At 30.7% G+C, this 54,808-nt stretch carries 53 protein-coding genes and 2 pseudogenes (1 of these 55 running past the window's edge); 20 read left to right on the forward strand and 35 right to left on the reverse strand.

Features of this window, described 5'->3' with window-relative positions; translation table 11 throughout:
• The 3 genes from bioD to CLCHR_RS02980 all read right to left on the reverse strand — a co-directional run.
• On the reverse strand, positions 1-356 hold the 5' portion of the coding sequence (bioD, locus tag CLCHR_RS02970; protein WP_079438198.1) for a dethiobiotin synthase. It extends 325 nt beyond the left edge of the window; only the first 356 of its 681 coding nucleotides appear in the window; the start codon lies at positions 354-356; its stop codon lies beyond the left edge, outside the window.
• 9 nt (positions 357-365) lie between these two features.
• Positions 366-956 (reverse strand): biotin transporter BioY, encoded by a 591-nt coding sequence (locus tag CLCHR_RS02975; RefSeq protein ID WP_079438199.1) that lies wholly within the window; start codon positions 954-956, stop codon positions 366-368.
• Between the two features lie 291 nt (positions 957-1,247).
• The gene (locus CLCHR_RS02980) at positions 1,248-1,823 is read right to left on the reverse strand and encodes a hypothetical protein (protein ID WP_079438200.1); all 576 of its coding nucleotides are present in this window, start codon (positions 1,821-1,823) and stop codon (positions 1,248-1,250) included.
• A 229-nt stretch (positions 1,824-2,052) separates the two neighbouring features.
• On the opposite strand from CLCHR_RS02980, the gene CLCHR_RS02985 reads away from it, so the two are divergent.
• From CLCHR_RS02985 to CLCHR_RS02995, 3 genes are all read left to right on the forward strand, one after another.
• The gene (locus CLCHR_RS02985) at positions 2,053-3,222 is read left to right on the forward strand and encodes an iron-containing alcohol dehydrogenase (RefSeq protein ID WP_079438201.1); all 1,170 of its coding nucleotides are present in this window, start codon (positions 2,053-2,055) and stop codon (positions 3,220-3,222) included.
• Between the two features lie 217 nt (positions 3,223-3,439).
• On the forward strand, positions 3,440-4,966 hold the full coding sequence (locus tag CLCHR_RS02990) for a sigma-54-dependent transcriptional regulator (protein ID WP_079438202.1): 1,527 nt from the start codon (positions 3,440-3,442) through the stop codon (positions 4,964-4,966).
• Between the two features lie 96 nt (positions 4,967-5,062).
• On the forward strand, positions 5,063-6,436 hold the full coding sequence (locus tag CLCHR_RS02995) for an MATE family efflux transporter (RefSeq protein ID WP_079438203.1): 1,374 nt from the start codon (positions 5,063-5,065) through the stop codon (positions 6,434-6,436).
• A 193-nt stretch (positions 6,437-6,629) separates the two neighbouring features.
• Here the strand turns inward: CLCHR_RS02995 and CLCHR_RS03000 are convergent, their stop codons facing one another.
• From CLCHR_RS03000 to CLCHR_RS03010, 3 genes are all read right to left on the reverse strand, one after another.
• The gene (locus tag CLCHR_RS03000) at positions 6,630-7,634 is read right to left on the reverse strand and encodes an NAD-dependent epimerase/dehydratase family protein (RefSeq protein WP_079438204.1); all 1,005 of its coding nucleotides are present in this window, start codon (positions 7,632-7,634) and stop codon (positions 6,630-6,632) included.
• 191 nt (positions 7,635-7,825) lie between these two features.
• Entirely contained in the window at positions 7,826-8,407 is a 582-nt protein-coding gene (locus tag CLCHR_RS03005) for a Crp/Fnr family transcriptional regulator (protein ID WP_079438205.1), read from the reverse strand.
• 265 nt (positions 8,408-8,672) lie between these two features.
• Positions 8,673-9,260, reverse strand: a complete 588-nt coding sequence (locus CLCHR_RS03010; RefSeq protein WP_079438206.1) for an acyl carrier protein phosphodiesterase — start codon at positions 9,258-9,260, stop codon at positions 8,673-8,675.
• A gap of 389 nt (positions 9,261-9,649) precedes the next feature.
• Here CLCHR_RS03010 and CLCHR_RS03015 point away from each other — a divergent pair, with 389 nt between their 5' ends.
• Together CLCHR_RS03015 and CLCHR_RS03020 are read left to right on the forward strand one after the other, a co-directional pair.
• The gene (locus CLCHR_RS03015; protein WP_079438207.1) at positions 9,650-10,348 is read left to right on the forward strand and encodes an ABC transporter ATP-binding protein; all 699 of its coding nucleotides are present in this window, start codon (positions 9,650-9,652) and stop codon (positions 10,346-10,348) included.
• The gene (locus CLCHR_RS03020) at positions 10,348-12,591 is read left to right on the forward strand and encodes an ABC transporter permease (protein WP_079438208.1); all 2,244 of its coding nucleotides are present in this window, start codon (positions 10,348-10,350) and stop codon (positions 12,589-12,591) included. The genes CLCHR_RS03015 and CLCHR_RS03020 overlap by 1 nt, the downstream gene beginning before the upstream one ends.
• A gap of 281 nt (positions 12,592-12,872) precedes the next feature.
• On the opposite strand, the gene CLCHR_RS03025 is transcribed toward CLCHR_RS03020, so the two are convergent.
• On the reverse strand, positions 12,873-15,248 hold the full coding sequence (locus CLCHR_RS03025; RefSeq protein WP_079438209.1) for a phosphoketolase family protein: 2,376 nt from the start codon (positions 15,246-15,248) through the stop codon (positions 12,873-12,875).
• A gap of 670 nt (positions 15,249-15,918) precedes the next feature.
• On the opposite strand from CLCHR_RS03025, the pseudogene CLCHR_RS03030 reads away from it, so the two are divergent.
• The 6 genes and pseudogenes from CLCHR_RS03030 to CLCHR_RS03060 all read left to right on the forward strand — a co-directional run.
• Positions 15,919-16,158, forward strand: a pseudogene (locus CLCHR_RS03030) (ABC transporter permease); the annotation flags it as partial.
• A gap of 145 nt (positions 16,159-16,303) precedes the next feature.
• Positions 16,304-16,879: a hypothetical protein gene (locus CLCHR_RS03035; RefSeq protein WP_079438211.1), complete on the forward strand. Its 576-nt coding sequence runs from the start codon at positions 16,304-16,306 to the stop codon at positions 16,877-16,879.
• A gap of 435 nt (positions 16,880-17,314) precedes the next feature.
• The gene (locus CLCHR_RS03040; RefSeq protein ID WP_079438212.1) at positions 17,315-17,770 is read left to right on the forward strand and encodes a LytTR family DNA-binding domain-containing protein; all 456 of its coding nucleotides are present in this window, start codon (positions 17,315-17,317) and stop codon (positions 17,768-17,770) included.
• A 569-nt stretch (positions 17,771-18,339) separates the two neighbouring features.
• Positions 18,340-18,855, forward strand: coding sequence for a DUF6622 family protein (locus CLCHR_RS03050; RefSeq protein ID WP_079438214.1), 516 nt, complete (start codon positions 18,340-18,342; stop codon positions 18,853-18,855).
• A 299-nt stretch (positions 18,856-19,154) separates the two neighbouring features.
• Positions 19,155-19,865, forward strand: a complete 711-nt coding sequence (locus CLCHR_RS03055) for an AraC family transcriptional regulator (RefSeq protein WP_079438215.1) — start codon at positions 19,155-19,157, stop codon at positions 19,863-19,865.
• Positions 19,866-20,361: 496 nt separating this feature from the next.
• On the forward strand, positions 20,362-21,168 hold the full coding sequence (locus CLCHR_RS03060; RefSeq protein WP_079438216.1) for an epoxyqueuosine reductase: 807 nt from the start codon (positions 20,362-20,364) through the stop codon (positions 21,166-21,168).
• Between the two features lie 80 nt (positions 21,169-21,248).
• On the opposite strand, the gene CLCHR_RS03065 is transcribed toward CLCHR_RS03060, so the two are convergent.
• The 3 genes from CLCHR_RS03065 to CLCHR_RS03075 form a co-directional block, all read right to left on the reverse strand.
• The gene (locus CLCHR_RS03065) at positions 21,249-22,448 is read right to left on the reverse strand and encodes an FprA family A-type flavoprotein (protein WP_079438217.1); all 1,200 of its coding nucleotides are present in this window, start codon (positions 22,446-22,448) and stop codon (positions 21,249-21,251) included.
• 32 nt (positions 22,449-22,480) lie between these two features.
• Positions 22,481-24,385 (reverse strand): acyl-CoA dehydrogenase family protein, encoded by a 1,905-nt coding sequence (locus CLCHR_RS03070; RefSeq protein WP_079438218.1) that lies wholly within the window; start codon positions 24,383-24,385, stop codon positions 22,481-22,483.
• A 502-nt stretch (positions 24,386-24,887) separates the two neighbouring features.
• The gene (locus CLCHR_RS03075; protein ID WP_079438219.1) at positions 24,888-25,469 is read right to left on the reverse strand and encodes a LysE family transporter; all 582 of its coding nucleotides are present in this window, start codon (positions 25,467-25,469) and stop codon (positions 24,888-24,890) included.
• Positions 25,470-25,649: 180 nt separating this feature from the next.
• On the opposite strand from CLCHR_RS03075, the gene CLCHR_RS03080 reads away from it, so the two are divergent.
• Positions 25,650-26,540: a LysR family transcriptional regulator gene (locus CLCHR_RS03080; protein WP_079438220.1), complete on the forward strand. Its 891-nt coding sequence runs from the start codon at positions 25,650-25,652 to the stop codon at positions 26,538-26,540.
• A gap of 149 nt (positions 26,541-26,689) precedes the next feature.
• Here CLCHR_RS03080 and CLCHR_RS03085 read toward each other — a convergent pair whose 3' ends face one another.
• From CLCHR_RS03085 to CLCHR_RS03095, 3 genes are all read right to left on the reverse strand, one after another.
• Entirely contained in the window at positions 26,690-27,529 is an 840-nt protein-coding gene (locus tag CLCHR_RS03085) for a class I SAM-dependent methyltransferase (protein WP_079438221.1), read from the reverse strand.
• A gap of 519 nt (positions 27,530-28,048) precedes the next feature.
• Positions 28,049-29,404: a branched-chain amino acid transport system II carrier protein gene (gene brnQ, locus CLCHR_RS03090; protein ID WP_079438222.1), complete on the reverse strand. Its 1,356-nt coding sequence runs from the start codon at positions 29,402-29,404 to the stop codon at positions 28,049-28,051.
• Positions 29,405-29,698: 294 nt separating this feature from the next.
• Positions 29,699-30,553: an NAD-dependent epimerase/dehydratase family protein gene (locus tag CLCHR_RS03095; protein ID WP_079438223.1), complete on the reverse strand. Its 855-nt coding sequence runs from the start codon at positions 30,551-30,553 to the stop codon at positions 29,699-29,701.
• A gap of 138 nt (positions 30,554-30,691) precedes the next feature.
• On the opposite strand from CLCHR_RS03095, the gene CLCHR_RS03100 reads away from it, so the two are divergent.
• Positions 30,692-31,534 carry a helix-turn-helix transcriptional regulator gene (locus CLCHR_RS03100; RefSeq protein ID WP_079438224.1) on the forward strand — a complete coding sequence of 281 codons (843 nt, stop codon included), beginning with the start codon at positions 30,692-30,694 and terminating at the stop codon, positions 31,532-31,534.
• Between the two features lie 270 nt (positions 31,535-31,804).
• On the opposite strand, the pseudogene CLCHR_RS03105 reads toward CLCHR_RS03100, so the two are convergent.
• The 12 genes and pseudogenes from CLCHR_RS03105 to CLCHR_RS03160 all read right to left on the reverse strand — a co-directional run.
• Positions 31,805-32,440 (reverse strand): annotated as a pseudogene (locus tag CLCHR_RS03105) (PEP-utilizing enzyme); the annotation flags it as partial.
• Positions 32,406-32,594, reverse strand: a complete 189-nt coding sequence (locus tag CLCHR_RS25560; protein ID WP_079438225.1) for a PEP/pyruvate-binding domain-containing protein — start codon at positions 32,592-32,594, stop codon at positions 32,406-32,408. The gene CLCHR_RS25560 and the pseudogene CLCHR_RS03105, both read right to left, overlap by 35 nt.
• Before the next feature lie 225 nt (positions 32,595-32,819).
• The gene (locus CLCHR_RS03115) at positions 32,820-33,185 is read right to left on the reverse strand and encodes a DUF4180 domain-containing protein (RefSeq protein WP_079438226.1); all 366 of its coding nucleotides are present in this window, start codon (positions 33,183-33,185) and stop codon (positions 32,820-32,822) included.
• Positions 33,186-33,286: 101 nt separating this feature from the next.
• The gene (locus CLCHR_RS03120) at positions 33,287-33,775 is read right to left on the reverse strand and encodes a helix-turn-helix domain-containing protein (RefSeq protein ID WP_079438227.1); all 489 of its coding nucleotides are present in this window, start codon (positions 33,773-33,775) and stop codon (positions 33,287-33,289) included.
• A gap of 313 nt (positions 33,776-34,088) precedes the next feature.
• Positions 34,089-34,652: a nitroreductase family protein gene (locus CLCHR_RS03125; RefSeq protein ID WP_079438228.1), complete on the reverse strand. Its 564-nt coding sequence runs from the start codon at positions 34,650-34,652 to the stop codon at positions 34,089-34,091.
• Positions 34,653-34,918: 266 nt separating this feature from the next.
• Positions 34,919-35,467 carry a VanZ family protein gene (locus tag CLCHR_RS03130; protein ID WP_079438229.1) on the reverse strand — a complete coding sequence of 183 codons (549 nt, stop codon included), beginning with the start codon at positions 35,465-35,467 and terminating at the stop codon, positions 34,919-34,921.
• 288 nt (positions 35,468-35,755) lie between these two features.
• On the reverse strand, positions 35,756-36,841 hold the full coding sequence (locus CLCHR_RS03135) for an N-acetylmuramoyl-L-alanine amidase family protein (protein ID WP_079438230.1): 1,086 nt from the start codon (positions 36,839-36,841) through the stop codon (positions 35,756-35,758).
• A 159-nt stretch (positions 36,842-37,000) separates the two neighbouring features.
• Positions 37,001-38,437, reverse strand: coding sequence for a sensor histidine kinase (locus tag CLCHR_RS03140; RefSeq protein WP_079438231.1), 1,437 nt, complete (start codon positions 38,435-38,437; stop codon positions 37,001-37,003).
• On the reverse strand, positions 38,418-39,098 hold the full coding sequence (locus CLCHR_RS03145) for a response regulator transcription factor (RefSeq protein WP_079438232.1): 681 nt from the start codon (positions 39,096-39,098) through the stop codon (positions 38,418-38,420). Before CLCHR_RS03145 ends, CLCHR_RS03140 begins: the two co-directional genes overlap by 20 nt.
• 252 nt (positions 39,099-39,350) lie before the next feature.
• Positions 39,351-39,872, reverse strand: a complete 522-nt coding sequence (locus CLCHR_RS03150) for a PadR family transcriptional regulator (RefSeq protein ID WP_079438233.1) — start codon at positions 39,870-39,872, stop codon at positions 39,351-39,353.
• A 63-nt stretch (positions 39,873-39,935) separates the two neighbouring features.
• Positions 39,936-40,784 (reverse strand): sialate O-acetylesterase, encoded by an 849-nt coding sequence (locus CLCHR_RS03155; RefSeq protein ID WP_079438234.1) that lies wholly within the window; start codon positions 40,782-40,784, stop codon positions 39,936-39,938.
• A gap of 297 nt (positions 40,785-41,081) precedes the next feature.
• The gene (locus CLCHR_RS03160; protein ID WP_079438235.1) at positions 41,082-41,657 is read right to left on the reverse strand and encodes a flavin reductase family protein; all 576 of its coding nucleotides are present in this window, start codon (positions 41,655-41,657) and stop codon (positions 41,082-41,084) included.
• Between the two features lie 237 nt (positions 41,658-41,894).
• Between CLCHR_RS03160 and CLCHR_RS03165 the strand changes: the two genes are divergently transcribed.
• Positions 41,895-42,287 (forward strand): MerR family transcriptional regulator, encoded by a 393-nt coding sequence (locus tag CLCHR_RS03165; RefSeq protein WP_079438236.1) that lies wholly within the window; start codon positions 41,895-41,897, stop codon positions 42,285-42,287.
• A gap of 34 nt (positions 42,288-42,321) precedes the next feature.
• Here CLCHR_RS03165 and CLCHR_RS03170 read toward each other — a convergent pair whose 3' ends face one another.
• From CLCHR_RS03170 to CLCHR_RS03180, 3 genes are all read right to left on the reverse strand, one after another.
• Positions 42,322-42,891, reverse strand: a complete 570-nt coding sequence (locus CLCHR_RS03170; RefSeq protein WP_079438237.1) for a dihydrofolate reductase family protein — start codon at positions 42,889-42,891, stop codon at positions 42,322-42,324.
• A gap of 120 nt (positions 42,892-43,011) precedes the next feature.
• Positions 43,012-43,362 (reverse strand): DUF2200 domain-containing protein, encoded by a 351-nt coding sequence (locus CLCHR_RS03175; protein ID WP_079438238.1) that lies wholly within the window; start codon positions 43,360-43,362, stop codon positions 43,012-43,014.
• 21 nt (positions 43,363-43,383) lie between these two features.
• Positions 43,384-43,806, reverse strand: coding sequence for a MerR family transcriptional regulator (locus CLCHR_RS03180; protein ID WP_079438239.1), 423 nt, complete (start codon positions 43,804-43,806; stop codon positions 43,384-43,386).
• Positions 43,807-44,023: 217 nt separating this feature from the next.
• Between CLCHR_RS03180 and CLCHR_RS03185 the strand changes: the two genes are divergently transcribed.
• The gene (locus CLCHR_RS03185) at positions 44,024-45,055 is read left to right on the forward strand and encodes an SDR family oxidoreductase (protein WP_079438240.1); all 1,032 of its coding nucleotides are present in this window, start codon (positions 44,024-44,026) and stop codon (positions 45,053-45,055) included.
• A gap of 217 nt (positions 45,056-45,272) precedes the next feature.
• Here CLCHR_RS03185 and CLCHR_RS03190 read toward each other — a convergent pair whose 3' ends face one another.
• Both CLCHR_RS03190 and CLCHR_RS03195 read right to left on the reverse strand, forming a co-directional pair.
• On the reverse strand, positions 45,273-46,142 hold the full coding sequence (locus tag CLCHR_RS03190; RefSeq protein WP_079438241.1) for a methionyl aminopeptidase: 870 nt from the start codon (positions 46,140-46,142) through the stop codon (positions 45,273-45,275).
• A gap of 33 nt (positions 46,143-46,175) precedes the next feature.
• Positions 46,176-46,856 (reverse strand): DUF5680 domain-containing protein, encoded by a 681-nt coding sequence (locus CLCHR_RS03195; RefSeq protein WP_079438242.1) that lies wholly within the window; start codon positions 46,854-46,856, stop codon positions 46,176-46,178.
• 587 nt (positions 46,857-47,443) lie between these two features.
• Here CLCHR_RS03195 and CLCHR_RS03200 point away from each other — a divergent pair.
• Positions 47,444-48,376 (forward strand): oxidoreductase, encoded by a 933-nt coding sequence (locus CLCHR_RS03200; protein ID WP_079438243.1) that lies wholly within the window; start codon positions 47,444-47,446, stop codon positions 48,374-48,376.
• Positions 48,377-48,472: 96 nt separating this feature from the next.
• Positions 48,473-48,853 carry a hypothetical protein gene (locus tag CLCHR_RS03205; RefSeq protein ID WP_079438244.1) on the forward strand — a complete coding sequence of 127 codons (381 nt, stop codon included), beginning with the start codon at positions 48,473-48,475 and terminating at the stop codon, positions 48,851-48,853.
• A gap of 161 nt (positions 48,854-49,014) precedes the next feature.
• On the opposite strand, the gene CLCHR_RS03210 is transcribed toward CLCHR_RS03205, so the two are convergent.
• The gene (locus tag CLCHR_RS03210; protein ID WP_079438245.1) at positions 49,015-49,413 is read right to left on the reverse strand and encodes a MerR family transcriptional regulator; all 399 of its coding nucleotides are present in this window, start codon (positions 49,411-49,413) and stop codon (positions 49,015-49,017) included.
• A gap of 215 nt (positions 49,414-49,628) precedes the next feature.
• Positions 49,629-50,192, reverse strand: a complete 564-nt coding sequence (locus CLCHR_RS03215) for a flavodoxin family protein (RefSeq protein WP_079438246.1) — start codon at positions 50,190-50,192, stop codon at positions 49,629-49,631.
• Positions 50,193-50,339: 147 nt separating this feature from the next.
• Between CLCHR_RS03215 and CLCHR_RS03220 the strand changes: the two genes are divergently transcribed.
• The gene (locus tag CLCHR_RS03220) at positions 50,340-50,660 is read left to right on the forward strand and encodes a winged helix-turn-helix transcriptional regulator (RefSeq protein WP_079438247.1); all 321 of its coding nucleotides are present in this window, start codon (positions 50,340-50,342) and stop codon (positions 50,658-50,660) included.
• A gap of 188 nt (positions 50,661-50,848) precedes the next feature.
• Here CLCHR_RS03220 and CLCHR_RS03225 read toward each other — a convergent pair whose 3' ends face one another.
• Complete coding sequence (locus tag CLCHR_RS03225; RefSeq protein ID WP_079438248.1) at positions 50,849-51,595, reverse strand: EFR1 family ferrodoxin; 747 nt, start codon at positions 51,593-51,595, stop codon at positions 50,849-50,851.
• 119 nt (positions 51,596-51,714) lie between these two features.
• On the opposite strand from CLCHR_RS03225, the gene CLCHR_RS03230 reads away from it, so the two are divergent.
• Both CLCHR_RS03230 and CLCHR_RS03235 read left to right on the forward strand, forming a co-directional pair.
• Positions 51,715-52,254 carry a TetR/AcrR family transcriptional regulator gene (locus tag CLCHR_RS03230; protein ID WP_079438249.1) on the forward strand — a complete coding sequence of 180 codons (540 nt, stop codon included), beginning with the start codon at positions 51,715-51,717 and terminating at the stop codon, positions 52,252-52,254.
• A gap of 83 nt (positions 52,255-52,337) precedes the next feature.
• On the forward strand, positions 52,338-53,231 hold the full coding sequence (locus tag CLCHR_RS03235) for a DMT family transporter (protein ID WP_079438250.1): 894 nt from the start codon (positions 52,338-52,340) through the stop codon (positions 53,229-53,231).
• Between the two features lie 191 nt (positions 53,232-53,422).
• Here the strand turns inward: CLCHR_RS03235 and CLCHR_RS03240 are convergent, their stop codons facing one another.
• Positions 53,423-54,217 carry an EFR1 family ferrodoxin gene (locus CLCHR_RS03240; protein ID WP_079438251.1) on the reverse strand — a complete coding sequence of 265 codons (795 nt, stop codon included), beginning with the start codon at positions 54,215-54,217 and terminating at the stop codon, positions 53,423-53,425.
• 123 nt (positions 54,218-54,340) lie between these two features.
• Positions 54,341-54,757: an RrF2 family transcriptional regulator gene (locus CLCHR_RS03245; RefSeq protein WP_169896753.1), complete on the reverse strand. Its 417-nt coding sequence runs from the start codon at positions 54,755-54,757 to the stop codon at positions 54,341-54,343.
• Between the last annotated feature and the right edge of the window lie 51 nt (positions 54,758-54,808).

The following is a 54,808-nucleotide window of genomic DNA, read 5'->3' on the forward strand; positions in this document are numbered from 1 at the left end:
CCGCTGCCCTCCATAACTAAATAATCATACTTTGATGAAGCATTATTAAAATCTTCAACAACTTTCTTCATTTCAACTGGGTTTCCTTCTATCTGAGCCGCTAAGTGCGGTGATACAGCTTCTTTATATACGTATGATACAAGGTTATCTGTATTTTCATTAATATTTGCAATTCTTTTTACATAGCAGGCATCGCCTGGGATTAATCCATTTTCTGTGATCTCAGCCCCACTTAGTGCTGCTTTATAGTAACCTCCATTATAACCAGACTCTTTTAATTTTTTAACTATAAGCGCTGTTACAAACGTCTTTCCTATATCAGTTCCTGTTGCAGTAATAAAAATCTTCTTACTCACTCTAAAATTTCACCTCACATTAAATTTTTTGATTGCAGGAATAATACGTTTATAAAGATGTGCACTGAGCAAACAAAGTAAAATATCTCCCGGAACAGCTAAGATAAAGCAATATAGAAATAGTGGCCATAATCCAATTGGAGTATTAATTACATAATTGCAAATTATATAGTAATAAATCATACCTATTCCATAAACAATAGCTAGTCCAATAAAATTGCCACTTAAAATTCCAGTAAAAGTAGGATTTGATTTCTTATTAACAATCTTCCCTGTAACATAACTTGCAATATAAAATCCAATTAAATACCCAAAGCTCGGTTTAAATATATAACCAATTCCTCCTCCTTCAGAAAAAATCGGTAATCCTATAAGCCCAAGCAAAATATACATTAAAACGCTGTAAGCTCCCATTTTCCCTCCAAGTATGAGGCCTGCCATAGTAGTAAATAAAAATTGTAGTGTAAAAGGCAATACTGGTATCGGAACCTTAATAAATGCCCCTAATGTAATTAATGCTGTAAAAATTGCACAAAAGATTAATTGATGTGTTGATATTTTTCTATTATTTTGTATTATGTCTATTTTTTGATTTTCCATTGTTCCACACCTCCAAAATCCAATATATACCTTTTAGTTTACATTGTCAACCTTGTTTTATTTTCAGGTTAACAATATGAACTACGATATTTATTGCCTATTATAAATGAATTAATTAAGTTTATATGAGAAAAAAATAGTCATCAAAATAATAAAACTCCATACTGAATTACTAAATCTTTAAGGATTTTATAACTCAATATGAAGCATTATTGTGTTTTAATATTTCTTTTTTAATAATTTTTCTTTATATTAAACTCCCACTAGTTATTTCAATACAATACTTTTTAATTACTTAGTAGTATCACCTTTTGCATTTTGATCTGCCGCTTGTCTAACTGCTATTTTTGAAATGGTTTCTTTATCTTTATCTGAGTATGTAATTAAAAGTGTATCTCCAACTTTAATATCACTAACTGTAAGTGCTTTAGCATCTGAGTTTTGTTTTCCTCTGCTCATTGCAGTTATTTCTATTCCGTCACCAACTGTAATATCTTTAGTTTCACCTGTATATTCTACTTTCCTGTTACCTTGTTTCGTAGGTGGCTGTCCGTCTTTATTGTTATCTTGTGGTGGGGCTTTTTGATCTCCACTTTTATTTGTATGTTCTTGATTTCCTCCTTGAGGCATTTCAGGTGCCTTAATAAGCTTTAAGGTTATTTTATTTCCATCTATACTTGAAACTTCGCCTTGTAAATCTGCTGCCTGAAAATTCTTTTGAGGCGCTTTTCCATTGTCAGTGGAAGCATTTTGAGTACTTTCAGTTGTTTGAATGGTTTGAGCAGCTCCAGCACTAGTTTTACTGCATCCAACCATTAAAGTAGCTGTAATCACTACTCCAGTTAGAGCACAAATTATTCGTTTCATTCCAATTCCTCCATTACAATATATTATGTAAGCTTGTTGATAATTTAATGATACAATCGGAATATAACAGTTTTATCACAACTTTATTACAAATATATGAATATAAATGGAGCTGCCTCGTTTTAAAACATCTTTTTAAATTTCCTTTAAAAACCTCTTGACTTAGAGTTAACTTTAACACTTATACTTATATTAACAAAATAATGTAAAGCTTTAAGGAGGCACTATAATGAATTTTAATTATTTTATACCAACAAAAATACTTTTCGGTGCAGGAAAGTTAAACGAACTGCATAAACATCCTCTTCCTGGAAAAAAAGCATTAATTGTCACAACTGCTGGTACTTCAGTAAAAAAATTTGGTTACTTAGACCGCTTGAAAGAACAACTTGATTTAGCAGGTATTTCATATATTCTTTTTGATAAAATCCTTCCAAATCCTATTAAAGATCATGTAATGGAAGGTGCTGCCCTTGCCAAAGAAAATGACATTGATTTTGTTATTGGCCTTGGTGGCGGAAGCAGTATAGATTCTGCAAAGGCAATTGCTGTTATGGCTTCTAACGAAGGAGACTACTGGGATTATATTTCAGGAGGTACTGGAAAAGGACTACCTGTTCCAAATGATCCACTTCCTATAGTAGCTATTACAACAACTGCTGGTACTGGTACAGAAGCAGATCCATGGACAGTTACAACTAAAACAGAAACTAATGAGAAAATTGGTTTTGGTTATGATAAAACATTCCCAGTTCTATCTGTAGTTGATCCTGAATTAATGGTTTCAGTTCCTAAAAACCTAACTGCTTATCAAGGTTTTGATGCTCTTTTCCATAGTACTGAAGGTTATCTAAATACTACTTCATATGTAATGAGCGATATGTTTGCATTGAAATCAATAGAACTTATTGGAAAGAGTCTGGCTGAGGCAGTACAGAATGGAAGCAATCTAAATGCCCGTGGTGATATTGCTTTAGCAAATACTTTAGCTGGTATGGTAGAATCTACATCTGGATGTATTTCAGAACATAGTCTTGCACATGCAATCAGTGCCTTCCATCCAAAATTTGAGCATGGTGCAGCATTAATATCCATTAGCGCAGCTTATTATGCCCATTTTGCTAAAAGTGGTACTTGTGATGAACGGATGATTCAGATGGCTAAGGCATTAGGTAAAGAAGATGCCTCTTCCCCTATGGATTTTGTTACTACATTAGTAGAACTTCAAAAAGCTTGCGATGTAGATCAAATCAAAATGAGTGATTATGGAATGAAATATGATGAATTACACAAATATGTTGAAAATTCAAGAAACAATATGGGTGCTTTATTCCAATTTGATCCAGATGCTTTAACTGATGAAGATGTATTAAAGATATTCCAAGATTCATTTAGATAAAATTAGAGGCCACAAATTTGTGGTCTCTAATTTTATTGTAATTGAATTAAATTTTTTTGAGGCAAATGGCACAATAACCATGACTGATGGAATAAATTAATTGTTACTCTATACCCATTTTATATCAATAGTTTAGATATAATTCAACATATCAGTAGCAAGTGTTAATTTTGATATAATGAAACTATAAATACATATGTACATGGAGATTATAATTATGAGAATTCTTTTTATAGCACCTTATTTAGGTTTAAAAGAACTAGCCCAGTCAATTTTAGATGAATATTCTGATATACATATAGATGTATATCAAGGAAATTATGAACAAGGACCAAAACTATTAAAAAAACTTAATGCTGATGAAAAATACGATGCAATTATAACAAGAGGTGGAACTGTTGAAACATGCAGGAAGGTTACAACAACGCCTATTATTGAAATTTATATAAATGCTTTTGATATACTTAGAATTTTAAAATTATCTGAAGGTTATGATGGCAAGAAAATATTTTTAGCTTATCCAAGCATTGTTAATTCATTTAAGCAGTTAAGTGAACTTATGGGATATTATATAGAATCACAATGTTATTTTGAACATAAAAATATAAGTAGTATAATTGAAAATCTAAAAGAAGAAAACTATGAACTTATAATTGGAGATAACATGGTATATGAGACGGCACAAAAACTAGGAATTAACAGCATATTGCTTACCAGCGGAATAGAAAGTTTAAGAAGTGCTATTGATGAAGCTATTAGATTATGCAATGCTCTTTCTAGAGATAAAAAACAAATTATTGAATCTAATCTTTATATAGAAGATCAGAAAATAAATGAAGACAATATAGATAAGTTTGTGAGAATTTTCAATGCTAATGAAATATCTCCAAGCTTTATAGATACAGTATTTCCAAAGACAATTTCATCTCAAATATCAGCGCTTAGTGATACATCTCTTCCGACCATTATAACTGGCGAAGATGGAATGTGTAAAAGTGATGTTGGCTATTTATGCTTCTGCTATGGTCCTCAAAAAAGAAAAAGTTTAGTTTGTATTAGCTGCTTCTCAGTTCCTGAAAACTATAACTATGATTTATTAGAGAATACTATAATAAAGCATCTCTGGAATGAAGGCGGAACTTTATTTTTAGAAGATATAGACCAATTATGTATAGAGGGGCAAAAGCAAATAATTAATATCTTAAAAAAATTAACTAAAAACTGTAATGTTAAAATAATTGCCTCTTCTGAATTGCCTGTAGAAATCTGTGTAAGTAGCGGAAAACTTCTAAGGCAGCTTCGCTCAATTTTAGACGAAGTAAGAATAGAACTAATGCCACTTAAGTATTATACAAATGAAATTAATAATATGATAAGCATGTATCTTGCAAAATTGGATGTAAGATGTGCAAGTCAGGTTGTTGGAATCAACAAAGGTGGAATAAATTTATTATCTGATTATGATTGGCCAGAAAATATTCGACAATTCATGAGAGTAATAAATCAATTAGCACTAACATGTAATGGTTCATATATTGCCCAAACTGGAGTTAAAGTTGCTCTAAAAAAAGAACATGATAATCATAAATACGCTATCTTAGTACCTATTGATCTAAGTGGAAGCTTAAAAGAAATTGAGACTCGTATTATAAAACATATAATGGCAGAAGAAGGAATGAATCAAGTAAAAGTAGAAAAGAGATTAGAAATTGGACATAGCACATTATGGAGAAAATTAAAATGATTTCATAATGAAACAAATTTGATATTTCACTTATTGATGATGCACTAATCGCTTTAGTATAATAACTGAGGAAAGAATACTAAGGAAGTGAAATATATGATTAAAGATATGACAAAAGGAAACATACCAAAGCATCTGATTGGTTTTTCTATACCTTTAGTGGTAGGAAATCTGCTTCAATTAACTTATAATGCAGTAGATTCTATAGTTGTAGGAAGATTTTCAGGAACAGATGCATTAGCAGCAGTTGGAGCAGCTAACCCTGTAATGAATATTGCAATTTTAGGAATAACAGGCATATGCATTGGTGCATCAGTGCTCATGAGTGAATTTTTTGGTGCCGGAAAGCATGAAGAATTAAAAAAAGAAATATCAACCACTTTAATATTTGGATGTTTTTTTTCTTTATTAATCGTAGTGCTTGGTTTAATTTTTTCAAAAGGAATACTAAGACTTCTTGGAGTGCCAAATGAAATTCTTGATTCTTCAGCCCTTTATCTTAGAATTATCTTTGTTGCAATGCCTTTTACATATTTGTATAACGCGGTATCAGCAGCTATGAGAAGTGTTGGTGATTCCAAAACTCCAATAAGATTTTTAGCAATTGCATCTATTTTAAATGGCTGCCTTGACTTTATCTTTATAGGTGGTTTTAATATGGGGGTGCTTGGAGCTGGGCTTGCAACAGCTATTGCAGAAGCATGTTCTGCAGTTTTCTGCATAATTTATATATATATAAAGGTTCCATTGTTAAGATTGACTAGAAGTGATATTAGAATTGACATGAATCTTTTAAAGAAGACACTTCAACATGGTTCTATAACAGCCTTGCAGCAGTCTTGTCAGCCAATCGGAAAATTATTAATACAAAGTTTTATTAATCCACTAGGTATTGCAGCTATTGCCGCATTTAATGCTGTAAACAGAGTTGATGACTTTGCATTTACACCTCAACAAAGTATATCCAGCGGAATAATGACATTTGTTGCTCAAAATCGCGGTGCTAATAATAAAAGACGTATTAAGGATGGATTTAGAATTGGATTATTTGTAGAGTTCTGCTATTGGATATTAATTTGTATAGTTATTTTATTTTTAAAAGAACCTATTATGAAATTGTTTGTTTCTTCTGAAGATACAAGTATGATTAATTTAGGAGTCCATTATTTAGGACTTATGGCTTTCTTCTATATACTTCCATCCTTCACAAATGGAATACAAGGCTTCTTTAGAGGTATGGGAAATATGAAAATCACATTAATTTCTACATTGATTCAAATATCATTTAGAACATTATTTGTATATTTATTGGTTCATCGTATAGGAATGGTCAGTGTTGCTTACGCAAGTCTTATAGGCTGGATCCTTATGTTAGCTTATGAAGTACCGTATTATTTCGCCTACAAAAGAAAAAATGATATATTAAAAGATTCAAATAAGTTTGAGGCAAAAATGCAATTGCAAGAATAAGACATCACTTGACGCTGAAACTAATAAAGCGGTTGTATCAGATTGAGTTTTGATACAACCCCTAAAACTTCATATTATAGTCTTTCTCTAAATTCTGTAATCCATTTATTAAACATGCCTGTTCCCAAATTGTATGCGTCCATTGTTTCATAATTCCTATATTTATACTCCAATGAGCAAATAATTAATCCTATTAACCTAGATTAGCATAAACTCGTTTAAAATACTCTTCTAACGCCTCTTTTCCTAATTTTGGATTGAAATTCAAATCTTTTTTTGAGGTAGTAATATCATAATATCTATTTATTCCACCATAATATAATTCTACCTGACTTCTAAGAATTAGTGGCTGAGTATTATTTTGTTTAGCTTCTAGTTCAAGTTTTTCAGCTAATAACAATAGCTGCTCTTTAGCATATTTTTGTGGTATCTCCAGATCAGGAACAAACTTCTTTGCAATTTTAATAATATCATCTGAAGTTACAGGTTCTTCATTAGCTAAAATATATCTTGTCCCTCTTACTCCTTTTTCAGCTGCGACAATCATACCTTCTATAACATCAATTACATCTATCGGAGTCATTTCTGTTACATAATTAATTTTCATCTTACCTGAAAGAATACTATCAAAACCAAGCATTGTTGGAGTTTTCTTTAAAAATTCTCCACCAATCATTGCACCTGGTAGGACACTGACCATATCTAAATCATATTTTTTTGCTAGTTCCCAAGCCCTTTTTTCTGAACGTGCTTTTGAATCAAAGTAGGCATTACCATGGCTATCTTTAAGCCACGTAGTTTCATCAATTTTACCTTTTGAATTCACCTTATTAAGAGACAATGCAGCTACAGAACTTACATATATAATTTTCCTTACCTTTGCCTCCTTGGCTGCTTCCATTATATTTTCAGTTCCCAAAATATTAGGAACAATTATATCTTTTTCGGTATCCTTGGCCCAATGTTTAAATACAGCTGCAACTTGATATAATGTATCAACTCCATCAAGTGCCCTAATTAATGATTCTTTATCCATTAAATCAGCATAAACTACTTCGCAGTCAAGACCTTCAAATGGCTTTTTATCATTCAAATCACGTACGCTGGCTCTAACCTTTTCATCTCTTTTTAATAATTCTCTTACCAAATTGTTACCTAGATGTCCATTTGCACCTGTTACTAAAGAAATTTTCTTCATAATTAAATCCTCCTAAATAGATTAATATAGAAACTATCTTAATACTAATTTGAAAATTACTAATTGTAATTGACATATGTTAATTGCAATAAAAAACAAGCACTAACTTCAATCTTTTATAATATTGATAGCCACATTAATAACATAAAAAAAAACACCAAATAATTTTATTTGATGTTTAATAAATACATTTATTCTATTTTCATACCTCTCTTAATTCTACTAAGAGAACTTGCTCTAACTCCAATATAAGAAGCAATATATGCTTGATTTATCCTACTTTCTAAAGAAGAATGCTCTTTTGTAAATTCTATATATCTGTCTAATGCATTTTTGATAAGTAACGCCTTTTCTCGGTTTAGAGTATTAACAAGAATTTTCTTGATATAATTATCGAATATAACCTTCATTTGATTGCTTTTTTTCATTCCTTGTTTTATTGAATCATAAGGAATAATGACGCAAATGCAGTCTTCTAAACTTTCTATACTAAAGCTAGATTCTCCACTCCTTAATAATCCTTCAGCGCAGGCAAATTCTGTTTCACAAGCAAAGCATTTTGTTACATCGTTACCTGCATCATCTATATAATATCCCCTCACAATTCCTTTATGAATATAATACAGTGAGGTTGGCATTTCCCCTTGTCGAAGAATAATTGTGCCTTTTGGTACCATCTTTATAATTGCTGTAGAATTAAATAATTTTTTTAAACCTTCTTCTAATTCTAACTTAAATCCAACATCAATATAATCACTAGGCTTAGAAAGCATAATGCATTCCCCCTCTAAACTTAAAAGGTATATAACCAATCCATAATTCAGAATTATACCATAAAAAGTAAGATTATAATAAAGAATACAAAAAATTTTACCCACTACAAATAATTACCTAAACAAAGTTTTATATTTAGGTAGTTTAAGTATATAACTCTCATTTTAGATGCCTGTAATATTATTTCCCATGAATAAATAAAATGTTTTATACTTAGAAACCTTATTTGTCGTAAAGTTCGCAGCATCAATCGTGGACATATTACTAAAGCATTATTTTAAGTTTATTTGCATATTGAATTGCCTCAGGATAAAAACATTTAAAGTCATTTTGAAGTCCTTCATAATTATTAATTAGTTCATCTATAGGATTTACTAAGGGGTGCCTGGTATTAGAAAATCTTTTAGAAATCCTATCCACTGCTACCTGTATTCCACTTATATCTCTATAGGAAAGAAGCCAGTTTTCTTCTATCATAAAAGGCATTCTTCTCGTCAGTTTATCTGGCAAGCAATAAGAATACTTTTTGAGTATCTTATAAAAATTATCAGCATATTCTTCTAAGGATACTGAAGAATAATCACTCCAATTCTTAGCTAAAAAATGATCATAAAATATATCAATTAGTACCCCTGCAAGGCGTCTATTAGCGCTAGAAATTCTTTCTCTACTATTTGCGAAATTTGGATGGGAATCCGTAAAAGTATCAAGCTTCTTATGCATTAGAATCCCCTGCTTTATGGAATATTCAAATTCATCTTCTAAAGATTTACTCACAAAATCCCCTAGAAAATTTCCTAACATATTTTCTTCGCTATTATCTGAAAGATGTATATGAGCTAAATAATTCATTGTTTCTCCTTTCAAATCCTACTATAATGAGCAAACCTCTATATGTTAACTCACTATTCTTCTTCATGTACATTTTTATGATCTACCAAGCCTTAGTCAATGATCATAATATCGATACACTTTGTTTATTATTATTTTATCCCTATTATACCATTAGTTTATTATATGATTCACCACAACACCGCTATTAGAGCTTTTTATTTTCTCATAAGCTTCATTAACTCATTAACATAACATAAGTGTATTTCCTTTTAGAAAATATAAATTGCATAAGGCCGGTACCTTGGGCGAAGACTATTAGCATTAGATAATTCTTTTAAGTTAAAAAAGTAAATACAAATTCCCATAAATAAATTAATGAGAAATAGAAAGATAGGAGGTGAGAAATAATGTTTTTAAAAGTAGAAAATTTGAAGAAAAGTTATAACACAGGTGATGTAACCACAACGGTTTTAAAGGGTGCAGGTATAAGTTTAGAAAAGAGAGAAATAGGAGTAATACTTGGACCTTCTGGTTCTGGGAAATCAACACTTCTTAACATTATTGGAGGAATTGACAGATGCGACTCAGGTATAGTTTTAGTTGGTGATATGGATATCACTAAACTAAATGACAATAAGCTTACTGATTACAGACGAGAAAATATCGGCTTCATATTTCAGTTTTACAATCTAATCCCTAATCTTACAGTAGGTGAAAATATAGAAGTTGTTTCAAATATAAGTAAATCACCACTTAACATTGATGAGGTACTAAAAGCCGTAAATATGTTTGATAAAAAGCATAGATTTCCAAGGGAACTAAGTGGTGGTGAGCAGCAAAGAGTGTCTATTGCACGAGCTATAGTCAAAAATCCAACTCTTTTGTTATGCGACGAACCAACAGGTGCTCTTGATTTCTCAACTTCAAGGGAAATTTTAAAGCTTCTTCAAAAAGTAAACGAAGAATTTGGCACAACCATACTTATGATAACCCATAACACTGCAATTAGTGCTATGGCTAATAAAGTTTATAGGGTTAGAAGTGGTGAAATTGTAGAGAGCATAGTTAATAGTATAGCCGTACCTGCAGAAAGGATTGAGTGGTAATGATTATTAATAAAAAAATCAAGCGAACCATGCTGGAAAACAGATCACAATATATTGGTTCATTAGTACTTATTATTTTTAGCTGTCTACTTTTCACAATGTTTAACTTGGTTTCAAAGAATCTTACACAATTATCTTCTTCCTTTGAAAAAGACTATAAGCAAGAAGATGTAAACTTCACGACTACTCCAAGAATAAGTAATATTGAAACCTTGGAAGCAAAATTTAATATGAATATAGAGGAAACAAAGTCATTTGACTACTTGATTTCAGAAGATAAGACCCTAAGGATATTCAGTGAAAATAAAAAGGTTAATATACCAGCAATAATTAAAGGAAATGATCTAAGCAGAGGTGGCATCCTCATAGATCCCTCCTATGGAAAAGCTAACAAATTAAATATTGGAGATAACATTAAAATTGATGGTGAGAACTTTATATTATCCGGCTTTATGTCCCTTCCTAATTATATCTATCCCTTAAAAAGCGAATCAGATATAATGAATGATCCAAACAGTTTTGGAATAGCTGTTATAAGTAAAGAGGATTTCAATAGTTTAAATATAGGCAATGTTTCTTATTCAATAAAATTTAATCGCGATAGAAATAATATAGATGATAAGATATCAGAATTTAAGGATTATCTAAAAAGTGAGAATATTACTCTTCTCAGCTGGATGAATATAAGTGACAACCCAAGAGTTACGTATTTTACAGCAAAACTTTCTGGCATTGATAAAATGAGTTCTTCCATGCCTATAGCCGTACTTCTTTTAACCTGCATATTAACTGGAATAGTTATGTATCGAATGTTAAAGAGAGAAGCTGTTATTATAGGAACTCTTTATGCACTAGGCTATAGAAAAAAAGAGATTATGAAGCACTATCTTCTATATCCCATTGTTATTTCACTTGTAGGCGGTATTCTAGGAACTTTGCTTGGATTATTAACCTTAATACCTATGATGAACTATTATGTATCATACTTCAATATCCCTGTAGGTTCTTTAAGCTATGATATAAGCTATATTATAATAAGTATTTTATTGCCAATATTCTTCTTAGTAATCTGCAGCTATTTTGTAGTCAATAAATCCCTCAAAAGCTCACCAATGCATCTAATGAGAGGCGGCACCGAGAAGAATAAAGTTGGTTTCATAGAAAGAAAAGTAAATCTTGAAAGATTCAATTTTGATACCAAATTTAAAATGCGTGAGCTCCTAAGAAGCATACCTAGAAGCATATTCCTGTTACTTGGTATAGTTATGTCAACAATGCTGCTGCTCATGGGCTTTGCCTCTAAGAGCTCAATGGATTCCTTACTTAAAGAATCTTTTAACGAATCCTTTAAGTATAATTATCATTATGTATTTAACTCTCTCCAAAATGGCACGCCTGAAAAAGGAGAACCCTTTTTGGAAATACCATTTTCAATGAAATACGATGATAATATTACTTTTACAGTGTACGGTGTAAATCCAGACTCTAAATATATTTCCTTTAAGGATAAATCCGGTAATATACTAAAACCTAGCAGCATCATAATTACAAGATCTTTAGCTGATAAATTAAATATAACGCCAAAAGATACTCTAAAAGTTATCAATAGATTAGATTCAAAAGAATACAGCATAACAGTTGACAGCATTGCAGAAACATTTGTAGGTCAGTATGTTTATATGCCTCTAGATACCCTAAATGATATGCTTGGTTTCCATTCTGGAAGCTATATTGGATTATGGAGTACAGAAAAAATAGCCATTCCAGAAAATAAGCTATTAACAGTTGTAACAGTTGATGATATGAAAAAAGCCTTTGATACAATGACAAAACCGCTTCAAGCAATAATAGGAAGTATAGCTTTCATGTCATTTATAATTGGGCTTATTGTAATATATGTTGTTACTTCTCTAACTATAGAGGAGAATAAAGATAATATTTCTCTTTTAAAGGTTCTAGGTTATAGAAAGAAAGAGATTTACTCACTAATTTTAAATAGTTCCAGATTTATAGTAGTGCTTGGCTACATATTAGGAGTACCTCTCCTACTCGGTTCCTTAACTGCACTTTTTAAATCAATGACAAAAGAAATGAGTATATCTTTCCCTGTAACTATTGATTATATCTATGTTTTAATTGGTTTTATCATAATATACTTAACATTTGAATTATCAAAACTATTGAGCAGAAAAAAGATAAACAGAATTTCAATGGCTGAAGCATTAAAGTCTAGAGTAGAATAAAAAAATGTTATTTAATAATATAAAGAAATTCCAATTTAAATTCAAAATAATCTCACAAATTATTTAAGGCAATATCTCTTAAGATTGGATTTTTACCCTACACAACACATTTATATATGCAACACACTCAACTCCAGATAATATAAATAAATTTATTGATCTTTCCATATTCTAAATAATCTAATAAAAAAGATGCCTAAGAACAAATTGTTCCTAGACATCTTTTTTGAAATTTTAATAATTATGTGAGCCTCTGGCATTCTTTAATTGAATGTAGAGGATTAGTTAAGGCCTTTCCATTTCCAATTAGCAATCTCTGGCATCTCAACACCATTTTCATGAACAAATTTAGTATGCGTATCTAATTTTTCGTTCATTTCTTGGATAATATATGCACCCTTATTCCCTAATTGTGGTAAGTGATAGATTGCATCTTTAACAAGATTGAAACGATCTAACTCGTTTAATACACGCATATCAAATCCAGTTGTGATTTCACCCTTATCTCTGTAACCATGAACAGAAACATTATGGTTAGCACGTTTAAAGAATAATGTATCTATCAAGTTTTCATAACCATGGAAACCAAAGATAATTGGTTTATCTGTAGTGAAAATCATATTAAACTCTGCATCAGATATACCATGTTCATATACTTGTGGAGATTGTAATTTTAATAAATCAACTATATTAACAAATCTAATCTTTAATTCTGGTAAGTAATCATGTAATAATTGCACAGCCGCTAAACCTTCAAGTGTTGGAGTATCACCAGCTGTTGCAAATATAATATCTGGTTCTGCACCTTTATCTGTACTTGCCCATTCTACGATACCTAAACCATTGTTAACTAAATATTCAGCTTCATCAATAGTGAACCATTGTTGTCTTGGATGTTTTGATGCTGTTAAAAGATTTACTTGATTACGGCTTCTTAAACATTTATCAAATGTTACAAGTAAAGTATTTGCATCTGCTGGTAAGTATTCATGGATTAAACCAGAATTTTTATCAGCTAAATGTCCAAGCATTCCTGGATCTTGGTGAGTATAGCCATTGTGGTCTTGTTGCCAAATATGAGAAGTCATAATTAAGTTTAATGATGAAATTTCTTCTCTCCAGGCAATTTCTTCACATTGATTTAACCATTTGAAGTGTTGTGTAACCATTGAATCTACAACACGTAAAAATGCTTCATAGCTGTGTATAAATCCATGACGACCAGTTAATAGATAAGCTTCTAAAGCACCTTCTGCAACATGCTCACTAAGCATTGAATCAAATACTCTTCCGTCTGGTGCTAGGAATTCATCATAAGGCTCATTGATTTCACCAACCCATTGACGGCTTGTTTCTTCAAACATTGCATATAAACGGTTTGATGCAGCTTCATCTGGGCTAAATACACGGAAATTACGTTCTTTTCTATTTAATTTCATAACGTCACGTACATATTTACCTAGAACAAGCATATCTTGTGCAACTTCTTTACCTTTTTCTTGGTTACCAAGAGCATATTCACGGTAATCTGGTAAACGTAAATCTTTCATGATTTTACCACCATTTGTTGCAGGGTTACATGACATACGTTTATCGCCTTTAGGAATTATTTCTGCAATTTCATCTACTAACTTACCTTCTTCAGTAAATAATTCTTCTGGACGATAGCTCATCATCCATTTTGCAAAGTCGTCTGCATATTCCATATGCTTACTATCAAAAGGAATTGGAACTTGGTGTGCACGGAATGAACCTTCAACTGGAGCTCCATTTGATTCTTTTGGACCTGTCCATCCTTTAGGTGTTCTATTAAGGATAATTGGCCATTTAGGCCTAGACATATCATCATTTTCAATCGCATTCTTTTTGATAGCTAGAATTTTTTCGATAGCTTCATCCATCTTTTTAGCCATCAATGGATGCATTACTTCTGGTTCATCTCCTGAAACAAATATAGGATCCCATCCTAAGCCTTCAAAATATTTTTGCAATTCTTCATCAGTCATACGAGCCATAATAGTTGGGTTACTGATCTTGAATCCATTTAAGTATAGTATTGGTAGAACAACACCATCTGTAACAGGGTTTATAAATTTATTTACTTGCCAAGAACCTGCTAATGGCCCAGTTTCAGCTTCACCATCTCCAACTACAACTGCTGCAATTAAATTAGGGTTATCTAAAATAGCACCAAAACCATGCATTACAGAATAACCTAATTCACCACCTTCATGTATTGAACCAGGAGCTTCAGGAGTTGCATGAGAACCTACTCCACCTGAAGATGAGAATTCCTTATATAATTTTGATAAGCCTGCTATATCTTGAGTAATTTCAGGGTAAGTATCACTATAACTTCCATCAAAATAAGAGTTAGAAACCATAACTTGTCCACCATGACCTGGACCAGAAATATATAGCATATTTAAATCGTATTTATTAATAACACGGTTTAAGTGAGCATAAATAAAAGTTTGTCCAGCAATTGTTCCCCAGTGACCAAATACTGCATTTTTCACATGTTCCGGTTTTAATGGTTCCTTTAATAATGGATTTCCCTTAAGATACAATTGTCCAACTGAGATAAAATTAACAGCTCTCCAGTATGCATCTACTTTTTTTAAATAACTTTCGGATGAATAATCAATATTTATCATTTTATAGAATCCCCTTTTCTATGTATTTTTTCATAACAAATAAAATTAACTTTTACTAAGTGAACTTATAAATAAGTTAAAATAATAAAACAATTTACGCCTAATATGTACGTACAAGTTTAAACACAATAAATAATAACAACAGTAGTTTTCACAGTAATATTCCACTTGCAGTAAAATGAATATATGATATATACCGCATTCAACAAGCAATCTAGAAACAATTCGGATTTTTCTTTAATGTTAGAATCACAACAAATTAATCACAACAAGTTTGCTATCTATATAATCTATCTTAAATTTATTCCAACACAAAAAGAAAATGTTTGTTTATTATTTAACAATTTTATAATACGCCTTTTCTTGGAATAATTCAAGATATTTTGTCAAAAAAAATTATCATTTGTAAAAAAGTTAAAAATAATCGTATTAAAAAAGTCTGAAAACTGTTGAATTTTTTAAAAAATCTCACATAAATAGTAGGTTAAAAGACGTTTCTACACGTAATAATTTTTAAGCATTATAAAAATAAATTAATAAAAATAGTAAAGAGAATTTCAAGAAATATTTTAGCATTAGACATCACAAATATATCGTTATCTATTTAACAAAAATCGAATTAGCAACACCGTACATGTTTCTATACAAGTTATAACTATGTATTTATTTAGTTAATGACATGCTTGGTTTCCCTTCTGGAAGTTATATTGGATTATGGATCACGGAAAAAATAGACATTCCAGAAAATAAGCTATTAATAGTTGTAACAGTTGATGATATGAAAAAAGCCTTTGATACAATGACAAAACCGCTTCAAGCAATAATCGGAAGTATAGCTTTTGTATCTTTTATAATTGGGCTTATTGTAATATATGTTGTTACTTCTCTAACTATAGAGGAGAATAAAGATAAACAGAATTTCAATGGCTGAAGCATTAAAATCCAGAATTGAATAAAACGTGTATAAGTACTTGGTACTGAGTAACAATTCTTAAAGTAGCTAATATACTATTAATGATTAGGCTTAAAACTGTATCAATATAAAGGAGTATTATATGTATAATAACCAATTTCCTTGTTGGCCTCACTACAGGCATCAATCTACTTATCCCCACTTCAATGCAACGTGGAAAAATGCAGAGCCAACATTTGCTGCCTTTAGCGGTACCGTCACAAGGATTGAAGATTTTTACCCAGTTCAAGATGATGCATCAGTAGGCTGCTATAAATTAATGTCACTCGAAAATATAAACAGGGGACCGGTAAATTTTGTGATATCCCCTGGAACCTATTTTGTAGATCATGAAGTGGTAGAGGTAGGAGACGAGGTAACTGGATTCTACGATACAAACGCACCTGCCCTTCTTATATATCCTCCACAATATCCTGCGATTGTTATAGCAAAAGACACAGGAGATCAAAATGTTACTGTAGACTATTTTAACAATCAACTTATAAGCAGCGATGGAAATTTAAAACTAAATATCTCACCATCTACTAAGGTAATTTTAAGAAATGATCAACCTTTTAACAGATACCCTAGAAATAAAAACCTAATTGTTGTCTATGGACCTACAACCAAGAGCATACCTGCTCAAACTACTCCCTATGAGATAGTTCTTCTTTGCTAAATGAAGATATGTTATATTAATACAATCTTCTTACAGCATACTTTATATATAAACATAAAGGGGAAGCCTATGCTAAAAAAGCTTAGCATAGGCTTCCCCTTTTTTCTTATACTCCTATTGATATCAATTATCTTCATGTTTATTATTCTATTTCCTATTTATAAAATTTAATCATGTGATATTATCTACCTTATTTTAAATTAATTTACCTTCTTGCTGATCTAAAATTTTTCTGCCTATATAAAGTTATGGACACATAAGCATTAACACTTTAAAATAGATAAAAGAAGAATAAATGTTTAATAATGTAAAAGAAGAATTACAGACAATTCTATGATATTTTACATATAAATTTTAGTTTCCCAAGAATAGTAATTATTTATAAAACAAATGTATTTTTATATAATGTATTGTTTAGATTATAGGAGTATAAACATGAAGGTTAATATAAACATTATCTCTTCTCAATTTGAAGAAGAAGTTAATTTTAATGTCCATAACGTTGATAAGAAAATTACCGAAGCAATAGAGTTATTGACGTCATCAAATCAAGTTATTCAATATTTACTCGGAAGAAAAGAAGAGAAACATTATAAAGTAAATATAGATGAAATTTTCTATATAGAATCTATAGATAGAAAGATATTTATTTATACTAAAGCTGAAACTTACGAAATCCCTGAAAAATTGTACCTACTTGAAGAACAATTAGCTGCTGTTGATTTTATTAGAGTTTCTAAATCTATGTTACTAAATATTAACAAAATACACTCTTTCTATCCAAAGTTAAGTGGCAACCTGGAAGCTCTTTTAATTAATAATGAAAAAGTTATAATTTCAAGAAGATATGTTGCGAATTTGAAAAACAAATTAGGAATGAGGGATAACTAATGATTTTTAAATATTCTAGAAAAGTATTACAATTAACCTCAGTAGTTTTTACAGTAATAATATTATTCCAGCTCTTAACAGAACAACATTTAGATAATACCCGAATCTATGAATTACTAGCTTTATCTTTGGTACTGTCGTTAGTAAAAATCATTATTAATAAATATGTTATTTCTGTAGACTCAATATTTAATCCATTAATTTATATAATTATAATTTGGTTAATGGTACTTGCTTCAAATTATCTTTTTAATTGGAATATGTCTTTAATATCAATATTTTCAACATTAGCTGAAGTCATATTAATTTATCTATGTGTACGACTTATTAACTTTCAATATGAGAAAATAGAAGTAAAAAAAATGAATGAGATATTAGATAGAAACCGAAAAAATAAACAATAACGCTAAGTTGTTGTTTATTTTTTTATTAATCTTTATATAATATTATCTGCCTTTTTATACCGCTTATGTATCCAAATAAACCGCTTACGCCAATCTATATTGTTCTTACTTAATTTATATTGTACTCTTACAACATGATGTGAATTAAGAAAGAAGGTTATTATTATGATGATTATTAATATTATTTCAAGAATTGTAAGCGGAACTCCTTTTTATGTTTGGGTTATATTTATTTTTCTTTTAAAGCGCGGAATTAAAGCGAGTAAAGATGGTGAATTATCTCTATCTAAAATGTTTATTATGCCATCCATATTTATTATTTGGGGCTTAGAAAAATTGCTCATAGGTTTTAGTTATTTAGGAATCTCTATGATTTTTTACGCTATCTTTATGTGTTTAGGAACATTGATATCTTATTTTTTATATTCTCGATATAGAAAACTATATTTAAAAGATGGTTCCCTATACAGAACCGGATCATATTTAACTTTGACTATTATTATGACTAATTTTTTTGTAAAGTATCTATTAAATATTGCTTTAAGCATTAATCCATTATTATATAATACACTTTCCTTTAGCATTTTATATGCATTATTATGTGGCTTTTCTGTTGGTTTATTTATTGGAGGTATCTTTCAAGCATACAATGCATATTCACGCTTAAAAGCAGCTGCATAACTATTCTGGTATAAAGTACGTGATGATTAAAACACTCTACCCCTCCCAATTAGTAAAAACCACGAAAACTCTAAAATTTCGTGGTCTTTTTGAAGTTTATGGTAAGACTTAGTCATCTTCTTGTAAATACTCGATTAAGTCTGATAAAGCTCCATATGCCAATACTTTCATTGTTATAACTTCTTAATATAAATGAAAGTTCAAGTATTTGAATAGATAAAGCTAATACTAAACTTGTGCTATAATAAATTTAATATGGAAGTTTAAATTATAGTAAAAAATGGAAAGGAGGAATGATTTTGAATTATATAAAATGTGAGCGTAGAATATATAGTTTTAAAAGTGATACCCATACTCATGAATATGGACAACTAATCTTGCCACTTCAAGGTATTCTTTCTATAGAAACTGATTATAAGAAATTAGAGTTAAAAGATGATTCATTATTCTTTCTTCCTCCAGATTGTAAGCATACCTTTAATGCTAGCAATACCAATGAATTCTTAGTTTTAGATATACCTGATAAAATGCTCAACAAGTATGATATGGAAAAAATGTGTGGTGGAAGAGATATTTTATTTGATGAAAAATGGAAAGCAATAAGATATTTGTTGTTAAATGAAGCTGAGATCAACCAAAATTCTAGTTCTATAAATAATTTATTCCTCTACTTTTATAATTTTATCACTACTGAAAATTTGCCTAATTCAGTAAAATTCATTAATGAACATTTTACTGAAGATATTGATTTAAAGAAATTAGCAGATATAGAGCACTACAACGTTAGTTATTATAGTGAATGGTTTAAAAATAATATGAACGTTTCTCCTACTGAATACATCCAAAATTTAAGAGTAAAGAGAGCAAAGGAACTCCTTTTAAATACAAACTTAACAGTTCTACAAATTTCTCAGATGGTTGGCTATGAACACAATTCATCATTTACTAAGGTATTTAAACACTTAGAAAAAATATCACCTGCAGAATATAGAAGAAACATCAAGAAATAGACTAAAAACTAACTATATTTCAGCAAAGACTTATCTAATTGAAGATATATAATAGTATATATAGAGATAACCAGACTACAACTTAGACTTATGTGATAACTTACCGAAATTATAAACATTTTTATTCCGAAAACTATGAAAATATCGCCGAAGGTTCTAAGTTGCAGGTTGCATCCACTTTAGCATGCTCCAACTTTCAGTTTGACAAGCTAAAGTGGAACAACCTACAACTAAGAACCTTTAACAGCTCATTTTCAAATGTTTTCTCCACAAAAATGTTTATAATTTCTAATGAAGACATCTACTTAAAGTTTTAACGAGTTTGTAGATATGTTCATCTAATAAATCAAATATCTAATTGAGAAATATATAACATTAAATGCATTGTTGTAATATATCGTCTTTTTCTTTTACTATTTAAAATGAAAAATATTAGTAAAAGATAACTGTTAAAAGAAATATAACAAACACATATAAAGAAAGGATGTGCTTTAGCATGAAAGAAAGAGTCACTAAAATGATACGAAACTTTGTTAAGGAATATGAGAAGCAAGATAATATTTCAACTAAATGGGGTGAGCCTTTAGTTGGCTTTGCTGATGCTAATGATCCTTATATTTTAAATTTTAAGGAACTTATTACACCTACTCATGGTTTACCTAGTGACGTAATTTCTGATGCATCAATTGTTATAGCTTATTTTGTTCCATTCACTAAAGAATTGGCTAAAACAAATGGAACTCCTGGAGAAATTGCTTCTCCTGAATGGGCACTAGCTTATGAGGAAACCAATGCAATGTTCGTTAAGCTAAATGACTATATGGTATCAGAACTACAAAAACTTGGATACAATGCAGGTGTTTCACCTGAAGCTTCTACATTTGATCAAAAGATATTGAAAAGCAATTGGTCTCATAGACATTTTGCAAAAGTTGCTGGCCTCGGAACCTTTGGTATCAATAATATGCTTATAACTAAGGCTGGATGCTGTGGAAGATATAGCACCATTGTAACCAACCTAGATGTTAAACCAGATTCGCCTCTAGAAGAAGAACTTTGCTTATATAAAAAGAATGGAAGCTGCGGTATATGTGTAAAACACTGCCCATCAGGTGCATTGACTTTAGATGGGTATGATAGGCATAAATGCTATGTGGTATTAATGAAAAATGCAGAATTATATACAGAGTTCGGAAGCTCTTATACTGACGAATCTGGTGATAAACCAAATAGTGTAGGTAGTGATGTATGTGGAAAGTGTGTAGTAAATACACCATGTACATTTTTCTTTAAAAAGCCTTAATTACATTGTTAATCAATCTATAAATATAAAAATTAACCCATGAATCTAATCATGAGTTAATCTTTATACTTTCTCTTAAATTATTTCATTGATTCCAGTATACTATCGACAATAGAATCTATTGAATCCTCGTCACTTTCTTTCATGCTAGAATTAATTGACATATCGCAATCTAGAATAGTCATGTCCTTCATTTGCTCTATTAGTTCACGCATTAATTTGCCTGACTGAGGAGCCCATGAACCATTTTCTATAAGAGCAAAAGTACGTTTTTGAAGATTTAATGCTTTCATATCTAATATATAATCATGGATTGGCGGATATATATTTAAATTGTAAGTTACAGATGCAAGAACAATATGGCTGTATTTGAATGAATCGGAAATTAAATATGAAACATGAGTTTTTGAAACATCATACATGTTCACATTAGTCATTCCCTTTTTAACTAACCTTGTTGCTAAATCATTAGCTGCTGCTTCTGTATTTCCATACATTGAGCCATAGACGATTAATACTCCTTTTTCTTCAGGTTCGTAACTGCTCCATTTATCATATTTATCAAGCAGGTAACCAAAATCATTACGCCATACAGGTCCATGAAGCGGACAGATAATTTTAATATCTATGGTTCCTGCTTTCTTTAATAGAGCTTGGACATGAGGTCCGTATTTTCCTACTATGTTTGTATAATATCTTCTAGCATCATCAATCCAGTCACGATCAAAATTCACTTCATCATTAAACAGCTTTCCATCCAAAGCTCCAAAAGAACCAAATGCATCAGCTGAGAAAAGTACTCCATTAGTAGTATCAAAGGTCACCATTGCTTCTGGCCAGTGTACCATTGGTGCAGCAACAAATACTACATTATGCTTTCCAAAGGACATAGTATCTCCTTCTTTGACCTCTGTTATTTTACCATCTATATCAAAACCAAACTGACGCATGAACAAAGAAGCTTTTTCAGTACATATAATTTGTACCTCTGGATAGCGAATAACAATTTCTTCAATACAAGCTGCATGATCAGGCTCCATATGATTAATTACCATATAGTCTAAAGTTTTGTCCCCTAGAACCCCTTTAATATTTTCAAGGAATTGTCGGCAGATTGACCAATCTACAGTATCAAATAGCACTGTTTTCTCATCTAAAAGTAAATATGAATTATATGAAACACCCCTTTGAATAGGATGAACATTTTCAAAAAGAGCAAGACGACGATCATTGCCTCCAACCCAATAAAGATCTTCAGTTATTTCTCTAACGCAATACATGGATAATCCTCCTTTATTTTTTATTGTATGTCTTATACTTCTATAAACATATCCTTTTCTTCACCACAAGCAGGGCAAGTCCACTCTTCAGGTAAGTTTTCAAAAAGTGTACCTGGACTTACTTCTCCTTCTAAATCTCCCACTCCAGGATCATATTCATAGCCACATCCATTACATACATAATGCTTCCAAGTTGGAATAACTTTCTTCACTGAAGCTCTCTTAATCTTTTTCATAGGTGGTGCCTCTTTCTTTTCCTCACCATTATCTAAAGCCTCAGTTAGTAGTGGCAATACTTCCTTCAAGTCACCAACTATTCCATAATCAGCATTCTTAAAGATTTTTGCATTTGGATTAATATTTATAGCAACTATTGTAGATGCGTCTTTTATTCCTTTCAAATGTTGACCTGCTCCCGAAATACCGCAGGCAATATAAAGATTTCCTTTAAACTTTTGACCTGACATACCTACATATCGGTCTATTGGCACATATTTTAATGTTTCAGCTACAGGACGTGAAGAACCTATTGCTGCACCAGCTTGTACTGCTAAGTCTTTTATAAGATGCATATTTTCCTTTTCTCCTATACCTTGACCTACGCTGACTACTCTTTCTGCTTTACTTATTGGAGTATCCATAGGAATTCCTACAGTGAAATCATATCCGTCTTTCTTAAGAGCTTCTACAAGAGTATTCACTCTTTCTTCTAGAGTTCCATCTTTAAAAATTACTTTTTTACGATATCCTGTAGCAGGTTCCCTTGACGTTTTTGCTACTTGCTCTGTCTTTGGCATTTTACCTATAATATTAGCTGCAATAACAACTCGTTGAATTTCATTAGTTCCTTCGTATATTGTGCAAATTTTAGCATCTCTGTAGGCACGTTCAACTTCCATCCCTTTAAGGTATCCGCTTCCACCAAATATTTGAAGAGCATCATTGACAATCTCAAGACAAACATCTGAAGTATATTGTTTAGCCATAGCAGCTTCCATACTGTAATGTTCATGATTTCCCTTAAGCTCTGCGGCACTATAAACAAGGAATCTAGCAGCTCTAAGCTTTGTAGCCATATCAGCTAGTTTAAAAGCGATTATTTGCTGCTGGCAAATAGGTTTACCAAATTGAACTCTTTCTTTTGAATACTCTAAGGCATTCTCATAGGCACCTTGCGCTATCCCAAGGGCTTGGGCGGCAATACCAATACGACCACCATCTAAAGTAGACATAGCAATCTTGAAGCCATCGCCTTCTTTACCTAATAAATTTTCCTTAGGCACTTTTACATCATTAAAAATTAACTCTGCAGTAGCTGAAGAACGAATTCCCATTTTGTCATAATGTTTACCAAAACTGAAACCTTCCCAGCCTTTCTCAACTATAAATGCACTAATGCCGCGTGTACCAATGTCTGGTGTCGTTACAGCGAAAACAATATTAATATCTGCCTCACCACCATTGGTGATGAATATTTTTTCGCCATTTAAAATATAATAGTCTCCTTCCAATACGGCGGTTGTTTCTGTTCCACCTGCATCACTACCTGCGTTTTCTTCAGTTAGACCGAAGGCACCAAGTTTCTCTCCTTTTGCGAGTGGCACTAAGTATTTTTGTTTCTGCTCCTCAGTTCCAAATGCCGCAATTGGATATGTTCCAAGTGATGTATGAGCAGACAGAATTACTCCTGTTCCCCCATCAACTCTTGATAATTCCTCTACAGCAATTGCATAACTGATCACATCTAAACCTGCTCCTCCATATTCTTTAGGATATGGAATTCCCATCACGTCCATATCAGCTAGCTTTTGAACTACTTCTGACGGAAATTTATTTTCCTGATCCAACATAAATGCAATAGGTTTAACTTCCTCTTCTGCAAACACTCTGATCTTTTCCCTCAAGTTTTCATGCTGTTCTGTAGTCTTAAAAAACATAAATACACCTCCAATAAATTATACGGTTTCACCAACGTCATTCTATGAAATCTGCAAAACCACATTACTCGATACCATAAGTAAAATACCCCAAATTTAATTAATCTTTGTATTCCTTTTCATTGTTGAAAATTGTACAGTTAATGTATCTTACTTACTAAACCATTTTCTCAACACATTCCTTAAATGTATACCTAAACCGTATACTTTAATTGTATACCTCATAGGTATACTTTTCAAATGTCCCTTTATCCATTTATAACCATAATAGCCAATAACAGCTTATATTTTGTTATCTTTTGAACTTATAACCATTTTTTCTCCTATTAGCTTACAAAAGCAACGTTTTTCATTTTATTGAAACATTATTTGAGTCTGTCCTCCTTGTCTAACTTAAGCTGTATTTAACATTTTCACATTGTATACCAACACTTATAATTATGCTATTTCTAATACTATTATTAATTTAATTTGGTTTTAAATAAAATTATATTTTAAACCCTTATATTATTAAGGTAAATGCAGAATAGACTAAAAGTAATGCCATTATTATGTTAACTGCAACCCTATATCTCTCAAAAAACCTCTGAAATACTGCACCAAAAACTGCCCAAGCGAAAACTCCAGAACATCCAAAGACTGTGATTAGTAATGTAAAAGCTCCAATTGAAATAAAAGAACTATAGAACGGGATAATAAAAGTAGAAATGGCTGTTATACCATATAATATAATTTTTACATTTACAAATTGTAGAATAAAACCTGTGATAAAGCTGTCTGCATTTTCTATATTCTCATCATTGGACCGTGATTTGCTTTTAACAACATGCCACGCCAGCCACAAAATATATCCTACTCCGATATAAGTCATAACAGGTTTAATCATTGGAATGATGTTTACAAGAATCACACTAAAAAAGCTGCATAATACCATTACTGATAAAAAACCAGCGAAAATTCCCTGAATCAATTTAATACTCTTTTTCAATCCAAACTTACTTGTATTAGACATGGCTAATATGTTATTTGGGCCTGGTGTAAATGCTGTTAAAAGAGTAAAAGTTAAAAATGCTGTTAAATTCATGATATAATTCTCCTTCTAAAAATATTGTTCAAAATACTTGTCCTAGGTTTAATTTTTCAATATCCCCTTTCGTTAATTAATCCTATCAAATCACCATGTATTTGTAAAATTGATATTTTCAAATTGACAATTCATTTTTTTCAATATATCATGAACACTATACAGATTGGAGTGATATATGTGGATATAAGGCACTTTAAAACATTTAAATGCATTGTTGAAGAAGGCAGTTTTTCAAATGCAGCATTAAAGATTGGATACACTCAATCTACTGTTACATCACAAATTCAACAGCTAGAACAGGAACTTTCAATAAAATTATTCGAAAAGATAGGCCGCAATATGGTATTAACTCCACTTGGAAAAGAATTAATAACACATACAGATGAATTACTTGAAACAGTAAAAAAAATTGAAAGTATCGGAAAAAACGATGATATGCCTAAAGGGGAATTAAAAATTGCAATAGCTGACTCATTAATGTCATACAAATTACAAAATGTGCTTAGTTTATTTAGACAAAAAGCTCCTGATGTGAGCCTTTCTATAGTTTCATTAAATTGCTATGTGATTAATGACATGTTGGTTAAAGGTGAAGTAGACATTGGTTTACTTTATGATGTAGGAACTCATAAAGAAAGTTTAACGTCCGTTCAACTAACTGAATTTCCTGTAGTTCTAGTATGTTCACCTTTATTTGAACACGAAAAAGCTGACTTTAGCACGCCAGATCAAGTAATAAATACAAGCCTTGTTATCAATGAACCTAATTGTATCTATAGAAGAATATTTGAAAATTATCTTCGTAGTAATAATATAACCTTGAATAACACCATAGAGCTGTGGAGCATTGAAGCAATCAAAAATTGTGTTTCAAGTAATTTAGGAATATCTTTCTTACCTCGTTTTGTAGTTGAAGATGAGCTTAAGAAGAACAAATTAAAAGAAATTCATGCAAACTGCTCTGATAGTAAAATCACAGCTATATACTCATATCACAAAAACAAGTGGATTAGTCCTGCAATGTCATTGTTTATGCAATTGGTTAGAGAAAATTTTGAAAGTAAATAGCAGAGATAGTGGTTATATTTATAAATGATTCTTAAAAACAATGGTATCAAAATCTAAATTGGAAAACCATTGTTTTTAAGAAATAACTGTGCTTTTTAAGCTACAATATTTATACCTTTGCCCTAAATAACTTTCTCTTCTGTTCAATATTATTTTTGAGCAATAACTGCAATCCATTCACTATCTTCTTTTAAAGCTTCTCCAGAAAGACTTCCCATCACATTAATGATATTTAATCCACAACTTTGAACTATCCTCCTGATCTTTTCAATCGTATAATCATGAAACCAATTCCTATATACTTGAACCCCATTATTATCGGCAACTATATATTGATCGAGCCAAATATCATCATCATATTCAAATCCTTCTTCTAAAACTATGTGTGGCTTTCCTCTCCAAAATCCACTTTCACTAACATACCAATTTTTTCTTAATCCGCACTTTCTTCTAAGTATAGGTGTGGAAACATCAAAAATAAATAAACCATTTGGCTTTAAAGCATTTTTAACTATATCAAACAACTTGTCTCTCTCAATATCTGAAAAAGTATTTATCTCACCATAGACCTGCATAACGACATCATATTTCTCAAAATAGTTGAGTTCAAATAAATTTATACACTCATATTCTATATTAAGTCCTTGTTTTTCAGCACTTTTTTTAGCGTAATTAATTGTATTTCTTGAAAAATCAATTCCTGTTACCTTATGTCCTCTTTTACATAATCTTTCAGCATATAATCCTGGACCACATCCTAAATCTAATATCATGCTATTTTCTTTTAAAACATTCTTAGCTAGGAAGCCCACTGTTTCATCAATAATCAAAATTCTTCGTGAAGCACCATCAAAATTTGGATTAAGATGCGCTTGAAGCATCTGCTTTGCAATATATTCTTCTGTCCATATACTCCCATATCCCTTATCAAATAGAGATGGCTTTTTACTATATTCTCCTATTTTATTAATTAGATTTTCATCTATCATAACTATACTACTCCTTCACTTTTCACAAATTTTATTTAAATTCCAATAAATATTAATTGTTTTAACGTATAAATAATCATCATGTAATAGTATAATTTCCCCAAATAAAAAAGCTGTAGAGTAACTCTACAGCTTTTAACTTAAAAGATGGCTGAATAGCATGAAGAGTTAATATAAAATCATATTCAAATAAATTGGTACAATAACCAAACCATTTTTTAAATGGTTTTACCAAAATATTATATTAAATGATTTTATTCACTCTTCCACATTAATTTATACTTTCTGATTACACAGCACTAAATTAATCGGATACTATTCCACCTTCCATAATTATACTATTACATAAACTTATTATAATTATAATTCAATTAATTGTAAATATAAAAATTTTATTAATCACGAATTAATCAAAGAGAACCTCATTCATCTGAACTTGGTTCTCCCTATTTATTTAAATATTAAATTATATGTCAAACTTACTAGTTCACACTTTATAAATAAAGTTATCTATTGAATTTATATGCTATGTTTTTCGGAACTAGTACTCCAATTTATTAATCCGATAATAAATCCAGCAAGGGCTGGCAATACCCATCCAAATCCATAATCAAAGCCTGGTAAATATAAGTGAGCGAAATTGATAAGCTGTGTTATTGCTGCATTTTGTTGTAAGAATCCTGGTAGTGCTTTGCATAAATCAAAAAATGCTGCGATAACTGTTAATCCTGTTGTCCATTTGTATACATGACTTTGCTTCTTAATAACTGGTGCCAAAAGAGACAGTATTATTAAAGTAATTACTAATGGATATAAGAACATAAGCACTGGAATGGATAGCTGAATTATATTGCTTAATCCAAAATTAGCAATTACAAAAGAGAAAACTGTAAATATAACAGCATACTTTTTGTAAGAAATAGAGTTTGGGAACATTTCACTGAACATCTCAGAACATGAAGTAATTAAACCAATGGCTGTTTTTACACAGGCAATTCCAACGATACCTGCTAGCAGAACTTTACCAATAAATCCAAAGTAATGATTACTTACCATAGATAAAATAATACCACCATTATCAGCCGATTCAACGCTTCCTAGGCTTGTAGCTCCCATGTAAGCTAATGAGCTATAAATAATAGACATTCCAATAACGCTTACCAAACCTGATTTACATGTTTCGATAACAATAAAGCGTGGCTCCTTAACCCCTAATTTTTGTATGTTTGAAATTATAATAATAGCAAAAGCAACTGAAGCCAAAGCATCCATAGTATTATATCCATCTAGTAGACCAGTAAATAGTGGCTGATCAGCGTAGTTTCCTTGAGCCTGGTAGCTGCTCACTTGTCCCATTGGGCTTACAAAAACAGCAATTAATAAAACTGATAATAATACCAAAAAAATAGGAGTAAGATATTTACCAACCCAATCTAAAATTTGTCCTGGTCTTAATGAAAAATAAATTGTAAAAATAAAAAATATTAACGAGAAAATGATTAATCCTAATTTTAAATGCTGATCTGGAATAAAAGGGTGGATTCCAACCTCAAATGCAACCGTAGCTGTACGCGGAATTGCAAACAATGGACCAATTGTCAAATATAAAAGACACGTAAAAATACGAGCATACTTTGAGCTAACAGGTCTAGCCATATCAAATAAACTTTCACTTCTTGAAATTGCTGATGCCATAATTCCAAACATCGGCAGCCCCACACCTGTAATTAAAAATCCAATGGTCGCCATAAAAGTATGATTACCGGCTTTTTGTCCCATTTGCACTGGAAAAATTAAGTTACCTGCACCAAAAAATAGTCCAAATAACAATGAGCCAATCAGCAGATTCTGCTGAAAACTTAACTTCTGTTTCATGAAATAATCCTCCTGAATATTTTGATGTTTGTAGAAACCTTTATTGTCTTATATAGTAATTCTCAATTATCCAATTTCTATAACACCTTAATTTACATCTGTATATTATAATATATAGGTGCAAATTAGTAAAATTCATTTCAAATCTTTTTTAGAGAATATAAAAATGTACGCGCAAGATCCAAAAGTCCCCACCTATTATTTAGATGGGGACTTTTTGCACTTACTTTTTAATAATAGCGGTACTGTGGTAAACTTAATACTTAAAAGTATATCCACTTTTATAAATTTCAACTACAATGCTCCCATATCCCTAGCAGCATAAATAGAAGAATATTTTGGCTTAAAATTTAGTTCATCTTTAATGCGAGCCGGATCTGAAGTTAATTCCCATAGGTTAGACATAAGCCATCCATTTTCAGTAGGTGTTTGCTCTGGTGCTTCATACAGTTTATATAATTCGCCTATAGCAATATGATTATCATCTGCAACGTTATATATGCGGCCACCAACACCAGGTGTGCTGGCAGCAAGTAATAGTGCTTGGTTAACATCCTCATGATGAATCATAGATTGCCTTTTTAACGGATTCCAGTTAATCATATAAGGTAAGATTTCTTCAATGTGCGGATCACCATCACCATAAACAAATGCTAATCTCATAATACGGATATCTAGCCCTTTATCACGATGTAATTTTAGTAAAGCTTCTTCAGCAGCACGTTTCGTTTTTGGATACATTAAATTAGATGGTATGAGAATATCATCTTCTTTACATAGTCTGTTTACATTCAAATCGCGATATACGTTACTTGTGCTTGTAAAAACGAATCTTGTGACACCTGCATCTATTGCTGCTTTAGCTAATTCAATAGTTGAATCTAGATTCACCGCTGTAGCTATTTCTTCACTAATACCACCTCGGAATTGAGCTGCTGTATGTACTACCGCATCAACACCTCTTATAGCGTCAGCGAGATTTTCATTATTCAAAAGATCACCTACGACTACTTCAGCCCCTTGTTCTTTCAATGTGAGTGCTTGTTCAGCAGTTCTTACAAGAACACGAACAGCATGCCCTTGTTTAAGTAGATATGGTACAAAACGGCTTCCAACTTTGCCTGTTGCCCCAGTTAAAAATATTTTCATATTAATTCACTCCAATCTAAACGGTTTTGTTTATAAATTATTTTTATGTTATATTACTAATATATCAGGCTTATAGTGGTCCAACCATATTGTGGTTATCGTATGATTGAGAGTGGTAGGATAAAAGGAGGAAAATAAATGAAAGAGATTACAGTACAGCAGTCGCTAGGTGAATTTTTACGTGCAACCAGGGAACGTCTTACACCAGAACAGGCTGGATTGCCATCATATGGACGCCGCCGCACACCGGGACTTCGCCGTGAAGAGGTCGCTCAGCTCGCCAATATCGGTGTTTCTTGGTATACATCCATAGAACAAGGAAAAGACGTGCATCCTTCTCATCAAGTGTTGGAAAGTCTGGCTAATGCATTAAAATTATCTGATGATGAACGCCGATATCTTTTTTTACTATCCAAATCAGATGAAATGGAAGAAGGAGAAATTTATAAGGAAGTTAGTAAAGGATTAGAGATGACTGTATTTGCATTGGAACCTAATCCAGCATACATAATGAATAAATACTGGGATGTACTGTTATGGAACCGAGCAGCAGAATTTGTATTTCAATTTCCTGCATATTCTTCCGAATTAGCTTCAAAACCGAACATATTGCAACAATTTTTAATTGATTCATTCAAAGGAGAGATTGATGCAGAGTGGGAGGAACGGGCTAAAATTACTATTGCAAGATTTAGGGCTGATTGCGCTAGATATCCTCAAGATGCAAGATTAAACGAAATGATTGAGAATTTTAAACAAGAAAGTGAATTTTTCAGTTTATGGTGGCCTCGACATGAAGTTAAAAATGTTACTGATTGTCATAAATTATGGAATCATCCTCAAATTGGAGAATTGGAGTTTGAACATGTGAATTTGCAGTTATCAAACTACCCTGATTTGAGAGTAATGATTTATACAGCATCACCTTCTACAAAGGAAAAGCTTAAACAAAGAATATATTCATGTTCAGCCAATGAATAAACTGTCAATAATTCAAATAATAATTAAATTTCTTTGTAGTTTATAAGCGTATATAACTTATAATGATATGTGAACTACTTTATAATTGTGTCTTTAACTTTTTCGGACTTAAAAACTGATCAAGAGGATTTAGCACCATCATGATCAGTTTATTTTCATTCAACTCAGCTTCACACTTTGATAATTATATCCAAGCTTCAGTTGCAAATTACTCTATTTTATTTGTCAATGAGGACTTAAAATATACAGTGTAAGGCAATGTTTTTCCCATTATAGTATTTCTATATACCCTTCTGTCCCATTTACGCGAATTCTTTGCCCATCTTTTATTAATTTGGTAGCATTTTCTACCCCTACAACTGCTGGTAAGCCATATTCACGTGCGATAACTGCTCCATGGGTCATTAGCCCACCGATTTCAGTTACTAATCCTTTTATGGATACAAACAGTGGTGTCCAGCTAGGGTCAGTAAAGGAGGTAACCAATATATCTCCAGATTCTAGCACCGCATCTTCCATGTTTGAGATGACACGTGCTCTACCCTCTATAACTCCAGAAGAAACAGCTAGACCTGCAATAGCGCCCTCTGGAAGATTTTCTCGTTTGTATTTACCTATAATAATTTCACCATCAGAGGTCATAACACGTGGTGGTGTTAGTTTTTCGTTTAATTTGTGCTTTTCTTTTTGCTTTACTATAATATCATAATCAAGCTTATTGGTTTTCACTACTTCGCGAAGTTCTTCTAAAGTAAGATAATAAATATCTTCTTTTTCATGAATAACACCATCTTGTACGAGCCATTCCGCTTCTTTCATTAAAGCCTGCTTATAAACAAAATAGCGGCTAATCATACCGTATTTTGGGTATTCACGGTAACCTATAAAATTCCTGATTACTTTCAATTATCTTCTTATATGCTTCTGTGGTAACGCAAAAATCTTCCGGCACTATGATCCCTGTAATCCTTGATAGTTCTCCTAAATTGGCCCCTTTCCCACTGACTATAGAAACCTTTGTTTTGTCAACTTCCTGAAAGCTAAGCACATATGAATTCATACTCGTTCCCCTTCCTCTTTTCTAAATATAGGCGAAGTAATTCTCTATGAAATTAATACATGCTCCTATAATACCCTCAGCCTGTTATTTAAAAATTTCCTATGGTATAATATAAGTGGGGTAGAGTTTATTTTTCATGAAAATTAAGAAGAAGTACCTCTTGGATACTTCTACTCATTCTACTTTTACTGTCACACCATATAAAATTATTATCCATCAATACGCTTACACTAAACTTAATTTCTCAATAGCCTTCTTTTCATCTGATAAGAAAAATATATCTTTTCCATTATTACTCTCATAGATAAAATCTTTTAAACTCTTACTTGTATATGTAGAAAAATCCCCAACAATGGCTATTTTCATGTGATAATTGATAAATTTCTGTAATACGTCCCCTGCAAGTTTCGTTTTTAAGTCAAAAAACTCTTCGCATATTGCTGACTTATTTAAAACTATACGGTCACAGCCCGTATCATACCATATGGTTGCCATAAAATCCAATGCTGACTGAACATCTGTTATCAATATCTCATTATTATTTATAACAGCAATTTCAATATTATTCTCTTTAATTATGTTTATTTTCATAATATCCCTCATTTCAATATATACTTTTGTTATACAATAAAATACGCTTGTTCGTTAAATTTGAAACAGTTTGCTAATGATAAACCACTAATAGTTTTTATTTACATATCATTGCTTTGGGTAAGCATAGAAATAAGATCCAACATTTCTTTAGTAAATTCCGCATCTCCCCATAACATTACCTTTAGATTTCTTTCCTTTGGATAATATTTCATATTAATAGTTGAATTGCTCATTTTAGAATCTTTACTATTCATTATCGCTATAAGCGTGTTTGATACTCTCATATATTCATCCATATCTACTTCATTAATATCTACAACAGTAGATACATTTATCTTATTAAATCTACTTTTATTATGTACCTCACTAGTACTAAATTCGATTTTTTCATTCTCTATTTCGTCTCTACTGCTAGTACTAACATTATTATTTTCCATAAAAAGGCTTAAATCGTGTCCTGATATTCTCCATTGCTTTCCAACTTTATTTGCTCTAAGCTTACCTTCTGTTATAAATTTTCTTATGGTTTTATGGTGCATACCTAATTTTTCTGCAATTTGATCTATTGTATAAAATTTTTCTTCCATTTTAAATAAATCCTTTCACCTTTGATTTATGTACTCATTATATTGCACTTTTTGTATACAGTCAATGCACTTTTTTGTATTTTGTTGCACTTTATTTATATACATTTAACTTTATTGCCATTTATTCTTTTCCAATTTAGTCATAGCAATATGTTTATTTACTGAGCAAATAAAAAAATATGTATCGACTTTTACATCAATACATACTTATTTGCCATCTATTATAATTTTAACCATATGAATTATCTATGGTAGTCGAGTAATTGATAAACTTTTTCTTTCTCAATTTCATAACAAGTCTTTTATTGAAAATTCATATCCATTTTGTAACTTCATCAAGTGATTTTCGTGGTCGTGGGTATGGTGATTGGTTTGGATATCCAATTGCTACTGCGGCTACAAGTTCCTCTTTGCAATTTAACCATGAACATATTTCTTTGTTACAATGAAATATATCACAAATCCAAAGAGTTCCTAATTTAAAATCCTGCGCTGCTAAAATTAGTGTTTGTATAGCAGCGCCAATTGATTGAGTATCAGTAAGCCATCTATAATGATTATAATCTTCTTCAAAATTAGAAAATGCATTAAACACTAAGACTACTGCCGATGCTTCATTAATTGAATTTATGCTTAGCTCAAAACTGCCAGTAGGCTTATTCCGTTCATTATGTTGATTTAAAGCATCCTTCATAATGCTTACTAGCTCATCTTTTTTATTATTTTGAAGAACAATAAATCTCCACGGTTGGCGGTTTTTTCCTGAAGGTGCTTTAATTGCTGATTCTAAAATTTTTTCTATTATATCTTTAGGTACTGTTTTATCTTGAAACTTTCTTATACTTCTACGCTCTTCTATTGCGCGTATTACATCCATATTACCCCTCCTTAAATTAGTACATTTACTTGACAATGATTTACAACATCTAAAAAATATACTTTTGATGCTGTAACCTTCAAAGCCGCATTATTCAAGCATATTCTTCAGAATATATATTCTAGTATTCTGAAGAATAAATATTGTAAAGAATATATATTTCTCGCAAAAATAAAATATGATTATGTATTGGTTCGCTGTAGATTATGCTTAATTTATAAGTTCCTTTTGTGTAGGGTATCTTCTTAAATATACACTAAAGTTATTCATAATCTCAATTTCACCAAGAATAATAAATATAGTAAAATTGGCAATCCCATTGCAGATAGTATTGTGATTGCAACACGTACTTTTTTCACATCTCGTAATATAAACAATAAAAATTTATACCCTAAAACACCAGTTAATCCACCCAAACAATTTAAAATCACATCATCAATGTCTGCTGCTCCAATGCCTAAAAGGCCCTGAATTATTTCTACAAATAAACTTACTGTAAATATAAATAGCAGATTGATTTTTACTCTCTTATTGTTTTTGAATAATGACAAATATGTACCAAGAGGAATAAATATAACTATATTGCCAATCACATTACTAAAAGCGAATCTTTTTATGATATCAGAGTTGCTAAATATATATTCCTTTATACTATAAAAAGGAATGAGATTAATTGACCTATTTAAAGTCCTTTGACTGCTAAACAGATCCAAAGGTGAAACTCTTGATAAAAACAATAACTTAATTAAAAAAAGTATGTAACAAATAAAAACTCCGTATAAAAAGACTACTTCAATTCTCTCTCGTTTATTCATAATGCCTCCATTTTTTCATTCTCTTTACTCCTCTTCTAAGAACATAATTTAATTGTAGCAGATTAACTTTACAAAATTTATAAGAATTTCTTACAAAATCTTAAGTTATTGATTCCTAATTTTAATTATAAAAATGGTGCTGCCGCACAAGAAGAAAAAACTACGATATATTGTAATAATTTTTCAAATTTTAACACAACATATTGAGATTATACTTCTTAGTGCGGCAGCCCCATAAAGCTTTTATTTAATTATTGAAAATTATGATTTTACTTTAATTGTTAGAGCTTAGTTTATTCTTGCTCCATCAAGGCCTATTCTATATCCATCAATTATAGTATTTGTAAGCATGGCACCTTTAAATCCATTTGATATTGGATTTAAATAATACCATTTTCCGCTATATGGACTTTTTAGCCATCCTGTTTTCATAATTCCACCGTCATCCATATAATACCATCTTCCATCTATTTTCTGCCAGCCTGTTTGCTTAGATCCATCCGGTCCAACGAAATACCAATCTCCACTTATTAGCTGCCATCCTTCTTTTAATGCAGTACCATTATTAGTGTTTGTCCCACCAGAAGTATTAGCTGCTTCTCTAGTAATATTTAAAGTATAATCTCTTGTATTACTATCATCATCTTTAATCTTAACTGTAATAGTATTTTTACCTTCTGATAATGACACTTTCTTTTCCCAATCGCTGCTGCTAGTTACTGAGCTGCCATTAATTTTAACAGAATAATCGTCATCTTCTGGCTCCGCACATACTTTAACATAGCTTGTTTTATTTTTTACATTTATATTGTATGTTGAAGTATCTTTGTCAAAATTAAAATTAATATCATCATTATCATATGTTAATGATAAATCATCTAAATACACATCGTCATTCGACTTGTTACTACTAGAACTCTCCTTTTTTATTTCAAGCGTATAGGTTTCTTTAAGGGTTGTTCCACTGTATGCTTTTATTTTAAGTGTTAGACTGCTTGAAATCTTAACTTCTTCATTTGAAGCTATTTCTGTACTTCCTTTATAAATTTTAATATTATCACAATCCGTGCCAAAATCAACATCTGAAACTTTTACTTTACTTACATTACTTGCAACCTGAGCGTATAATTTTGTTGGAGCTTTTCCACTTATTTTGCTCAGCTTATACTTACTGCTATAACTGCTTTTAGTATATACATTTACTGTTTTATCCTTATTTGTTTTTAGTGATATATCAGTAATATATCCTGAAGTACTTGCTGCATAGACAACATTTGTTCCTAAAGTTCCTAAATTTAAAACATTTGGCATTAGCGTAGTTGCTGAACTTAACACTAGCGTAATTGCCATTGTCTTTATCAAATTTCTATTCATAATTCATCTCCTCTATCAAATTAATGTTATTATTTACACTATTTACTTAAGTATTTCACGCTAACATTAAAATTAGATTAAAATTCAATATATTAAGATAATCTTAATATATAAATTAAATGTTAATAAATTAATGAATTATCCTTGTTATTTTAAAAGCTATATATAATTTAAAGTAACAACTATTTTGGTACCTTTTCCCTCTTCACTTTCTATATCTATAGATCCTTTATGCAAATCAATTATATATTTTGCAATAGGTAATCCAAGCCCTGTTCCAGCTTTTTCTTTAGATCTGGATTTATCAATGATATAAAATCTATCAAATATATTTTCAATTTCACCTTCAGGTATACCAATTCCATTATCACTCACAGTTAACTTTAAAAATTTATCCTGTGCTTCTGAACTTATATCTATTTTATCTTGCTCATCTGAAAATTTAATACTGTTATCAACAAATATTCTTAGCATTTGTTTTAGCATTTTATAGTCTGCTGCAATAATTATTTCAGCATTTTTATTACAGGTTATTATGCGATTTGGATTTATTAACCTGCTGTCACTGACTACTTCTTCAACAAGCTCATTTAGATAGAATTCCTTTTTTTCCATTATTTGAACCCCTCTATCCCCTCGTGCAAGAAATAGTAACTTTTCAACTAAATCACCCATATTCGCAGCCTCGAGTTTAATAGCATAAATTGATTTTTCTAATGCTTCTCTATCATCTTTCCCCCATCTGTCTAAAAGATTAGCATAACCTTGAATAACTGCAATTGGAGTTCTAAGTTCGTGAGATGCATGTGATACAAACAGAGCTTGTTTAGTAAACGATTCTTGAAGTCTGTCTATCATATTATTAAACGTATTTGCCAGTTTATTAAGTTCATCACCAGAATCATTTACGTTTATCCTTTCTTTTAGATTATTAATGCTTATATTTTCAGCAGTATTATTTATATATTGAATAGGTTTAAGCATTTTCTTACTTACCATATAACCTAATATGAGAGAAATAATAATTCCTATAAAATCTGCTATAGACATAATCCAAAACAAAATACGTAAAAATTCCTCTTCATTATCCATGTTTTTCACTATTTGAAGATAAGCTATAACATGTCCTCTCTTTTTAATTTTTACATTTTTCATAGCTAAATGTTCTTCATCATCTTCACCATCTTCAGCATAGTCATCTTTAGTATCTTCTACCTCTAAATATTCTATTGTATCATAAGGTTCTTCTACTTTAATGTCATAATCAAATTCATTTGATATATTTAGCATTTTCCCATCTTCTTGAAGTATTCTTATAGATACATTTTCTTCAGATGGCACATCAGAAATAAGTTCTTTATCAGATAAATCCACCTTATCCCTTTGAGATTTAACCTTTTTTAATATTCTTACTTTAACATCTTCAATTTGTTTATTTGCATCTTTGTATAAATAATATTTAACTCCAAATAAAATAGAGGTATTTAATATCAATAATGCTACTGAGAACATAAGCGCATATACTATTGTAAGCTTTATCGATATTTTGGGATTCCTTATAGTCTTTTTTAAATAATTAATTAGTCTTGATAACATATCCTACACCTCTTACTGTAGTTATAAGCTTATCCTCGATTCCATCATCAATCTTACTTCGTAAATATCTTATAAATACATCTACTACATTTGTATCCCCTGTATAGTCATATCCCCATATGCTTTCAATTAATTTTTCTCTTGTAAGTACAATATTTTTATTAATTAAGAGAATTTCCAAAAGTGCATATTCTTTTTTTGTAAGTTCTATTTCTTTACCATTTCTCCACACTTCATGCGTTTTATTGTTCATAACAATATCTTTTACTCTTATTACATCGAAGTCATTTTTTAATTCTTTATCTCTTATATGCACACGTATTCTTGCTAATAATTCCTCTATTGCAAAAGGTTTTGTCAAATAATCATTTGCTCCAACATCTAGGCCTAAAACTTTATCTGCTACATCACTTTTAGCAGTTAGCATTATAATATGTACATTAGAGAATACTCTAATTCTTCTGCAAATTTCAATTCCATCTAAGCCTGGTACCATAATATCAAGAAGAATTAAATCATATTCATTATTGTGAACTTTCTTTAATCCTTCTATTCCATCATATGCTGTATCAACATTATATCCCTCGTGAACAAGCTCCATCTCTATAAACATTGACATTTGTTTTTCATCTTCTATTATTAATATTTTATAATTATCCATATGGTCACCTCTGAAATTTTATAAATAAAATCATCATTTTGTCTGATTATATAATACTATAGATATCCAACTTTATAAATCAACTTGCAATTGAGAATATATGGATACTGACTTAATTTAAAAATATATGTCACAATCAATATGCTTTCGTTCCATATTTAACTTATTAGAAGCAATTATTAGAATATTTCCTGAATATCAAAAAAGTTCTTGGAAACACCAAAAAAAATCGGCATTTTCAAGAACTTTAAATCAATTTTCATTTCTTATATCTTTTAACAATCCTTCAAACCACTCTACATTTACTAAATGATGCGAATGTGAATTTTCCATCATTTTCCTAAAATACATAGAAATAGTTTCATCATGCTCAAGAGATTGTTCTAATAAAGAAATTTTATTTTTAGTTTGTTCAATTTGTATTTCTATTAGTTTTATTATATCCTCACTTTTATATTCATTAGCAAAGAGCATTGCAGCATAAAAAGATAAATTTATATACTCTGTCTTAGAGCCGTACTTATACATCAATTTTTCAAATTCCCTATCTCCCAGTTCAGTGATGATGTAATTATTCGTCTCTCTAATATTGTCTGATTGGTTAATTTTTTTTATATATTGTTTTTCTTCTAATTGCTGAAGATTGTAGTAGAATGACCCTTTAGTGAAGCTTACTATATATTTATAGTGTCTCTCTTCCATTAAGGCCAATAATTCGTATCCATAAGAACCTGGGTTTTGTTTTAATAAACCTAAAATTAGTAATGGTATCAAAAAAACACCTCCTTTATGTTCTTCATCAAAGTTATATTAACGGTTATTTCATAATTATAAGATTTAATCATTGTTGGTTTGAATGAATTGAGAAACAAATTCCTCATATGCTATTTTTCCTAATGCAAACTCCATACTTTTTATATATATCTTTTCATTTTTAGTATGTGTTCTAGCATTACTTAAATTTAGCAGCTCATCTTCATTAACTAATGGCTCCAATACATGTTGCTTATTAGAAAAAGCTTCAAAATATCGTAACCCAAATTTTCTTTGAGAAATTGCATCAATATGAATACCATCAGGATTAGAAGTTAAACCTGAGGCTGTGACAAAGTAACAATTATCTTGTTCAAAAGCAAACTTTTGTAACTCTTCATTAATGAATTCATATTCAGTGCAACTTTTTCCAAATCCTTCTTTACCTAAAAAATCCCCTAATCCACCAATGATAATTGGAATATCTGGAGCATTCAACTCTTTTCTAAAAGCCTCAATAATTAAAAGTAATTTATTATAATATACTTTATAGTTACCATTAACACTATCACTTTCTCCTTGATGCCATAGAATTCCTGTGAGCTCACTACTTTCCATAGCAAATTTAGATTCAGTTACAGCATGTCTAAAAAGCACTCCGTCTACAGCCCACTCATCCAGTGTGCTTCCACCTTCAGCACAAGGAATTAAACCAATAGTGTCCTCTTGATTTTTACTACACCATGCGTCTGAAAACGAACCTGCAAGACTTATTCCTGAAACAGGCCTATCATAATTGATTGGCTCCGTCATCATCTGCCATCTACCATTACGAAGCATTTGTATTCTTTCATTATAAATTGGGGGTACCTCATGAATAAAACCACGTCCAGCCATATTTGACTGTCCTATCATTAAAAACGATTTAATCATTTTTTTCATCCTCTCTTTTGTTTAATCTTTACTAAGAAATGTTCTTATCTAGCCATAAATATTAAGTATTTACATAATTACTACTACCAATAATACATTTGTATTTATCATTAGTCTAATTAGACTAACACCACTTACATATTATAGTCTAATTAGACTAATTGTCAACTATAATTTTCTTCTTAGCATTTATACTAGCTCTTGTTTAACTTAATTCTACTTGCATTTAGAACCTAAAAGAGGATTAATTCATGCATAAATCTGATTTTTGTTTAATTTTAGTATTTATTTTATAAATTATTTTCTATTAAAATCCTTCCCTATAGAAAAGGCTTTTCCGAGCTTATCACCTAATCCATAATAACTATAGTCATTGCCCACAAATGAAATAGGTTTTAGTTTTGCAATATCACTATTCCCTTTTTCATCAATCATTTCTTCATTAACCTTAACCTCCACTATCTCACCTATAAATTGAATATGAGAACCTAATTCGATGGGTTTTATTAATTTACATTCTATATTAACTGGAAATTCCTCAACATATGGCGCATCCACAAAGGTTCCCTTGGTTGCTGTTAAACCTGTATCTAAAAATTTAGCATTATTCTTTCCAGTTACTATTCCAAAATAATCCATTTCCTTTATATAATTTTCACTAGGAATACTAACTGTAAAAACCTCGTTTCTAATAATATTCTCATAAGTAAGAGTAGCTTTTCTTATAGAAATCCCTAAAGTCGGAGGAGCTGCTGAAACTATTCCTCCAAACGAAGCAGTCATTACATTTGGTTCCATATCTGCATTATAAGTTCCTATTACAAGAGTAGGTAATGGCGAAAATGCTAATTTCGCTCCTATACTTTTTTTCATATTTCATCCACCTTCCGTAAATTTTATTTAAATTATGCTTTTACCATCACATTAAATAATGCTGCATTATAGATGAATATACGCAATCCATAATAAACTCTTTAATAGATTCGTAATCTCTTTTTATGCTTCATAAATACATACTCACCTCCGCATTGAAACTCATATATTTATGTGATATGCTTATTGTAGTACGTTAAAGTAACTTGAAGTCAAGTAATAATTTAAGGAGGTTTTATGGAAAATTTTAAGCGCGGAGACAAACCATTATATACAATTAATCAAGTTTCTCAAATTACAAATTTATCCAAGCCCACTATTAGATATTATGAAGATATTGGTTTACTTTCAGATATAAAACGAGATAAAAATAATATTCGCCTGTTCACTGACAATAATGTTAGTAAATTAACAATTATTCAATGTCTGAGGAATACAGGATTTGGAATTGAAAAAATTCGTAATTATTTTGAACTTTCAATTGAAAATACTCTAGAACTCAAAGAGCGATATTTAATGCTTTTAGAACACGAAGAATTACTTTTACAAAAAAAAGATGAACTTGAAAAACAACTTAATATTATTCAAAATATAAAACTTAAATATGAAGAAGAGTTAAGAAATAAGTAAAACCCTCGACTTTGCCGTCAAGGGTTTAAGTAGATTAATTCCTTACAGGCTGATAGCAAAGCTGAACAACCCCTGAAGAAAATTTATTGGTATTAATAAGCTTGAGACTTAATCTCTGCTTTATATCAATAAACATAGGTTTGCCATCTCCTAAAATCACTGGATGAATAGATAATCTAAATTCATCAATAAGATCTAGATTTAAAAAAGTTGTTATAAGACTTGCTCCTCCATAAAGCCAAATATCTTTACCTTGCTCATTCTTTATTTTCTTTATTTCTTCTATTATATTACGGCTTACTAGATTCGCCCCTGGATACTCATTGGTAGGATTTTTTGAAAACACATATTTCTTTTTACTATGAACTAACTTCCAAATTTCTTTTTCAGTATTTGACGCTTCATTTTCTGGAGCGTATTGTCCCCATAATTCATAGCTTTTGCGCCCATATAAAATTGTATCAATATCATTTAAGAAATCAATAAACCCCATATCAGGATCCATAATACACCAATCTACCTCACCATTTGGTCCCTCGATAAATCCATCTAATGTTACAGCTAAATCTAAAATTATTCTTCTATTACTTTCAGCATTCAACATGACATTCACCCTCCCTAAAAAAATATTTTTATCTTATTTGGCTTTATCATATTATTCTTCTACAGTTGGAAGATAATATTTGCCACCGCTTGTATACCCTGAAAAATATATAAAGAGTAATCATTTTCTCAAAATTTTATCCATCGCTTTTCCCTTCGCTAATTCATCAATTAGCTTATCTAAATATCGAATTTCCTGCATAGTTGGTTCTTCAATGTCTTCCACTCTGACACCGCAGATAACCCCTTTAATCAAAGTCCGTAAAGGATTCATTTTAGGAGCTTCTGCAAAGAAAGTCTCAAAATCTGTCTGTTTTTCAAGTTGCACTTCCATCTCTTCCTGACTATATCCTGTCAACCAACGGATGATTTCATCAACTTCTGTTTTCGTACGTCCTTTTTTCTCCGCCTTCTTAACATAAAGGGGATAGACACTTGCTACGCTCATTGTATAGATTTTATGTTTATCCATGATACACCCTCACTTAATTTATTATAATAAGTTATTCTCACGTTTTTCATCTTGGACCATTCTTCTTTCTTCACTAATAATTTCGAAGGCGTTAACAGATCCATACTTTTCTATCTTCCAACGAACATGGTCAAGATTTTTATTAAGATCATTTATTTGGCTTATGATTGCTTCTTGATGCTCCAAAAGTAATTTTTTTCGTAAATCTATAGTACCAGCACCTTCCATACATAAATCAATGTACTTTTTAATATCTTTAATTTGCATTCCCGTATCTTTTAGACAACAAATTGTCCTAAATAAACCTACATCTGATTCAGTAAATACTCTGTTTCCTGCTTTATTTCTTAAAACGAATGGCAGAAGTCCCTCTTTGTCATAGAATCGAATTGTATATATAGAAACATTAAACATTTCTGATATATCTTTTATAGAATAAATCAATTTTAAAATCTCCTTTCGACTTTATTTTTATTTTCAAAAAAACCTTGACCTCGATGTAACTCTAGGTATTAAGATGAGTATAAATCTTAAATTATTAATTTTCAAGTGAATCTTAGTTGAATTTATTTATTGTCTTGCCACTATTATCCTCCACTTAAAGAAGTTGGAGTGTTATGGTATCTAGATATCAAACAAATATTTTATGGAGGTATAAGATATGACAAAAACTGTTTTAGTAACAGGTGGCACAGGCTTTGTCGGTGCACATATAATTTTTCAATTATTACAGGGAGGTTACAACGTAAGAACCACACTTCGCTCCTTAAGCAGTAAAAGCAAAGTAATTGATACATTGAAATCTAACGGTATAAATACCTTTGAAAGTCTTGCATTTGTTGAAGCAGATTTATCAAAAGATGACAATTGGGATGTTGCCATGAAAGGTTGTGACTACGTATTAAGCGTGGCATCACCGGTGTTTTTTACGATTCCAAAAGATGAAAATGAAGTAATACGTCCTGCTGTTGAAGGCATAGTTCGCGTGCTAAAAGCTGCTCAAAATGCAGGTGTAAAACGCGTTATAATGACTTCTAATTTTGGTGCAATTGGATTTAGCAATAATAACCCCAATATTGCTACAACAGAAAAAGATTGGACAAACCCAAATGAAAAAGGTCTATCGGCTTATGAAAAATCAAAATTACTTGCAGAACTTGCCGCTTGGGACTTCATTAAAAAAGAAGGCTGTAATTTAGAATTTGCTACCATCAACCCCGTTGCTATTCTTGGGCCATCGTTAAGCGCGCACATCTCAGGTAGTTTTGGACTTATAGAACATCTATTAAATGGATCGATGAAATCAATTCCAAATATTTCATTGAATATTGTTGATGTTCGAGACGTAGCTGATTTGCATATCCGTGCAATGACAAACCCTAACGCAAATGGACAACGTTTTATAGCATCGGCAGATGGTCAAATATCTTTGCCTGAAATTGCGACACTCTTAAAAGATAAAGCCCCCGATATTACGAAAAAAGTTTCTACAAAAACAGTCCCTAATTGGGTTATTTATTTAGCTGCCTTATTTAATAAGCAAGCAAAAGAAGCAGCTCTATTATTAAGGATGAGCCGCAATGTGAGTAATAAAAAGGCTAAAAAAATTTTGGACTGGAATCCAATTGCGAATAAGGAAGAAGCTATTCTTGCTTCGTTAAATAGCATGATTAAATATGAAATCATAAAATAACAGCAACCATAAACAGATTTGCATCTTTAATAAAAATATATCTATACTTAATTAACAAATTATATCTTTATGGTAAAAAACAGAAAAAGAAGGATATCCGACTTCATCGGAGAATTCTCCTTCTTTTTATATATGAAATATTTCTTTAACTTTTATTGACTCTTAGTTTATTTTCTAAACCCGCTAAGAATATAATACCCTATATGAAATTAGATAATTATTTTGAAATAATTTCTATTCCATCTTCTGTCACAAGAACTGTATGTTCCCATTGTGCTGAAAGCGAACCATCAGCAGTTAATACCGTCCATCCATCATTTTCATCTATAAATATTTCATGACTTCCTGCATTTATCATTGGTTCAATTGTAAATACCATTCCTGGTGCTAAAACCATATCTGTTCCTCTTTTTCCAAAATGAAAAACAAATGGTTCTTCATGAATATCTAATCCAATTCCATGTCCTCCAAAGTCTCTAACAACTGAATACCCATTACTTTTTGCATGTTCCTCTATCGCAGCTCCAATATCACCTAAAAACCCCCAAGGCTTAGCTGCTTCCAAGCCTTTATTTAGACATTCTTTAGCTACTTGAACTAATTTCTTAGCTTCATCATTTACTTCACCAATCATAAACATTCTTGATGCATCTGAATAATATCCATTTAATATGGTTGTTACATCTACATTTACAATATCCCCATTTTTAAGAATAACATCTTTACTTGGTATTCCATGACAGACTTCATCGTTTATTGATACACAAAGACTTTTAGGGTATCCATCATAATTAAGAGTTGCTGGAATTGCACCATTAGATATTGTATAGTCATATGCCAATTTATCTATTTCCTCTGTTGTCATTCCTTCTTTAATGTTCTTGCTAATTAAATCTAAAATGCCATTATTAACCTGAGCACTCTTTTTTATTCCTTCAATCTGATCTTTTGTTTTTATTAGTTTTCTTGTTGGCACTATATGCCCTTTTCTTTTTAAATTATCTAATCTTTCATCAAATTCCAAATGACATTTCTTATATTTCAAGCCACTCTTGCACCAACATAAATCATTTCTATTTAAGTTCATATTATTATTTCTCCATTCAAATATTAATTTTTACTATTTAATTGCACCACCATGAAAAAAACACTCAAAAACCTTTATATCTTCAAAATAAATTTCCTCATGTCCTTGGAACCAATTAAACTCCCCATTAATAATACAATGATATTTATATTGCCCATTTTGATATATAACAGGACCACGATAAGGATTTTCTTTACTTACTAAACTCAAAACTTCCTTCAAAAAACTTCCTGAGAATCTTTCATCTAAGACTCTTCCAATATAATTCATTGACCAAACTGGAATCTCATCTTTCCATAAGGCTTCCTCACCAGAAAATTTTTCTCCTCCTAAATATGAGTCAATATACTTTAAATTTCCCTCTACATATTCTAAATCATGAGAATTTGGCCTTGATGGTTTACCTTCTGGTCCTTTTCCAGCATATGTGGATTTTTTCGCCCTACATAAAAAATCAATTATTCTTCCATCTATATAGTTAATCTTATTTTCTTCTATTGTCAAACGGCAATTTTCTTCATAGTCATTAACTAATTTATCAATGCTTACCTTAAATAAATCGCTTAATGAAATTAATCTGGCAATATCAGGATAAGACTGCCCTACTTCCCATTTAGCAACTGCTTGCCTTGATATACCTAAAAATTCGGCTAATTTTTCTTGTGATAGACCTTTTGCTTTTCTAAGTGTTTGCAATTGTTCTTGAAAACTCATAGTTTAATCCCTCCTAATATCAGTATACTGACAATAATATCATGTTTCTACCACTTAAATATAACAAATTTGACAACTAAAAGTTGCATTTAGCAAAAATAAAACAAACATACAATCACTTAGACACTACTCTAAGTGATCTATACTTTTAAATAGCAGATAAAGCTGTATCACTTTAGGTCACTTCTGGTTCTTGATGAAGAGAAGACTTTCTTCTTTATTATAAAAGAGGGTTGTATAAACGTAAGAACACAGATTTCTTGAATTTTATTAATGGTATACATGGCCAAAATCTCCTTAAAACATATTCTTAAATTGTACTTGACTTAGATAAATCTCTAAGTGCTACTATTAGTACAAAGTACAATACAAGGGCTTTGAACGCGTTTTATAAATCTAGAAAAGAAGAGGAAAATGTACTTTAAATCGCGCAATGGTCTACAAAAGTCAGATATATTCCGTAGATAGAATGTATAAATGGAATTTATGATTTTAGTTAGGTAAGGTATGCGATGTAAATAAAGTCTATATTATAAAATCAATCGGTGTACAAGTAAGTACAGTAGATATTAAAAGGAGTGTTTATTATGGCAGAAAATATTAAACGTAACTGGACCTCAACTGATATAACATCACAAAAAGGTCGCTCGGTTGTTATTACAGGTACTGGAGGAATTGGTTATGAAACAGCATTGGAGATGACTCGTGCAGGAGCTGAAGTTATAATGGCGGGTCGAAATAAGGATAAAGGAGAAGAAGCTATAAGAAAGATTAAGAAAATAAATCCTAATGGCAATATACGTTTTGAGAAACTTGATCTAGCAGATCTTGCATCTATAAAAGTATTTGGTGAACGAATTAGATCTCAGATAAAAAGCTTAGATATTCTCATAAACAATGCAGCGGTAATGGCTCCTCCTAAGCGTTTGGTTACAAAAGATGGATTCGAACTGCAAATGGGGACAAATTATTTTGGACATTTTGCATTAACAGCACATATGCTTCCTCTTTTGAAGAAAGGAAATAAGCCTAGGGTAATCACTTTGAGTAGTGTAGCTCATCTTTCAGGATTTATGAACTTCGACGATCTTCAAGCAGAACATAACTACAAACCAATGGTAACTTATTCTCAGTCAAAACTTGCATGCCTTATGTTTGCATTTGAATTGCAACGAAAAAGTGATGCAGCTGGCTGGGGAATTAGCAGTATGAGCGCACATCCAGGAATCTCAAGGACGGAATTAATCCCCAATGGAGCTGGAAAGAATAGCGCATCGGGAATTATAAGACGCTTATTTGGACCTATTTTATTTCAGCCAGCAGCTCATGGAGCGTGGCCGTCACTTTATGCTGCGACAGCAGAAAATGCAACAGGCGGAACCTATTATGGACCTTCAAAAATGAACGAGACGAGAGGGTATCCTAAAATAGCTAAAATTGCACCACAAGCTATGGATGTTGAGGTTGCTTCAAAGCTTTGGGAAGAATCAGAAAAGCTGACAAACACAAAGTTTATTTAATTAAAACCTAAGCCTATAAAAACCAATAGTGAATACCTAATTGAATATAGTCAACTACATCTAATACGAGTGTGAAATTTGAAAAGGAGAGGTTATATGCATAAAATTCTTATTTACGCCACATATGGCTGGCTAACTTTTGGTGGAACAATGCACATATTAGTTGACGTTGTTTTACAATATTTACGCAAAACCCGATTACCAAGTGCCGAAACAACACTTTATTGGGGATTGAATATTGCATACGGATTGGGACAGATTGTATTCGGATTGCTTGCACTTTTGGTTGCTCGGTATTCTTTCGAAGTCCTGAAGCAATGGCCTGCAATTACAATCAGTTTTCTTGCTGCGGGAGCCTGGCTGGTATTCGGTTTTTTCTTTATTGAGTATCGTGAACCTAAAATCATGATTTTAATATTCATTATACTTCTTATGGCTGCGACTATATCCGCCAATTTTGCTTATAAACTAGATTAGAGTCTTTGTAACATGCGATTGTTCTTACAGCATCTCCAAATGCTGTAAGAACAATCGTTTTTCACCTGATTTACAGACAAGTATTTTATATGAATTTAAATTCAACCACAATAGTTGCCGATATAATGAATATTAAAGTTTAAAAGTCGTTAGATATAAAATTATTTTTTCTCCTCTTGCTCCAAAAATATACTAGAAAGAGATGAGCCATCATCGGAATCATAAAGAGCAATTTTCAGATCAATTATATTTAAACTTTTCTTTAAATTATCTATTTGCTTTACAACCTCTTTCCTATGGTCAGTCATAATCTGCTTTCTCTGTTCAGAGGTTTCAACTCCTTGCATTGCTAAGTCGATATATCTTCTAATTTCCTTAACTGGCATACCGCTATTTTTTAAACAGCAAATAAGTTTAATGACGTTTAAATCTGAATCGCTAAACTGTCTATTTCCGGTACTATTTCTTGAGACAAAAGGCAGGAGCCCTTCTTTATCATAGAAGCGAATTGTATAAGGTGAAATATCACAAATATCTGCTACTTCATTTATTGTATACATTAATTTATACTCCTTTAAAAACTTTATAAAATATTTCAAATGTACAAATTCTTTAATTCATGAGTGGTAATAATCCTTCTGTTTATTATCCCTCATGAATTTTATAGGATCACATTCAGCTTGGTCTCTGATGATAAATGAACTTATTACTTCTCTAATGTCTAATTTAATTCCATCTACCATTGTGCTTATTGGGTATCTGGTGTGTTAAAAATTTATTCAACTAAATTTTCTCCATCTTTAAATGCTCTTAAAGACAACTCTTCAAACATTGCTAAATCGGGCTCATGATTAGCTCCACAGTAATGAATGCTATCCTCTAATTTCCAACCATATGTTTCTAATACATTGTTAGCAAATTTAATGCCTTCTGCGGCTATTTTAGGATCTGAGTTTGCTTGAGCAAATATAGTTATTAACTTTTTACCAGGATGTCTAGGTGTACTAGTGTGTCCATCATGTTCAATCAATGGAAATGTACGGTCTAACCAAACTTTTGCTTGACCTGTAATTTGATAATAATATATTGGAGAACCAAATGCAACTGCATCTGCTTCCTTAATAGCTTCATACATTGGCTGTAAATAATCCTTAATAGCACATCCGTCATGGGTACGGCAATACATACATCCTTGACATCCACGAATTCCAGGATCATGTAAATCAAATTCAATAACCTCAGCACCTTTGGATTTTGCTCCTTTTGCTACTTGCTCTAATAATTTTGTAGTATATCCATTCTTTCTTGGACTACCTTTGAAAATAACTACTTTTGACATTTATATCTCTCCTTTAAATATAAAACTTTCTTAAATTAAGTCAATTATCTATTGACTAGCTTTATTATATTAAGTAACATATATTTCAACAAGTACGCAAAAAATATTTAGTTACTAATATTTATATAAGTAATGGAGGTTGCCTTTATGGAAGACTGTTGCATAGACTATGCTTTAAATCTTATTAATGGAAAATGGAAATTATTAATCCTTTGGACTATGTCCAAAAATGGAATTATTCGCTTTAATGAATTACAAAGAAAAGTTAATGGTATATCAAGCCTGATGCTATCAAAAAACTTAAAAGAACTGGAAGAAGACTGCCTTATTATCCGTCGTCAATACAATGAAATTCCACCAAGAGTAGAATATGAATTATCAGAGCTTAGCCAAAAACTCATAGTTGCTTTAAGGGCACTTGATGAGTGGGGAAATGAAGTTTATAAACACAAAAACCCATCTATCTAACACAAATTTTCATATTCACAGGATTTATCATCAACTTTCTTCTGAAAACAAAATAAGGAGGAGAACCGCATCCATCATCTGGACTTGGTTCTCCTCTGTTAATTGGCATTTATAAAGGAAACTCGACTGGCATACACTCTTCTAGATGTAGCTTTATTGTCGGATTATTTTCTAAAGCAAATACATAGTTAATTATTTGCATTTATTATTTCCTTCAATGTAACATTTTGATTAACAAACCTAGCCTTACTCTTTTCCTTTTTAACTCTTATTGAATTATGTGGACAATTATTCGTACATGCCAAACATCGCTGACAATTACTCATAAATAAAGGCTTCTTATCTACTTTTATATTATTTACAGGGCACACTTTTTCACAAGTTTTGCAGCCAGTGCAAGTATTTTCTACAGTAAAATTCTTCTCAAATTGATCATCATAAAATAATTTTTCACTTAACATTCTAAGACCACTTGCAATAAAAGAATGTTTTTTAATATATTTCTTTTCTTCATTAATATCTTTAATTATTTTTTCTAAGTTCTCTTCTATCTTTTTCTTGGGCTCTTTTTCTAGCTCCTTATTTATATCAAACCCAGGAAGGTAATTATCAATCATAACTATTTCATTAATATAAGAAAATTCAATTCCATTTCTATTCCCGATTTCTAAAAGATGTCTTGATGCTGCCCCTGCATACATCCCATAAGTTGCTATTCCAAAAATATATTTACTTTTAAATTTTGCTTTATTCAAAAATTCTTCAACGATTTTAGGAACTCCACCATTATAAATTGGAAATACAACCCCAATTTTTTCATCTTCAAAATCATATTTACCTTCTTTTATTAATTTAGGAATTGAATAATAATCACTTCCAAGGCTTTTTGCTATATATAGACTATTTCCTGTTGCTGTGAAATATAAAATTTTCATAATATCCTCCTTGAATTTTAATGTTACAATTGTAACGCTTATTTGAGTATAGTATAATGTGAACAAAAGAATATTTCAATAGAAGTTGGAGCAAACGTTACAAAAGAAAGGATATTGTTATGGTAAATAAAGCTACTAATATGCAAAATATGATAACAAAAGAAAGTATTTTCACTGCACTTATGATTTTAATGGAAAAAAAGAATTTCAAAGAAATTTCCATTACAGAAATAACAAATAAAGCTGGAGTATCTCGAATGGCTTTTTATAGAAATTATAATATAAAGGAAGATATTATTACCACATACATTGATGAACTCTTTAAAGAATATTCTAAAGAAGTGATTCAAAAAGAAAACCTAGACAATTATGAAAATCTACGTTTATATTTCTCTTATTTTAGAGAACATGAAAAATTAATTTCTAATTTGATTAATTCCAATTTAATTAACATACTTCTTGAAAAATGTATTGAATCTTTTTATGAACTATCTCAAAGGATTCTCTGCAAAAATTCACTTCTTCCAGAACAGCATAAATTTTGGATTGAGTATATGGCAGGTGGATTATATAATGTATTAATCGAATGGGCTAAAAATGGGATGAAACAAAGTGATGACTATATGGCAAAGACAATCTCTGAATTTATAAATAAGTAATATAGATGCAACATTCAAAATCACTTTTAGAAGCACATGAGAATGATTAGAAGTGCTATTTTTATTAGAAAGGACGTGATTTTTTGAGGAATTCACATAGAATCATAAATTATATATTTTTATTTTTAGGAGTTTTAGCCATTTCCACATCTGCTATATTTGTAAAACTATCAACAGCACCTGCTCCAATTATAGCTACATATAGGTTAGTTTTTTCGACCTTAATGATATTGCCTGTAATGATTCTTAATAAAAAATATATTCTCGAAATAAAAAAATTAAGACTTAAGCAATTGGCAGCAGTTTTTTCATCAGGAATTTTTCTAGCAATACATTACATACTCTGGTTCGAATCTTTACGTTTTACTTCAGTTGCAAGTTCAACAGTTCTTGTGACCATGCAGCCACTATTTGCTTTTATTGGAAGCTATTTTTTCTTTGGTGAGAGATTAAAAAAGCTATCTATATTCGGTGGTTTTTTATCCATATCAGGAAGCTGTATAATAGGATTTGGTGATTTCAATATTGGCGGTATAGCATTAATAGGAGATCTGCTTGCTTTATTAGCCGCTGGAGTTATTACAGCGTATTTCCTTATTGGACAAAACATAAGAAAAAATTTATCTTTAGTTTCTTATGTTTTTATTTGTTATTTAAGCAGTAGTATATTTTTATTAGGATATTCAGTCATATTAAAATATCCACTAATAGGTTATCAAAATTCTGATTGGCTATGGTTTTTCTGCCTGGCATTAATTCCAACAATACTTGGACAAACAGTTTTAAACTGGTTAATTAAGTGGTTAAGTACTTCAACTATTTCCATGAGTATATTAGGTGAGCCAGTTGGAACATGTATATTAGCATATTTAATCCTTAATGAATCCATAACTTATAATCAAATTCTTGGATCAACAATTATTTTAATAGGAATAGGTATATTCTTAATTGGTAAAATGACAAAAGTAGAAAAGTAAAAATAATATAAGATAAATAGTGGAGATATCACAAAAAGTCAGGTTTATTCTAAATTATAGCCTGACTTTTTGTGATTTAGAAATATTCAGAGGTACACCATAACGCTCTGATCCTGCTTCCTTAGTTTGTGGCTTCCCTGAATGAATCTTTGCTTTTCTTTTAATAGTTTTTTACTAATGTAAAAAACTCTTTAATGCTTAAGCTTTTTAATTACTTTATCATTTGGTTTTCTATAACGCACTGACTTGTGCTTATTTGAATAAATGGCTTTAGTCGGACAATTATTATAACAAATAAAACAGGATTCGCACTTTTTTTCATCAAATTCAGGATATTCATGCTTAAAATATATTGCCTCATATGGACATTTTTCTTGGCACATTTTACATTTTATACATTTATCTTTGTTCACATGTTTTTCACCAATTGAAACTAAAGAATTTCCACTTAAGAGTTTCTTTACTACTGTAAAAACTCTTTTTTTCTTAATTGATATTTCTTTGATTTCTATACCTCTATTTATTTCATTGACTTTCTTATCAAGATTTCTTATAAATTCATTAAATTTAATAAGTTCTTTTTCATTTGGAGCATTCTCACTTGTAATTTTATATTTGATCATAATTGGAGAACTCTCTGGAGTATTAAGTGCAAACCCTGCTATTAATTTATATCCTCTTTCTTTTACTGATTCACCTAAAATACTTAGTGTATTACCGTTTATAAGACCATATGTATTAAATACAAATACATATTTCTTTTCCTCTTTATTTATACTTTCAATAAAATTTTCAACATATTTTGGAGGGCTAAAGAATTGTGCATAAGTAGCAAATCCTAATATAGTATATTGATTAATATCTGGTATGTTTTTGTTATTCATATCATGAAAATCAAAATCTATATTGTTAATTTTTGAAACGATGTACTCAGCAGCTAATTTTGTAGTACCAGTACCAGAAAAATAAAATATTAATCCTTTCATAATTTACACTCCTCAATCTTTAATATCAACTACATAATCTTTATATATTTTATATATAGTTATCTATATAAATAAACTGAATTGAAAGTAGTTTATTGACAATTTTCAATTCAGTATTTATAACTATTTTAATAAATCCGAAACTTTAGTTTTTTTCAAAGAATTCTTCATTTCATCCTCTGCTTCCTCTAAGCAAGTCGATATTTTATTTTTTAATAAAATCACAGTATCTCCATCAATATTAAAATCAAACTTTGTTTTAAACAAAGCTCTCTCATGCTCTATTGCAAGAAAAATATCTAAAAGAGTAATATCATCTGGGGATTTTGCAAGAAGAACTCCACCTTTTGCTCCTTCTCTTGTCATTGTCAATCCAGCTATGGTCAAACTATTTAAAATTTTCACCGCTGTAGGAAGTGCAATATTTAATTTTTCACTTATAGCTTTTGTTGTAAGAAATTCATATTTACATTCCTTCATTTTTACAGCTATGTACAAAATTATAGAAATTGCCTGAGAAATTGATACCGAATAAGCCATATTTATCACCTTAATTATAAATTTTAATAACTATATATATAGTATATATAG

This window comes from Clostridium chromiireducens (assembly GCF_002029255.1).
Lineage (GTDB): Bacteria > Bacillota > Clostridia > Clostridiales > Clostridiaceae > Clostridium > Clostridium chromiireducens.

What these genes read in the sequence shown, in the direction of transcription:
- CLCHR_RS02975 (WP_079438199.1), bottom strand. Translation starts at nt 956, where the DNA reads ATGGAAAATCAAAAAATAGACATAATACAAAATAATAGAAAAATATCA.
- CLCHR_RS02980 (WP_079438200.1), bottom strand. Translation starts at nt 1,823, where the DNA reads ATGAAACGAATAATTTGTGCTCTAACTGGAGTAGTGATTACAGCTACT.
- CLCHR_RS02985 (WP_079438201.1), top strand. Translation starts at nt 2,053, where the DNA reads ATGAATTTTAATTATTTTATACCAACAAAAATACTTTTCGGTGCAGGA.
- CLCHR_RS02990 (WP_079438202.1), top strand. Translation starts at nt 3,440, where the DNA reads ATGAGAATTCTTTTTATAGCACCTTATTTAGGTTTAAAAGAACTAGCC.
- CLCHR_RS02995 (WP_079438203.1), top strand. Translation starts at nt 5,063, where the DNA reads ATGATTAAAGATATGACAAAAGGAAACATACCAAAGCATCTGATTGGT.
- CLCHR_RS03000 (WP_079438204.1), bottom strand. Translation starts at nt 7,634, where the DNA reads ATGAAGAAAATTTCTTTAGTAACAGGTGCAAATGGACATCTAGGTAAC.
- CLCHR_RS03005 (WP_079438205.1), bottom strand. Translation starts at nt 8,407, where the DNA reads ATGCTTTCTAAGCCTAGTGATTATATTGATGTTGGATTTAAGTTAGAA.
- CLCHR_RS03010 (WP_079438206.1), bottom strand. Translation starts at nt 9,260, where the DNA reads ATGAATTATTTAGCTCATATACATCTTTCAGATAATAGCGAAGAAAAT.
- CLCHR_RS03015 (WP_079438207.1), top strand. Translation starts at nt 9,650, where the DNA reads ATGTTTTTAAAAGTAGAAAATTTGAAGAAAAGTTATAACACAGGTGAT.
- CLCHR_RS03020 (WP_079438208.1), top strand. Translation starts at nt 10,348, where the DNA reads ATGATTATTAATAAAAAAATCAAGCGAACCATGCTGGAAAACAGATCA.
- CLCHR_RS03025 (WP_079438209.1), bottom strand. Translation starts at nt 15,248, where the DNA reads ATGATAAATATTGATTATTCATCCGAAAGTTATTTAAAAAAAGTAGAT.
- CLCHR_RS03035 (WP_079438211.1), top strand. Translation starts at nt 16,304, where the DNA reads ATGTATAATAACCAATTTCCTTGTTGGCCTCACTACAGGCATCAATCT.
- CLCHR_RS03040 (WP_079438212.1), top strand. Translation starts at nt 17,315, where the DNA reads ATGAAGGTTAATATAAACATTATCTCTTCTCAATTTGAAGAAGAAGTT.
- CLCHR_RS03050 (WP_079438214.1), top strand. Translation starts at nt 18,340, where the DNA reads ATGATGATTATTAATATTATTTCAAGAATTGTAAGCGGAACTCCTTTT.
- CLCHR_RS03060 (WP_079438216.1), top strand. Translation starts at nt 20,362, where the DNA reads ATGAAAGAAAGAGTCACTAAAATGATACGAAACTTTGTTAAGGAATAT.
- CLCHR_RS03065 (WP_079438217.1), bottom strand. Translation starts at nt 22,448, where the DNA reads ATGTATTGCGTTAGAGAAATAACTGAAGATCTTTATTGGGTTGGAGGC.
- CLCHR_RS03070 (WP_079438218.1), bottom strand. Translation starts at nt 24,385, where the DNA reads ATGTTTTTTAAGACTACAGAACAGCATGAAAACTTGAGGGAAAAGATC.
- CLCHR_RS03075 (WP_079438219.1), bottom strand. Translation starts at nt 25,469, where the DNA reads ATGAATTTAACAGCATTTTTAACTTTTACTCTTTTAACAGCATTTACA.
- CLCHR_RS03085 (WP_079438221.1), bottom strand. Translation starts at nt 27,529, where the DNA reads ATGATAGATGAAAATCTAATTAATAAAATAGGAGAATATAGTAAAAAG.
- brnQ (WP_079438222.1), bottom strand. Translation starts at nt 29,404, where the DNA reads ATGAAACAGAAGTTAAGTTTTCAGCAGAATCTGCTGATTGGCTCATTG.
- CLCHR_RS03095 (WP_079438223.1), bottom strand. Translation starts at nt 30,553, where the DNA reads ATGAAAATATTTTTAACTGGGGCAACAGGCAAAGTTGGAAGCCGTTTT.
- CLCHR_RS03100 (WP_079438224.1), top strand. Translation starts at nt 30,692, where the DNA reads ATGAAAGAGATTACAGTACAGCAGTCGCTAGGTGAATTTTTACGTGCA.
- CLCHR_RS25560 (WP_079438225.1), bottom strand. Translation starts at nt 32,594, where the DNA reads ATGAATTCATATGTGCTTAGCTTTCAGGAAGTTGACAAAACAAAGGTT.
- CLCHR_RS03115 (WP_079438226.1), bottom strand. Translation starts at nt 33,185, where the DNA reads ATGAAAATAAACATAATTAAAGAGAATAATATTGAAATTGCTGTTATA.
- CLCHR_RS03120 (WP_079438227.1), bottom strand. Translation starts at nt 33,775, where the DNA reads ATGGAAGAAAAATTTTATACAATAGATCAAATTGCAGAAAAATTAGGT.
- CLCHR_RS03125 (WP_079438228.1), bottom strand. Translation starts at nt 34,652, where the DNA reads ATGGATGTAATACGCGCAATAGAAGAGCGTAGAAGTATAAGAAAGTTT.
- CLCHR_RS03130 (WP_079438229.1), bottom strand. Translation starts at nt 35,467, where the DNA reads ATGAATAAACGAGAGAGAATTGAAGTAGTCTTTTTATACGGAGTTTTT.
- CLCHR_RS03135 (WP_079438230.1), bottom strand. Translation starts at nt 36,841, where the DNA reads ATGAATAGAAATTTGATAAAGACAATGGCAATTACGCTAGTGTTAAGT.
- CLCHR_RS03140 (WP_079438231.1), bottom strand. Translation starts at nt 38,437, where the DNA reads ATGTTATCAAGACTAATTAATTATTTAAAAAAGACTATAAGGAATCCC.
- CLCHR_RS03145 (WP_079438232.1), bottom strand. Translation starts at nt 39,098, where the DNA reads ATGGATAATTATAAAATATTAATAATAGAAGATGAAAAACAAATGTCA.
- CLCHR_RS03155 (WP_079438234.1), bottom strand. Translation starts at nt 40,784, where the DNA reads ATGATTAAATCGTTTTTAATGATAGGACAGTCAAATATGGCTGGACGT.
- CLCHR_RS03160 (WP_079438235.1), bottom strand. Translation starts at nt 41,657, where the DNA reads ATGAAAAAAAGTATAGGAGCGAAATTAGCATTTTCGCCATTACCTACT.
- CLCHR_RS03165 (WP_079438236.1), top strand. Translation starts at nt 41,895, where the DNA reads ATGGAAAATTTTAAGCGCGGAGACAAACCATTATATACAATTAATCAA.
- CLCHR_RS03170 (WP_079438237.1), bottom strand. Translation starts at nt 42,891, where the DNA reads ATGTTGAATGCTGAAAGTAATAGAAGAATAATTTTAGATTTAGCTGTA.
- CLCHR_RS03175 (WP_079438238.1), bottom strand. Translation starts at nt 43,362, where the DNA reads ATGGATAAACATAAAATCTATACAATGAGCGTAGCAAGTGTCTATCCC.
- CLCHR_RS03185 (WP_079438240.1), top strand. Translation starts at nt 44,024, where the DNA reads ATGACAAAAACTGTTTTAGTAACAGGTGGCACAGGCTTTGTCGGTGCA.
- CLCHR_RS03190 (WP_079438241.1), bottom strand. Translation starts at nt 46,142, where the DNA reads ATGAACTTAAATAGAAATGATTTATGTTGGTGCAAGAGTGGCTTGAAA.
- CLCHR_RS03195 (WP_079438242.1), bottom strand. Translation starts at nt 46,856, where the DNA reads ATGAGTTTTCAAGAACAATTGCAAACACTTAGAAAAGCAAAAGGTCTA.
- CLCHR_RS03200 (WP_079438243.1), top strand. Translation starts at nt 47,444, where the DNA reads ATGGCAGAAAATATTAAACGTAACTGGACCTCAACTGATATAACATCA.
- CLCHR_RS03205 (WP_079438244.1), top strand. Translation starts at nt 48,473, where the DNA reads ATGCATAAAATTCTTATTTACGCCACATATGGCTGGCTAACTTTTGGT.
- CLCHR_RS03210 (WP_079438245.1), bottom strand. Translation starts at nt 49,413, where the DNA reads ATGTATACAATAAATGAAGTAGCAGATATTTGTGATATTTCACCTTAT.
- CLCHR_RS03215 (WP_079438246.1), bottom strand. Translation starts at nt 50,192, where the DNA reads ATGTCAAAAGTAGTTATTTTCAAAGGTAGTCCAAGAAAGAATGGATAT.
- CLCHR_RS03220 (WP_079438247.1), top strand. Translation starts at nt 50,340, where the DNA reads ATGGAAGACTGTTGCATAGACTATGCTTTAAATCTTATTAATGGAAAA.
- CLCHR_RS03225 (WP_079438248.1), bottom strand. Translation starts at nt 51,595, where the DNA reads ATGAAAATTTTATATTTCACAGCAACAGGAAATAGTCTATATATAGCA.
- CLCHR_RS03230 (WP_079438249.1), top strand. Translation starts at nt 51,715, where the DNA reads ATGGTAAATAAAGCTACTAATATGCAAAATATGATAACAAAAGAAAGT.
- CLCHR_RS03240 (WP_079438251.1), bottom strand. Translation starts at nt 54,217, where the DNA reads ATGAAAGGATTAATATTTTATTTTTCTGGTACTGGTACTACAAAATTA.
- CLCHR_RS03245 (WP_169896753.1), bottom strand. Translation starts at nt 54,757, where the DNA reads ATGGCTTATTCGGTATCAATTTCTCAGGCAATTTCTATAATTTTGTAC.